General features: G+C 70.1%; 55 protein-coding genes and 1 pseudogene (2 of these 56 cut by a window edge). 25 read left to right on the top strand and 31 right to left on the bottom strand.

The genetic code is table 11. The features are described 5' to 3' along the window. The 6 genes from ACWEOE_RS23945 to ACWEOE_RS23920 all read right to left on the bottom strand — a co-directional run. Positions 1–887, bottom strand: the 5' portion of a protein-coding gene (locus tag ACWEOE_RS23945; protein ID WP_452012652.1) for an alkaline phosphatase family protein. The gene continues 601 nt to the left of window position 1, outside the view; only the first 887 of its 1,488 coding nucleotides appear in the window; its start codon is at positions 885–887; its stop codon lies off the left edge, out of view. 429 nt (positions 888–1,316) lie between these two features. After that, the gene (locus tag ACWEOE_RS23940; protein WP_452012651.1) at positions 1,317–2,189 is read right to left on the bottom strand and encodes a hypothetical protein; all 873 of its coding nucleotides are present in this window, start codon (positions 2,187–2,189) and stop codon (positions 1,317–1,319) included. A gap of 55 nt (positions 2,190–2,244) precedes the next feature. Further along, positions 2,245–3,543: an aldehyde dehydrogenase family protein gene (locus ACWEOE_RS23935; RefSeq protein ID WP_452012660.1), complete on the bottom strand. Its 1,299-nt coding sequence runs from the start codon at positions 3,541–3,543 to the stop codon at positions 2,245–2,247. Between the two features lie 2 nt (positions 3,544–3,545). Next, entirely contained in the window at positions 3,546–5,060 is a 1,515-nt protein-coding gene (locus tag ACWEOE_RS23930) for a CoA transferase (protein WP_452012650.1), read from the bottom strand. After that, entirely contained in the window at positions 5,057–5,959 is a 903-nt protein-coding gene (locus tag ACWEOE_RS23925; protein WP_452012648.1) for a 3-hydroxyacyl-CoA dehydrogenase NAD-binding domain-containing protein, read from the bottom strand. The genes ACWEOE_RS23930 and ACWEOE_RS23925 overlap by 4 nt, the downstream gene beginning before the upstream one ends. A 9-nt stretch (positions 5,960–5,968) precedes the next feature. Next, positions 5,969–6,703 (bottom strand): acetoacetate decarboxylase, encoded by a 735-nt coding sequence (locus ACWEOE_RS23920; RefSeq protein ID WP_452012647.1) that lies wholly within the window; start codon positions 6,701–6,703, stop codon positions 5,969–5,971. Positions 6,704–6,786: 83 nt separating this feature from the next. Between ACWEOE_RS23920 and ACWEOE_RS23915 the strand changes: the two genes are divergently transcribed. Then, on the top strand, positions 6,787–7,557 hold the full coding sequence (locus ACWEOE_RS23915) for a class I SAM-dependent methyltransferase (RefSeq protein ID WP_452012646.1): 771 nt from the start codon (positions 6,787–6,789) through the stop codon (positions 7,555–7,557). Here ACWEOE_RS23915 and ACWEOE_RS23910 read toward each other — a convergent pair. The 4 genes from ACWEOE_RS23910 to ACWEOE_RS23895 form a co-directional block, all read right to left on the bottom strand. Continuing rightward, positions 7,532–8,251, bottom strand: coding sequence for an alpha/beta hydrolase (locus ACWEOE_RS23910; RefSeq protein ID WP_452012645.1), 720 nt, complete (start codon positions 8,249–8,251; stop codon positions 7,532–7,534). The two genes, ACWEOE_RS23915 and ACWEOE_RS23910, sit on opposite strands and share 26 nt — an antisense overlap. A gap of 175 nt (positions 8,252–8,426) precedes the next feature. After that, positions 8,427–9,887 carry a flavin-containing monooxygenase gene (locus ACWEOE_RS23905; protein ID WP_452012644.1) on the bottom strand — a complete coding sequence of 487 codons (1,461 nt, stop codon included), beginning with the start codon at positions 9,885–9,887 and terminating at the stop codon, positions 8,427–8,429. Next, entirely contained in the window at positions 9,877–11,343 is a 1,467-nt protein-coding gene (locus tag ACWEOE_RS23900) for a class I adenylate-forming enzyme family protein (RefSeq protein WP_452012642.1), read from the bottom strand. The genes ACWEOE_RS23905 and ACWEOE_RS23900 overlap by 11 nt, the downstream gene beginning before the upstream one ends. Positions 11,344–11,382: 39 nt before the next feature. After that, on the bottom strand, positions 11,383–12,123 hold the full coding sequence (locus ACWEOE_RS23895; RefSeq protein WP_452012640.1) for an SDR family NAD(P)-dependent oxidoreductase: 741 nt from the start codon (positions 12,121–12,123) through the stop codon (positions 11,383–11,385). Positions 12,124–12,252: 129 nt separating this feature from the next. Here ACWEOE_RS23895 and ACWEOE_RS23890 point away from each other — a divergent pair, with 129 nt between their 5' ends. Next, a complete protein-coding gene (locus ACWEOE_RS23890; RefSeq protein ID WP_452012639.1) occupies positions 12,253–12,849 on the top strand; it encodes a TetR/AcrR family transcriptional regulator in 597 nt (198 codons plus the stop codon). Between the two features lie 48 nt (positions 12,850–12,897). Here ACWEOE_RS23890 and ACWEOE_RS23885 read toward each other — a convergent pair whose 3' ends face one another. Together ACWEOE_RS23885 and ACWEOE_RS23880 are read right to left on the bottom strand one after the other, a co-directional pair. Continuing rightward, positions 12,898–13,728 carry an alpha/beta fold hydrolase gene (locus ACWEOE_RS23885; protein WP_452012637.1) on the bottom strand — a complete coding sequence of 277 codons (831 nt, stop codon included), beginning with the start codon at positions 13,726–13,728 and terminating at the stop codon, positions 12,898–12,900. Between the two features lie 238 nt (positions 13,729–13,966). Further along, on the bottom strand, positions 13,967–14,524 hold the full coding sequence (locus tag ACWEOE_RS23880) for a TetR/AcrR family transcriptional regulator (RefSeq protein ID WP_452012635.1): 558 nt from the start codon (positions 14,522–14,524) through the stop codon (positions 13,967–13,969). 68 nt (positions 14,525–14,592) lie between these two features. On the opposite strand from ACWEOE_RS23880, the pseudogene ACWEOE_RS23875 reads away from it, so the two are divergent. Beyond that, a pseudogene (locus tag ACWEOE_RS23875) lies at positions 14,593–15,220 on the top strand (ABC transporter ATP-binding protein). A gap of 18 nt (positions 15,221–15,238) precedes the next feature. On the opposite strand, the gene ACWEOE_RS23870 reads toward ACWEOE_RS23875, so the two are convergent. The 4 genes from ACWEOE_RS23870 to ACWEOE_RS23855 all read right to left on the bottom strand — a co-directional run bounded on the left by ACWEOE_RS23870 (position 15,239) and on the right by ACWEOE_RS23855 (position 18,942). Continuing rightward, positions 15,239–15,886, bottom strand: coding sequence for a response regulator transcription factor (locus ACWEOE_RS23870; protein WP_452012634.1), 648 nt, complete (start codon positions 15,884–15,886; stop codon positions 15,239–15,241). Beyond that, a complete protein-coding gene (locus tag ACWEOE_RS23865; RefSeq protein ID WP_452012633.1) occupies positions 15,883–16,515 on the bottom strand; it encodes a sensor histidine kinase in 633 nt (210 codons plus the stop codon). The genes ACWEOE_RS23870 and ACWEOE_RS23865 overlap by 4 nt, the downstream gene beginning before the upstream one ends. 101 nt (positions 16,516–16,616) lie before the next feature. Beyond that, the gene (locus ACWEOE_RS23860; RefSeq protein ID WP_452012632.1) at positions 16,617–17,435 is read right to left on the bottom strand and encodes a hypothetical protein; all 819 of its coding nucleotides are present in this window, start codon (positions 17,433–17,435) and stop codon (positions 16,617–16,619) included. Next, positions 17,428–18,942 (bottom strand): polysaccharide deacetylase family protein, encoded by a 1,515-nt coding sequence (locus ACWEOE_RS23855; RefSeq protein WP_452012631.1) that lies wholly within the window; start codon positions 18,940–18,942, stop codon positions 17,428–17,430. Before ACWEOE_RS23855 ends, ACWEOE_RS23860 begins: the two co-directional genes overlap by 8 nt. Before the next feature lie 179 nt (positions 18,943–19,121). On the opposite strand from ACWEOE_RS23855, the gene ACWEOE_RS23850 reads away from it, so the two are divergent. The 5 genes from ACWEOE_RS23850 to ACWEOE_RS23830 are packed head-to-tail and all read left to right on the top strand — an operon-like array spanning position 19,122 to position 24,924. Further along, positions 19,122–19,814, top strand: a complete 693-nt coding sequence (locus ACWEOE_RS23850) for a LuxR C-terminal-related transcriptional regulator (RefSeq protein ID WP_452012630.1) — start codon at positions 19,122–19,124, stop codon at positions 19,812–19,814. A gap of 5 nt (positions 19,815–19,819) precedes the next feature. Then, positions 19,820–21,103 (top strand): nucleotide sugar dehydrogenase, encoded by a 1,284-nt coding sequence (locus ACWEOE_RS23845; protein WP_452012629.1) that lies wholly within the window; start codon positions 19,820–19,822, stop codon positions 21,101–21,103. Between the two features lie 28 nt (positions 21,104–21,131). Then, the gene (locus tag ACWEOE_RS23840) at positions 21,132–22,115 is read left to right on the top strand and encodes an NAD-dependent epimerase/dehydratase family protein (RefSeq protein ID WP_452012628.1); all 984 of its coding nucleotides are present in this window, start codon (positions 21,132–21,134) and stop codon (positions 22,113–22,115) included. Continuing rightward, entirely contained in the window at positions 22,112–23,188 is a 1,077-nt protein-coding gene (locus ACWEOE_RS23835; protein WP_452012626.1) for a glycosyl hydrolase family 18 protein, read from the top strand. Before ACWEOE_RS23840 ends, ACWEOE_RS23835 begins: the two co-directional genes overlap by 4 nt. Then, a complete protein-coding gene (locus ACWEOE_RS23830; protein WP_452012625.1) occupies positions 23,185–24,924 on the top strand; it encodes a glycosyltransferase in 1,740 nt (579 codons plus the stop codon). Before ACWEOE_RS23835 ends, ACWEOE_RS23830 begins: the two co-directional genes overlap by 4 nt. Positions 24,925–24,971: 47 nt before the next feature. Here the strand turns inward: ACWEOE_RS23830 and ACWEOE_RS23825 are convergent, their stop codons facing one another. Together ACWEOE_RS23825 and ACWEOE_RS23820 are read right to left on the bottom strand one after the other, a co-directional pair. After that, positions 24,972–25,865 (bottom strand): aminoglycoside phosphotransferase family protein, encoded by an 894-nt coding sequence (locus ACWEOE_RS23825; RefSeq protein ID WP_452012624.1) that lies wholly within the window; start codon positions 25,863–25,865, stop codon positions 24,972–24,974. A gap of 124 nt (positions 25,866–25,989) precedes the next feature. Further along, positions 25,990–27,126 carry an FAD-dependent monooxygenase gene (locus tag ACWEOE_RS23820; protein ID WP_452012623.1) on the bottom strand — a complete coding sequence of 379 codons (1,137 nt, stop codon included), beginning with the start codon at positions 27,124–27,126 and terminating at the stop codon, positions 25,990–25,992. Between the two features lie 95 nt (positions 27,127–27,221). Here ACWEOE_RS23820 and ACWEOE_RS23815 point away from each other — a divergent pair, with 95 nt between their 5' ends. Further along, positions 27,222–27,923 (top strand): TetR family transcriptional regulator, encoded by a 702-nt coding sequence (locus ACWEOE_RS23815; RefSeq protein ID WP_452012621.1) that lies wholly within the window; start codon positions 27,222–27,224, stop codon positions 27,921–27,923. 194 nt (positions 27,924–28,117) lie between these two features. On the opposite strand, the gene ACWEOE_RS23810 is transcribed toward ACWEOE_RS23815, so the two are convergent. After that, positions 28,118–28,474: an ArsC/Spx/MgsR family protein gene (locus tag ACWEOE_RS23810; RefSeq protein WP_452012619.1), complete on the bottom strand. Its 357-nt coding sequence runs from the start codon at positions 28,472–28,474 to the stop codon at positions 28,118–28,120. Between the two features lie 18 nt (positions 28,475–28,492). Continuing rightward, positions 28,493–29,074, bottom strand: coding sequence for a hypothetical protein (locus ACWEOE_RS23805; RefSeq protein WP_452012618.1), 582 nt, complete (start codon positions 29,072–29,074; stop codon positions 28,493–28,495). A 160-nt stretch (positions 29,075–29,234) separates the two neighbouring features. Here ACWEOE_RS23805 and ACWEOE_RS23800 point away from each other — a divergent pair, with 160 nt between their 5' ends. Further along, positions 29,235–29,765, top strand: coding sequence for a GNAT family N-acetyltransferase (locus tag ACWEOE_RS23800; protein ID WP_452012617.1), 531 nt, complete (start codon positions 29,235–29,237; stop codon positions 29,763–29,765). Between the two features lie 1,095 nt (positions 29,766–30,860). Here ACWEOE_RS23800 and ACWEOE_RS23795 read toward each other — a convergent pair. Next, positions 30,861–31,502 (bottom strand): FMN-dependent NADH-azoreductase, encoded by a 642-nt coding sequence (locus ACWEOE_RS23795; protein WP_452012616.1) that lies wholly within the window; start codon positions 31,500–31,502, stop codon positions 30,861–30,863. Between the two features lie 84 nt (positions 31,503–31,586). Here ACWEOE_RS23795 and ACWEOE_RS23790 point away from each other — a divergent pair, with 84 nt between their 5' ends. From ACWEOE_RS23790 to ACWEOE_RS23765, 6 genes are all read left to right on the top strand, one after another. Continuing rightward, the gene (locus ACWEOE_RS23790) at positions 31,587–32,084 is read left to right on the top strand and encodes a MarR family winged helix-turn-helix transcriptional regulator (RefSeq protein ID WP_452012615.1); all 498 of its coding nucleotides are present in this window, start codon (positions 31,587–31,589) and stop codon (positions 32,082–32,084) included. A 64-nt stretch (positions 32,085–32,148) separates the two neighbouring features. Beyond that, positions 32,149–33,900, top strand: coding sequence for an aa3-type cytochrome oxidase subunit I (gene ctaD / locus ACWEOE_RS23785; RefSeq protein ID WP_452012613.1), 1,752 nt, complete (start codon positions 32,149–32,151; stop codon positions 33,898–33,900). A 39-nt stretch (positions 33,901–33,939) separates the two neighbouring features. Next, complete coding sequence (gene ligD / locus ACWEOE_RS23780; RefSeq protein WP_452012611.1) at positions 33,940–35,526, top strand: non-homologous end-joining DNA ligase; 1,587 nt, start codon at positions 33,940–33,942, stop codon at positions 35,524–35,526. Positions 35,527–35,579: 53 nt separating this feature from the next. Then, positions 35,580–36,569 (top strand): LLM class F420-dependent oxidoreductase, encoded by a 990-nt coding sequence (locus ACWEOE_RS23775; RefSeq protein WP_452012610.1) that lies wholly within the window; start codon positions 35,580–35,582, stop codon positions 36,567–36,569. Positions 36,570–37,156: 587 nt separating this feature from the next. Beyond that, a complete protein-coding gene (locus tag ACWEOE_RS23770; RefSeq protein WP_452012608.1) occupies positions 37,157–37,381 on the top strand; it encodes a transposase family protein in 225 nt (74 codons plus the stop codon). Further along, complete coding sequence (locus tag ACWEOE_RS23765) at positions 37,305–38,297, top strand: ISAs1 family transposase (RefSeq protein WP_452012606.1); 993 nt, start codon at positions 37,305–37,307, stop codon at positions 38,295–38,297. Before ACWEOE_RS23770 ends, ACWEOE_RS23765 begins: the two co-directional genes overlap by 77 nt. Positions 38,298–38,833: 536 nt before the next feature. Here the strand turns inward: ACWEOE_RS23765 and ACWEOE_RS23760 are convergent. Next, positions 38,834–39,394, bottom strand: coding sequence for a helix-turn-helix domain-containing protein (locus tag ACWEOE_RS23760; protein WP_452012604.1), 561 nt, complete (start codon positions 39,392–39,394; stop codon positions 38,834–38,836). 42 nt (positions 39,395–39,436) lie between these two features. Here ACWEOE_RS23760 and ACWEOE_RS23755 point away from each other — a divergent pair, with 42 nt between their 5' ends. From ACWEOE_RS23755 to ACWEOE_RS23745, 3 genes are read left to right on the top strand one after another with little or no spacing between them, the layout of a single operon-like run. Continuing rightward, on the top strand, positions 39,437–39,958 hold the full coding sequence (locus ACWEOE_RS23755; RefSeq protein WP_452012603.1) for an N-acetyltransferase family protein: 522 nt from the start codon (positions 39,437–39,439) through the stop codon (positions 39,956–39,958). A gap of 19 nt (positions 39,959–39,977) precedes the next feature. Beyond that, entirely contained in the window at positions 39,978–40,427 is a 450-nt protein-coding gene (locus ACWEOE_RS23750; RefSeq protein WP_452012602.1) for a helix-turn-helix transcriptional regulator, read from the top strand. A 9-nt stretch (positions 40,428–40,436) separates the two neighbouring features. Continuing rightward, positions 40,437–40,841, top strand: a complete 405-nt coding sequence (locus ACWEOE_RS23745; RefSeq protein WP_452012600.1) for a VOC family protein — start codon at positions 40,437–40,439, stop codon at positions 40,839–40,841. 75 nt (positions 40,842–40,916) lie between these two features. On the opposite strand, the gene ACWEOE_RS23740 is transcribed toward ACWEOE_RS23745, so the two are convergent. The 3 genes from ACWEOE_RS23740 to ACWEOE_RS23730 form a co-directional block, all read right to left on the bottom strand. Next, positions 40,917–41,903, bottom strand: a complete 987-nt coding sequence (locus ACWEOE_RS23740; RefSeq protein ID WP_452012598.1) for a hypothetical protein — start codon at positions 41,901–41,903, stop codon at positions 40,917–40,919. After that, positions 41,900–42,457: a hypothetical protein gene (locus ACWEOE_RS23735; RefSeq protein ID WP_452012597.1), complete on the bottom strand. Its 558-nt coding sequence runs from the start codon at positions 42,455–42,457 to the stop codon at positions 41,900–41,902. The genes ACWEOE_RS23740 and ACWEOE_RS23735 overlap by 4 nt, the downstream gene beginning before the upstream one ends. A gap of 71 nt (positions 42,458–42,528) precedes the next feature. Continuing rightward, the gene (locus ACWEOE_RS23730; RefSeq protein ID WP_452012595.1) at positions 42,529–43,143 is read right to left on the bottom strand and encodes a hypothetical protein; all 615 of its coding nucleotides are present in this window, start codon (positions 43,141–43,143) and stop codon (positions 42,529–42,531) included. Positions 43,144–43,275: 132 nt separating this feature from the next. On the opposite strand from ACWEOE_RS23730, the gene ACWEOE_RS23725 reads away from it, so the two are divergent. Next, positions 43,276–46,344, top strand: a complete 3,069-nt coding sequence (locus ACWEOE_RS23725) for a BTAD domain-containing putative transcriptional regulator (RefSeq protein WP_452012593.1) — start codon at positions 43,276–43,278, stop codon at positions 46,342–46,344. 4 nt (positions 46,345–46,348) lie between these two features. On the opposite strand, the gene ACWEOE_RS23720 is transcribed toward ACWEOE_RS23725, so the two are convergent. Then, on the bottom strand, positions 46,349–47,131 hold the full coding sequence (locus ACWEOE_RS23720) for an ABC transporter permease (RefSeq protein ID WP_452012591.1): 783 nt from the start codon (positions 47,129–47,131) through the stop codon (positions 46,349–46,351). Continuing rightward, positions 47,128–48,054, bottom strand: a complete 927-nt coding sequence (locus ACWEOE_RS23715; RefSeq protein WP_452012590.1) for an ATP-binding cassette domain-containing protein — start codon at positions 48,052–48,054, stop codon at positions 47,128–47,130. The genes ACWEOE_RS23720 and ACWEOE_RS23715 overlap by 4 nt, the downstream gene beginning before the upstream one ends. 152 nt (positions 48,055–48,206) lie before the next feature. Between ACWEOE_RS23715 and ACWEOE_RS23710 the strand changes: the two genes are divergently transcribed. The 3 genes from ACWEOE_RS23710 (at position 48,207) to ACWEOE_RS23700 (ending at position 50,628) form a co-directional block, all read left to right on the top strand. Next, on the top strand, positions 48,207–48,872 hold the full coding sequence (locus ACWEOE_RS23710) for an alpha/beta fold hydrolase (RefSeq protein ID WP_452012589.1): 666 nt from the start codon (positions 48,207–48,209) through the stop codon (positions 48,870–48,872). A 23-nt stretch (positions 48,873–48,895) separates the two neighbouring features. Continuing rightward, a complete protein-coding gene (locus tag ACWEOE_RS23705; protein ID WP_452012587.1) occupies positions 48,896–49,774 on the top strand; it encodes a LysR substrate-binding domain-containing protein in 879 nt (292 codons plus the stop codon). A gap of 107 nt (positions 49,775–49,881) precedes the next feature. Beyond that, on the top strand, positions 49,882–50,628 hold the full coding sequence (locus ACWEOE_RS23700) for an SDR family NAD(P)-dependent oxidoreductase (RefSeq protein WP_452012586.1): 747 nt from the start codon (positions 49,882–49,884) through the stop codon (positions 50,626–50,628). Between the two features lie 16 nt (positions 50,629–50,644). Here ACWEOE_RS23700 and ACWEOE_RS23695 read toward each other — a convergent pair whose 3' ends face one another. From ACWEOE_RS23695 to ACWEOE_RS23685, 3 genes are all read right to left on the bottom strand, one after another. Continuing rightward, entirely contained in the window at positions 50,645–51,559 is a 915-nt protein-coding gene (locus ACWEOE_RS23695; protein ID WP_452012584.1) for a GlxA family transcriptional regulator, read from the bottom strand. Between the two features lie 107 nt (positions 51,560–51,666). After that, entirely contained in the window at positions 51,667–52,659 is a 993-nt protein-coding gene (locus tag ACWEOE_RS23690) for a glutathione S-transferase family protein (protein ID WP_452012582.1), read from the bottom strand. Positions 52,660–52,688: 29 nt separating this feature from the next. Continuing rightward, positions 52,689–53,168, bottom strand: coding sequence for a MarR family winged helix-turn-helix transcriptional regulator (locus ACWEOE_RS23685; RefSeq protein WP_452012581.1), 480 nt, complete (start codon positions 53,166–53,168; stop codon positions 52,689–52,691). A 117-nt stretch (positions 53,169–53,285) separates the two neighbouring features. Between ACWEOE_RS23685 and ACWEOE_RS23680 the strand changes: the two genes are divergently transcribed. Continuing rightward, positions 53,286–53,843: a YceI family protein gene (locus ACWEOE_RS23680; RefSeq protein ID WP_452012580.1), complete on the top strand. Its 558-nt coding sequence runs from the start codon at positions 53,286–53,288 to the stop codon at positions 53,841–53,843. Between the two features lie 242 nt (positions 53,844–54,085). Here the strand turns inward: ACWEOE_RS23680 and ACWEOE_RS23675 are convergent, their stop codons facing one another. Continuing rightward, positions 54,086–54,673: a TetR/AcrR family transcriptional regulator gene (locus ACWEOE_RS23675; RefSeq protein ID WP_452012579.1), complete on the bottom strand. Its 588-nt coding sequence runs from the start codon at positions 54,671–54,673 to the stop codon at positions 54,086–54,088. Between the two features lie 82 nt (positions 54,674–54,755). Between ACWEOE_RS23675 and ACWEOE_RS23670 the strand changes: the two genes are divergently transcribed. Next, positions 54,756–55,399, top strand: partial view of an SDR family NAD(P)-dependent oxidoreductase gene (locus tag ACWEOE_RS23670; RefSeq protein ID WP_452012577.1) — the 5' portion only. It continues 124 nt past the right edge of the window; only the first 644 of its 768 coding nucleotides appear in the window; it begins with the start codon at positions 54,756–54,758; its stop codon lies off the right edge, out of view.

Raw genomic sequence — 55,399 nt, 5'->3', positions numbered from 1 at the left:
ACGGTGGGCAGCTGGTCGTGGGCCACGTCGTACTCGAACTGGCCGAGCGGCTGCGGGTTCATGGCCTTCTCGAACAGGTCGTCGCCCGGCTTCGCGTTGAAGTACTGGGCGATGTGCGAGATCGAGGCGAGACCCGTGGTCGAACCCGGCGAGTGGTAGATCTTCCAGCTCACGCCGGCCTCGGTGAGGCGCTCGGGGTAGGTCTTGAAGGAGTACGCGCCGTTGGGCGCGCTGGTGGTGAGCGACGGGCCGCCGAACTGGCCTTCCGCGTCGATCGTGCCGGCCATCCACATGTGGCGGTTCGGACCCGTGGGGCCGAGCACCGAGCAGTGGTACGCGTCGAGGATCGTGAACGCGTCGGCGAGCGCGTACTGGAAGGGGATGTCCTTGCGTTCGTAGTAACCCATCACGTACTGGCCATTGGTCTCGCCGTCGGCGGCGCGGTGGGCGGGCAGCCACTGGTCGTTCTTGCCGCCGTTCCACGCCTGGTGCTGCACGGCCCACTCGTGGCTCGTCGACGGGATCGCCTGCGCGGCGGTCGACTTCGTGTCGAGGTGGTAGGGCAGCAGGTAACCCTTGGGGTTCTTCGCGTCCTTCTGGTAGAAAACCGAGCTGCCGTCGGACTGGCGCGCCGCGTGCGGGTCGCCGAAGCCGCGGACCCCGGAAAGCGTGCCGTAGTAGTGGTCGAAGCTGCGGTTCTCCTGCATGAGCATCACGACGTGCTTGAGGTCGGAGATCCGGCCGTTCTTCGGCGCGGGCGAGGCGATCGCCTTGCGGACGTTGGCCGGCAGGGCCATCGCGGCGGCCGCGAGCCCGCCGGCCGCGGCCGCGGAACCCAGGAGGCGTCTGCGCGTGAACCCGTTGCCCTGCTGCGTGTCGTCAGTCATCGAGGTCCTTTCGGGGTGGGAGCCACGGGAGACACTCGTCCGCCGCGGTGAGCCACGGGAGGAGCACTTGATGAGCAACAGTTGAACTTCGGCCGAAATCGGTCTTGCACAGTGACGTGCGTAACTCGATTTCCGGACGAAGCGGTGGAATCAGACGTAGGATACGTCCATTGTGGAGCGTTATTTTTCCCGTCGGCGGAACACGCCGGACCGGTTAAGGTGAGGGCGTGAATCGCACGATCGCGGTGAACTACCCCGCGCCGATCCCGGTGGGCCACGTCGTCGAGGTGACGGAGTTCGCCGACACCCGTCCCGAGAAGAAGCGCCGCGGGTTCGACATGAGCGAGGCCTTCCGCCACCCGTGCTGCTGGACCGGTGCGCCCGGCCGGCCTCGTGACTCCGTTGTGGACTGTGCTGTGGCCTGGACGATCAGGGCATCGCCGGCGTCTGACGCGGTCCCACGGCCGCACCGACGACGACCAGCACGGCGCCGACGAACAGCAGGATCGGGCCGAGGCCCAGCGAGGCGAAGTTGCCCCAGTAGACGGTGGCGATCCCGACGGCGTGGATGATCAGCATCACGGTCGCGCGACCGCTGAACACCGTCCGGTACCACCAGAAGTTCGCGCGGGTCAGATCGCGGCTGCGGATGCCGCTCAGCAGGAAGGCCGAGCGCTTCGCCCGGAGCGCGCCGAGTGTCCACGGCAGCACCGACAGGGCCGTCGCGGCGGTGACCAGGAAACCGAGGAACTGCACGTACGTCGCACCGAACCCGGAGGCGGCGGAGTTGTCGTTCACGGCCTTGAGCAGGTCGAGGAAGGTCATCGTCACCGACTGGCTGCCACTGGTGAAGGTGATCCACGGCAGCCCGAACAACGCGCCGAGTTGCAGCACCACACCCAGCACCGCCGGGATCGCGCCCGGACCCGCCTTGGTCAGCGGACCGGCGCCCTGGCCGCCCTGCTGCGCCCCGGGGAAACCTTCCTGGTGCGAGAAGCCCTGCGGCGTGCCCCACTGCTGCGGCTGGCCCTGCTGGGGAAGGGGTTGCTGCGCCGGATAGCCGGGCTGCTGGTATCCCGGCCGGCCCCACGAACCCGGCTGACCAACCTGCTGCGGATAACCCGGCGACCCTTGCTGCTGAGGATATCCCGGCTGGGCCGGCGCGCCCTGGAACTGCGGTTGAACCTGCTGACCGGGCTGGCCGTAACCCTGCGGCTGCCCGTTGAGCGGCTGCTGCGGACGCCACGCCGGGAACCCCGGCTGCGGTTGGCCCTGCGGTTCCTGACCCCCTGGGTGACTCATGACCCAGGATCGTAGCCGTCCCCGGTGGGCGCCACCGGATGGTCGGAGCGAGCCGTCAGGACAACGGCTTGTCGAGCACTGCCTTGAGGTTGCTGAACGTGTCGATCGAGTACTTGCCGTGGTAGCGGCCCATGCCGCTCTCGCCCACGCCGCCGAAGGGGAGTTCGGGGGCGACGAGGTGGAGCACGGGCATGCCGAACGTGACGGCGCCCGAGGAGGTTTCGGTGAGGATGCGCTGCTTGGTCGCTTCGGAACCGGTGAACGCGTACAGCGCCAACGGTTTGTCGCGGCCCGTGATGAAGGTGATGGCCTCGTCGAGGGACGCCATCGGCAGGATCGGCAGGATGGGCCCGAAGATCTCCTCGCCCATCACGGGGGCGTCGGGGGCGACGTCGGCCAGCACGGTGGGCGCGATGAACTTCGTGGCCCGGTCGGTCTCACCGCCGGTGACGACACGGCCGCTGTCGAGCAGACGAGACAGGCGGTCGAAGTGGCGGGAGTTGAGGATCCGACCGTAGTCGGGGCTCGCGGCGGGGTCGGCGCCGAACTTCGTGCGCAGGGCTTCGGCCAGCGCCGGCTCGAGTTTCGCGGCTGTGTCGCCGATCGCGAGCACGTAGTCGGGCGCCACGCACGTCTGGCCGGCGTTCATGAACTTCGTGGCCACGATCCGCTGGGCGACCACCGAGAGATCCACGTCGGTGTCCACGATCACCGGGCTCTTGCCGCCCAGCTCCAGCGCCACCGGCGTGAGGTGCTTCGCGGCCGCGGTCATCACGATCCGCCCGACGACCCCGTTGCCCGTGTAGAAGATGTGGTCGAAGTGCTGCTCCAGCAGCTCCGTCGTCTCCGGGATCGCGCCCTCGACCACCGCCACGGCCTCGGCGTCGAGGTAGGCCGGCACGTGCCGCGCGATCGCGGCCGACACCGTCGGCGACAGCTCACTCGGCTTCACCACGGCGGCGTTGCCTGCGGCCAGCACTCCCACCAGCGGCGCGAGCGCGAGGTGCAGCGGGTAGTTCCACGGCCCGATGATCAACGCGACCCCCAGCGGTTCTCGCACCACGCGGCCCTCGGCGGGCAGCAGCCGCCGGGGCAGCGCGACGGGTTGCGGCGCGAGCCATTCGTCGAGGTGCTCCAGCGCGTCGTCGACCTCGTTCACGATGAACATGAGCTCGGTGCGCCGCGCCTCGGTGGCGTTCTTCGCGAGGTCCGTCCGCAGAGCCTCGAGGAACTCGTCCTCCTGCTCCAGCAGCATGTGCTTGAGCGCGCCCAGCTGTTCGCGCCGCCACGCGAGCGGTTTGGTGCGACCGGTGGCGAACGACGCGCGCAGGCGGGAGACGAGGTCCGGAATCATGCTCAAGACCCCAGACCGGATCGACGCGGCCGCCACTCGGCCCGCCCGGACCCGCGGGGAACGAGGATCGTCGAGAACTCCCCCGGGGTCTCCGACATCCGCACCTGGTCGGTCACGCCCTGGTAGAGCCCGAGCGGCGTCTCGGCCGTGAACGTCTCCGGGTCCACGTACGCATGCCGCTCGCCGGTGCCCGCGACCGTGCGCGCGTACTCCTTGTCGAACACGCCGAGGCTGATGATCCACAGCGCGATGCGCGTGAGCGAGATGTGCACGCGGTAGCTGCCGCCCTCGGTCGCGCGGCGCATCAGGGCCGCGCTGATGCCGGTGGTGGCGAGCCAGGGCACGAGGTAGTCGTTGACCACACCGATGTGCGGCAGCACGGGCTGGTCCGGCGAACCCTCCAGCGTCATCATCCCGGCGACGCACCCTGCCGTCTGGTCGAAGCCCACGCGCTGCGCCCACGGCCCGCGTTCGCCGTGCAGCGAAACGGTGGTGTGGATGATGCCGGGCCGCAGCTCGGCCGCGCGCTGCGCGGACAACCCGAGCCCGGCGACGAGCCCGGGCCGGCGGTTGGCGTAGAAGACGTCCGCGCCCCGCAGCAGCTCGTGCACCTTGCCCAGCGCGGTTTTGTCCCGCAGGTAGTCCACTGTGGCCGAGCGGACGCCGACGTTGGCCGTCGAGTACGTCACCGGGTTCTCCCACTCGGTGGGGCGCCAGAGGTTCAGCGCGTCGGCTCCGTGCTGCGCCAGCGCGCGCCCGATCGCCGCGCCGGCGATCACGTGCCCCATGCCGAGCGCGCGCACGCCGTCGAGTGGCTGGCGCGCGCCGTCGGGCAGGGGTTCGGGATCGGAGTCGCCGATCTTCTCGACCTCGATGAGCGGCAGGTCGGCCAGCACGTCACGGTACTGCCGGGTTCCGAGGAATTCTTCCGTGCTACGGACCATCGGCATCACCAGGCCCAGCTCGGCCCCGGCGTCCTCCAGCTCCGCGGCGCTCCATCGGGCGACGGCGTTGGCCACGGCGGTTTCGTCGTCGTAGGTACGCAGGAGCTTGAGGGCGGCGGACTTCAGCTTGGGGTAGATGTTGAGCGGCATGACCCAGCGCCCGTCGCCGGCGCGGTAGAACTTGAGCGTGAACGGGCTGCCCGGATCGGCCGTGTTGGTGGGCGGCAGGCCGTTGATCAGCTCCCACTTCTTGTCGTAGAACGGGCACAGCCGGTGCGGTGCCGTGCGCACGTCCATGGCGATGTCCTGTCCCGGCCCGCCGCGGTGGCGCCACAACGCGGCCAGTGCCACGGATTTCGCGACCAGCCCGATCGCCGGGGCCGCACCGAGGCGCACCGCGCTCGGCACGATCGGGTCGGCGCCGAAGAACTCGACACTGCCGCCGCAGTCCTTTTCGGACAGTTTCGCGTCGGCGAGCACCTCGGCTAGCGCGGCGTGGATGTCGAAGCCGTCGTCGGCCTCGGAGCGGATCGGGTTGGCCAGCGCCGCCCGGATCCGGTCGGTGACGGTCATCGCAGCGCTCCCAGTGCCTTCATCACGGCGATCTGCTTCTCGTCCCGGGCCTTCGCCAGCTGTCCGATCGTGCCGCCGAAATCCTCGGACTGGGCGCTCAGCAGCGCGACCGTCGGCTCGTCGAGGTCGGGTGAACCCAGCTGGCCCCAGCGTTTGCGCAGGCCCGGGCCGAGGTGCTCCAGGAAGTGCGGCAGCCCACCCGCGCCGCCGCCGAGGTGGAAGCTCTCGAACGGCCCGCTCACCGCCCACCGCTGCCCGAGCGACGACGTGACCACCTCGTCGAGCTGCTGTTCGGTGACCACGCCCTCGGCCACGAGGTGCACGCACTCGCGGAAGATTGCGGCCTGCAACCGGTTCGCGACGAACCCGGGCACCTCCTTGGCGAGCACGATCGGCTTCTTGCCCAGGCTTTCGTAGAACTCCACCGCCCGCGCCACGTTCTCCGGCGAGGTCCGCTCCCCCGGCACCACCTCGACCAACGGAATGAGGTGCGGCGGGTTGAACGGGTGCCCGACCACGAGCCGTTCGGGCTGCCGCAACGCCGTGGCGATGTCGGTGGCGGGGAGGCCCGACGTGGAGGTGAGCAGCAGCGCGTGCGCCGGCGCGTGGTCCTCGATGGTGCTGAAGATCCTGTGCTTGAGGTCCAGCCGCTCGGGACCGTTCTCCTGCACCACGTCCGCCTGCACGACGGCCAGTGCGAGGTCGGGTTCGAAGCTCACCGCGAAGTCGGTCGGCAGGCCGAGCTCTCGCAACGCCGGTTTCAGCTCCTCAAGGCCCGCCTGCACGGTGTCCTCGATGCCCGGTGCCGGGTCGCTGACCGTCACGTCGAGGCCGTGGGCGGCCATCGGCCCGGCCCACGACACGCCGATGACCCCGCCGCCGACGATGGTCGCCTTCATGGTTTCCCCTCAAGCCAGGTAGTCGTGCACGACCGCAGCCCGGCCGAGCGTGAGGTCGGTCAGCAGGTGGCTGGCCGACACGATCTCCAGCACCGGCAGGTCGGCCAGCGGCGCGAGCGCGTGGGGCACGAGGTGCAGCCGCGCGGGCCCGGTCCAGGCCCCCTTGATGGTCACGTCGCTGATCCGGCTGCGCGCGAGCTCGCAGATCCGCGGCCGGCCGTCGTACCCGGGCACGATCTTGAGCATGAACGTCGGCGCGGTCAGCTCGGCGCGCGCCTGCGCTTCGTCGAGCACGCGGTGCTTGTACCCCATCGTGGCCAGCGCGACCTGGATCGAGCCGTAGTCGAGTGTGCCGACGAGGGTGTCGGAATCCGTGTACAGCCTGGGTTTGCCGAGTTTCTTCGGGTACGCGGCGACCTCGCGCCCGCTCGCGATGGCAGGGTGGCTGTCCACGTACATGCCGAGGGTGAACTCGCCGGCCTCGTCACCGTGGCGGACCATCGCGACCTGGCCGGACTCGGTGTAGTCGCCGAGACCGGTCACGTCGGGCATGCGCATCACCTCGAACCGCACCAGCGGCTCGTCGACGACCAGCGGTTCCGGCACGAGCGCCCGCAGTGCCGCCGGATCCGTCCGGTAGGTGATGTTCAGGTATTCGCGGTCGGTGAAGCGGTAGGGCCCGCGCGGAAACGCCGGCGCGGCCAGGGGCGTGGTGAGCTGGGCGAGGACCTCGTCCTCACGCATGAGCGATTTCCCACAAGATCACGAACCGGAACTTACCTGCGACTTTTCGCTGCCGCATCTCGGTCGCGGGCATGATGGGCACCATGGCCGGACCGACCTTCGACTTCGACGCCGAACTCCGTCGCTACCACCCGCGGTTGCGCGAGGCGGTCGCCGTGGGGCCCGACGACACCGTGCTCGACATCGGGTGCGGATCCGGGGCGACAACTCGCGAAGCCGCTCGCCTCGCGGCGCGGGGCAGCGCGCTCGGCGTGGACATTTCCGCGCCCCGGCTGGAGGAGGCGCGCCGGCTCGCCGCGGCCGAGAACGTGACCAACGTGCGGTTCGAGCAGGCCGACGCGCAGACGTTTCCCTTCCCCAGCGCGCACTTCAGCATCGCTTTCAGCCGCTTCGGCACGATGTTCTTCGCGGATCCCGTGGCCGCGTTCACCAACGTCGGGCGCGCGTTGCGGCCGGGCGCTCGGCTGGTGCAGCTGGTCTGGCAGACCAGGGACGGACAGGAATGGGTGTCCGAAATCAGCCGCGCTGTCGGGACTCCGCCGGAGCCGCACACGAGCCCGTTCACACTCGGCGACCCCGCCGTGGCCCGCGAAACGCTGACCACGGCGGGATTCACCGACGTACGGTTCACCGACGTGTCCGAGCCGGTGTGGTACGGCCCGGACCCCGCGACCGCCGTGGCCGCGGTCCAGCCGCTACAGCTGGTCGCCGGTGCCCTCGCTCACCTCGACGACGCCGCAACGGAGCGGGCGCTCGACCGGCTGCACGCGGTCATGGCCGCGCACCACACCGCGGACGGTGTGTGGCTCGGCTCCCGCGCCTGGCTCGTCACCGCGTCCCGAGGTGCCGGCTGAAGAACCGCACCGCGCTCGCCGCCTCGAACCGCGGCAACTGCTTGTGCCGGCCCGCGTTGGCGTGCAACGACTTCTCCGGCGAGGCGAAGGCGTCGAACAGCGCGAGAGCGTCTTCGCGCGGAATGTGCTCGTCGTCCCACTGGATGTCGAACTCGATCGGGATGGTGATCTGCTTGGCCAGATCGACGAGCGTCGAGGGCCAGAACTGGCCCAGCACCGCGGCCGTGATGCGGGGTTCGACCGCGATCAGCGGCACGCCGATCGCGGTGCCCATGTTGATGCCCCAGTAGCCCACGGGGCCGGGAATCTCGTCGGTCAGCGCGTCGAGCGCCGCCTGCCACTCGGGCACCGCGCGAGCGGCGATGTCCGCGTTGTAGCGCTCGACGATGGGGCCGACGGGTTCACCCGTCGCCATCGCCTGCTGCATCGCGGGAACCTCGCTCTCGTCGAGGTCCGTGCGCGGCCGCTCGCCGTGGCCGGGTGCGTCGAGCACGGCCACGGAGAACCCGGCGGCCACGAGGAGCCCGCCGCGACCGGTCATGGCCGGATGCTTCCTGTGGTTGCCGCCGCCGTGTCCGAGGAGCACGAGCGGGCCGGCACCGGCCACCGGGGTCCAGAGGACGCCCGGGGCGTCGCCGACGGTGAACTCGCGTTCGAGGACGCTGTCGGTAGAGGTTTCCGAAGTGAAGTACATGGCATGCCACCTTTCGGGAGTGCGTTCGGCGCTCCCGGCGACAGCTATCGCCCGACCACGAATCCCCGGGGGAGCACCCACATCGAACTGCTGAACATGGGTCTCACCTCCTCGAGCCGGGTCGCGATCGGGATCAAGCTACCGAACCCCGCGTCCCGGAGACAAATACTTTCTCTCACGCCGGCGTCACCACATAGTCCGCCCGCCGGAAACGCCGGGTTCGCCGCCAGAACTCGACGGTGCCCGCGGGCCACAGCACGGTGTTTCGCCCCGATTTCGGGTCCTGGTACCAGCTGCGGCACCCGCCCGTCTGCCACACGGTGGCGGCCATCCGCGATTCGAGCCAGTCGTTGAACGCGTCCTGCACCTCGGCCCGTACCTCGAACGCCTTGGCCCGCCGCAGGCGGCGCAGCGCGTCGACCACGTAGGATGTCTGGGCCTCGATCATGAACACCTGGGAGTTGTGCCCGAGCGCCGTGTTGGGGCCGACCATGAGGAAGAGATTGGGGAACCCGGCGACGGTGGTGCCGAGGTAGGCCTCGTTGCCCTTGCTCCAGGCGTCGGCCAGCGTGCGCCCGTCGCGGCCCTCGACCTCGAACCGGATGGTTTCCTGCGTTTCGAAGCCCGTGCCGTAGATGATCACGTCGGCGGCCACGGCCACGCCGTCTTCACCCACGACCTCGCCGGGCCGCACGGACGCGACTCCGCCGGAACGCACGTCGACGTGCGGCTTCGTCAGCGCCGGGTACCAGGTGCTGGAGATGAGCAGGCGTTTGCAGCCGATCGTGTAGTCGGGGGTGAGCCGCTCGCGCAGTGCTTCGTCGGCCACCTGCTTGCGCAGCAGGCGCCGGGCGAGCCCGGCGGTCTGCTCCAGCGCGGCGGGATCGGCGACGAACCCCACCGCCCGCTTTTCATGGATCCAGTACAGGCGATCACGCACGTACCAGCGGTAGGGCGGGAACCAGCGCGCCCAGAACTTGTGCCGAGCGTCGAACGCGCGGTCGGCCTTCGGCACGATCCACGGCGGCGTGCGCTGGAACACCGTCAGAGCGGCGACCCGGTCGACGATCTCCGGCACGAACTGGATCGCGCTCGCGCCCGTGCCGATCACGGCCACGCGCTTCCCGGTCAGGTTCACGTCGTGGCGCCACTGCGCGGAGTGGAACACCTCGCCGCCGAACGACTCCACGCCCGGCAGCTCCGGCACCGACGGGAAGTGCAGCGGGCCGACGGCCGAGACCACGAACCGCGCGCGGTAGGTCTGTCCCGTCGCCGTGGTCACGTCCCAGCGGCCGGCGCTTTCGTCCCACGCGGCGCGCGTGACGCGTTGCCCGAAGCGCAGCCGGTCGAGCAGCTTGCGCCGGCGCGCGACGTCGCGCAGGTACTCCAGGATTTCCGGCTGCCGGGCGAAGAGCCTGCTCCAGTCGGGTTTCTGTGCGAACGAGTACGAGTACAGCGGCGAAGGGATGTCGCAGCCGCAGCCGGGGTAGGTGTTGTCGCGCCAGGTGCCGCCGAGGTCGTCGGCCGCCTCCAGCACGCGGAACGATCGGAACCCGGCCTTGTCCAGCCGCGCGGCGACGCCGAGGCCGCTGAAGCCCGAGCCGATCACCACGACGTCGACGACTTCAGCCGGCATCGGCGAGCTCCCGCTTGAGGACCTTGCCCGACGGGTTGCGCGGCAGCTCCGTGACGAACCGCCACTCCACGGGCACCTTGAAGTCGGCCAGCAGCTGCACCGCGTGCGCCCGCAGGCTTTCCTCGGTCGGCGTGGTCCCGGGCCGCGGCACGATGACCGCGCGCACGCGCTCGTCGAAGATCGGGTCGGGCACCCCCACCACGGCGACCTCGGCCACGTCGGGGTGCTGCGCGAGCGCGCTTTCGACCTCGAGGCTGTAGATGTTCTCGCCACCGCGGATGATCATGTCCTTGAGCCGGTCGAGCACCCGGACGAACCCGTCGCCGTCGATCGAGCCGACGTCGCCGGTGTGCAGCCAGCCGTCCACGAACGTCTCCGCCGTGGCCTGCGGGTTGCCCCAGTACCCTGCGACGACCGACGGGCCGCGCAGGCACAGCTCCCCGACGGTGTCGCGCAGATCACGCGGCGGCTCACCCGGCAGCGCGATCGCGACCTCCACGCCGTCGACGATCGGGCCGACGCTCCACGCGTGGCTCAGGTACTCCTCACCCTCGGTGTAGGTGGCGATCGACGTCGCTTCGGTGAGGCCCCAGACATTGGCCAGGACCAGATCCGGCAGCTGCTCCAGAACCTGCGCCGGGAACGGCTCGGGCACCGGCGAGCCACCCATCACGAACAGCCGCAGCGACGACAGGTCCGCCCCCGCGTCTTCCGCCTTCAGCAGGATCAGCCGCAGCATCGCCGCGACACCGGCGAAGAACGTGATGCGCTCGGACGCTATGAGCGCCACCGTGGTCTCCGCCTTGAACGCGGGCGTGAACACGCAGCAGGCGCCGTTGGCGAGGAAGCCGATGAACTGCGACACGATTGCGGTGGCGTGGAACATCGGCGCGGCCACGAGCGTGCGTTCGCCGGGGGCGGCGCCGAGGCGCTCGCGCACGGTGCCGGCGTTGAAGAGGAGGTTGGCGTGCGTCTGCATCGCGCCCTTGGGACGGCCGGTGGTTCCGGACGTGTAAAGCAGGTGTGCGACGTCGCCCGGTTCGCGCTGCTGCCCCGGAAGCGCTGCGGCGTCGGCGGTTTCGCCGGTGTCGGCCGTGAGCACACCGGCGTCGACGGCGCCGGGCAGGTCGCGGTCGGTGATCACCAGCTTCGCGCCGGAATCGGTGAGCACGTGCTCGATCTCGGGGCGGGCGAAGCGCGTGTTCACGAGCACGCCGATGGCCCCGGCGAGCTGCAGGCCGAAGTAGCTCACCGCGTACCGCCAGCCGTTGGGCAGCAGGATCGCGACGCGGTCGCCGGGTTCGACGCCGAGCTCCCGCAGCCGCGTGGCGACCACGGCGGCACGGCGCACCATGTCGGCGTGGGAGATGCGGGTGTCGCCATCGACGAGGGCTTCGGTTTCGTCGTGTCTGTCGGCGATGTCGAGCAGCATTTCGGGCAGGGTTCTGGGCGACACGGGGGTCTCCTGTGTTGTCGTGGGGTGCTCGGGGGGTGCTCAGCGGTAGAAACCGCCGCGGGTGAGGCCGGCGCCGCCGTCGAGGCGAAGCGCCTGGCCCGTGGTGTAGCCCGCGGCCGGGGACAGCAGGTAGAGGACCGAGCCGACGACCTCGCCCAGCGTCGCGACCCGGCCCATCGGCACGCCGGCGAGCAGCCGCTCGCGGGCCGATTCGGGCATCGCGAGCACCTTGGGCGTGGCGAACAGACCGGGCTCGACGGCGTTCACGCGCACGCCGTCGCCGCCCCACTCCGCGGCGAGCGAGCGGGTGAGGCCGAGCACGCCGGCCTTCGCCGCCGCGTACGCCGCCTGGCCGGGCAGGCCGTCCTCCGCCGCGACCGACGAGAGAAACACGATCGAACCGGCGGATTCCTTCAACGCCGGGTAGGAGGCGCGGGCCAGCACGAACTGGGCGACGAGGTTCGCGTCCACATCGGACCGGAACTCGCCGATCGGGAACCGGCTCGCGCGGTGGACGGTGTCGACGATCCCGGCCGCGCCGACGACTGCGTCGAGCCCGCCGAGCCGCTCGGCCGCTTCGGCCACGGCCTGGGTGGCGGCGGTCTCGTCGGTGAGGTCGGCGACCAGGTGCTCGGGACCGGCCGCGGCGCGGTCGATGCCGACCACGCGGGCGCCCGCCTGCGTCAACGCGGTGACGAGCGCCTGCCCCAGACCACCGGCCGCGCCCGTGACCACCGCGCGGGTGCCCGGCCGTGGCAGGGGTGACCAGTCGTGTTCCACCATGAGATCCTTGTCCCGTGTCGATCGATTGATCGACACCAAGGCTAACCAGGTGGAGTTCGCCGCGTCAACGTGTCGATCGTACGATCGGCACGTTCGTCTCCCCCGCTCTTCACCGGAAGGAGGGCCATGGCCAGGAAGAAATCACTCGACGACGGGCCCGCGCTCCGGGACCTGATCCTCGAACGCGCCAGTGAGCTCTTCCACGAACGCGGCTACAGCGCCACCTCGATCCGCGACCTGGCCGACGCCGTGGGCATCTCGTCGTCGACGATGTACCACCACTTCACCAACAAGCAGCAGGTGCTGCACGCGATCGTGTCGCGGTTCATGACCGATTTCGTCGACGCGACCGTGCCCGTGCTGCGCGACGCCGCGCTCCCGCCGGGCGAACGCGTGCGCCGGGTCGTGCGCCTGCACCTCGAACTGAGCGACGACCGGCGCCCGGAACTGCTGGTGGGCAACCCCATCCGGTACGCGCTCGACCCGGCGCAACGGGCCGAGGGGATCAAGCTGCAGACCGCGTACCACGACGCGTTCCACGACGTGCTCGCCGAGGGTGCCGCGGCCGGCGAATTCCGGATCGACGACGTCACCGTGACCACGATGGCGGTGCTCGACATGCTCAACGGCGTGCGCGAGTGGTTCGCACCGGCGGGCCGGTTGACGCGCGAGGCGATCGTCGCCCAGTACACCGCACTGGTGCAGCGGCTGCTCGGGACGTGAAAAAGCCCCGGCCGACGGGGTCGGGCGGGGCTGTCTGCTTGCGCGGACTTACTTCGTGGTCGCGACGGCAGCGCTCAGGATGATGTCGGTGACCTTGTCGGGCCGGGAAACCAGCACCGCGTGCGAGGCACCCTTCACCTCGACGGTGTGGGCGTGGGCGCGCTGGGCCATCCACTCCTGCGCGGCCGGCGGGATGTTGTGGTCACCGGTCGGGATCAGGCTCCACACCGGCTTCTGCTTCCACGCCGGGGCGGTCGAGGCCTCGGCCAGCGCGGCCATGGTGACCGGCCGCTGCTCGGCGGCCATCAGCTTCGCCTGCGACAGCGGCAGGTCCTGGGCGAACTGCTTCGGGAACAGGTTCTGCTTCACGTAGAGGTCGGTACCACCACCGGGGAGGGCGACCTCCTGCAACGTGTTCCCGAGCGTGCTGCCCGGGAACTTGCTCGTGAGGCCGAGGCCGGTCTCACCGGTGTCGGGCAGGTAACCCGCGATGTAGACCAGGGCCTGCACCTTGGGGTCGTTGTACGCGGCCTCGCTGATCACGTTGCCACCGTAGGAGTGCCCGACCAGCACCACGGGCCCGTCAACGCTGTCCACGAGGGCCTTGATGTAGGCCGCGTCGGAGGCGACCCCACGCAGCGGGTTCGCCGGCGCGATCACCTGGTAACCGCGCTGCTCGAGGCGCGCGATCTCGCCGTTCCAGCTGGACGCGTCCGCGAAGGCGCCGTGCACCAGCACGATCGTCGGCTTCGCCTTGGCCGGAGCGTGGTGGTCGGCCTGCTGCGGCGCGGCCGACGACGGCACCGCCACGAACACGGCGGCGGCGGCGAGCGCGACGGTCGCGGCGGCGATCCGGCCCAGACGAGTACGTGTGCGCATCTCTTGCTCTCCTCAGGAAGTTCGGGGCTTCGCTTGTGCGCAACTATGTTGCACACAACTTAATTTCGCTACGTGACGTAGGTCTCAGCATCTGCGGGAGACCTGCCGTCCCACCGGGTCACAACCCACTCGACCAGCAAGCTCTTCGCGCCGGAAGACGCCCAGGGTTCGTTCGGGCGTGATGGCTGCCCATCGGGCACCGCCAGGAATGCCTTCCGACCGGCACCCGGAAGTGGGCTCAGCGCCCCGACCAGGCCAAGTAGGCCAGCGCGACCTCGGTCGTCTCCGCGGCCCACTCGTCCCAGGACAGGCCGTCGGACCAGTAGTCGCTGGTCGCGGCCCGGTGCACCGCCGCGCCGAGCACGGTTCGCGCCGCCATCCGCACCGCCGCCGACGGGTCCGGCCGGCGAACTTCACCGAGGTTCGGACCAACGGCGTCGAGGAACGCCTGCTGGATCGCGGCCAGCGCCGCGAGGCCCCGGTCACGCCCCTCGGCCCGCTGGGCGTCGAGGAGCTCCGGGAAGATCCGGCCGTGCCGCGCGAACGTCCGCGCCAGCGCGGCGACGAACGCACCGACCACCGCCCGCAACCCGGCCCCGGACGCCCCCAACCCCTCGCCGACGCCACTCTCCAGCCGCCCGAGCAGCTGATCTTTCACCGCGAGCAGCAGCTGATCCTTGCCGGAGAACCGCAGGTAGATCGTCCCCACCGACACACCCGCCCGCTCGGCGACCGCGCCGACGGTGAACTCCGCGATCCCACCCTCGGCCAGCACAGCGCCGGCGGCATCGAGCACCTTCTGCAGCGACTCCCGGCTGCGTGCTTGCCGGGGCGGACGGAAGCCGGCGGAGCGGGCCCACGGCGTTGGTGAGCATCGAGGTGCACGGCGCGCACGTCGACTTCCCGGTCTTCGACGCCAAGACGACGGCGATCGGCTCACCCCGTCGGGCACAACGGCGCCGGTAAGTCCACCCTGCTGCGCATGCTCTCGGGCATCTACGAGCCGACCCGGGGCTCCACCCGGGTCGTCGGCAGGATCGCGCCGGTGTTCGACCTCGGCGTAGGTCTGGACCCGGAGGTCTCGGGCCGCGAGAACATCTTCATCCGCGGCCTGTTCCTCGGCATGTCCCGCCGGCAGATGGAGAGGCGGATCGAGGACATCGCCGAGTTCACCGAACTCGGCGCCTACCTCGACCTTCCCCTGCGCACCTACTCGGCCGGCATGCGCGTGCGGCTCGCGCTCGGCGTGGTGACCACCATCGACCCCGAGATCCTCATCCTCGACGAAGGCCTCGGCACGGTCGACGCGGCATTCCTCGCGAAGGCCCGCGCCCGGCTGATCGACCTCGTGCGGCGCTCCGGGATTCTGGTGTTCGCATCGCACGCCGACGAGCTGCTGCGAGACCTGTGCACCACCGCCGTGTGGATGGACGAAGGCCGGATCCGCCTGCACGGCTCACTGCCGGAGGTCCTCACCACCTACAAGGGCTGACCGTCCCCCACAAAGGACTCAGCCGAGCCCGGACGCCGCCGGCACCAACGCGTGCCGCACCGCGAGCGCGGCGGCCTCCAGCCGCGAATGGACCCCGAGCTTCACCAGCACCCCCTGCACGTGACTGCGCACCGTGGCGGTGGAGACCCCCAGCCGGCGGGCCATCGTTTCGGTCGTGTCGCCGTCGATGAGCATGGCCAGGCACTGGCGTTCGCGGCCGGTGAGAAAGCGTTCTCTCAAGTCGACGTCGCGGGAGCGGTCCGCGGTGGGAGCGGTGGTGCGCGCGGGGACGTCGACGAGGGTTTCCCCCGCGATCACGCGGTCGATGGCGGTGATCAGCTGCTCGATCCCGCAAGTCTTGTGCACGTAGCCGGCCGCGCCGGAGCGCAGGGCGTCGGCCACCGCGCCGTTGCCGGGGCTGGCGGTGAGCATGATGACCTTCGTGCCGGGGCTCGCCGCGAGCGTGGCCGCGACGCCGTCCTCCACCGGGCCGGCGCCGAAGTTGCGGTCGAGCAGGCAGACGTCCGGGCGGGTCTCACGCACCAGGTCCACCACCTCGGACAAGGTGCGGGCCGTGCCCACCACCTTCAGCCCGTGCCGCGCCAGCAACCCGGCCAGCGCTTCGAGGAAAACCTTGTGGTCGTCACCCAGGACGATGCTCGTCATTCGTGCTCCCCTTCACTCAGGTGGCTGGGGAAGACGATCCGCACGCACGTACCTTCCGGCTCACCCGGGCCGACCAGCGCCTGCGCCCCCGACGCCTCGGCCAGGCGCGCGACCGTGACCAGGCCGAGCGACGCCGTACCAGGCGGGATGCGCCCGAACCCCGGCCCGTCGTCCGTGATCGACACGGTGACCGGTGAGTTCGCGGTCAGCTCCACGCGGACGTGACCATCAGGCCCCGCGGCGCGGACCGCGTTGCCCAGCACGTTGGCCAGGATTCGCCACAGCACCGTGCCGTCCGCGCGGACGGCCGCGGCCGCGCCGTCCGCGAGCACCACCGAAGGCTCGCTGACCCGGTCGGCCAGCTTCACCAGCTGCGCCAGCAACGGGCGCAGCGGCACGATCTCCGCGTGCGTCTCGGCGGCCAGCGCGTGGGCGACCAACGTGCGCAACCGCGAGACCTGCTCCCCGATCAGCTCCACGCCGGCCACGTCCTTCAGTTCCGACTCGACCAGGTAGGCCAACGTCGTGATCTCGTGGCCGAGATCGTGCAACACACCCCACAGAGCTTGAACGGTCCGATCTTCGCTGCGGCGCCCGGTCGCCGACCGGCGTTCCGGCACGGTTTCCATGGCTTTTTCCCTCGCCTTTACTTTCCCCGACCGAGGGGTGTCGTCCCCGATCTTGGGGGCGTTACTCGCGCATAACCCGGCCGGTGAGGAAAAGGCGGAAATCAGCTTTCGTGCGTGACACCGCTCGTGGTGACCAAGATCTTCCACGGCCCCGGCGGCACCCCGGCGTCGTCGGTGAACTGCCAGTCCACCCGATCGTTCTCCCCGTTCAGCTCGGTGAATCCCAGGCATCCGTTCAGTGCAGGTGAGACGTCCATTCCCGCGCCGTTGAAACGATCATTCGCCGGCCGGGCGTCGTCCGTGCCGAACACGTACTCCGCGTCGTCGTAACGGCCCGGACCCGCGTCCTGGATCTGCCCGTAGCAGGTCTTGCCGCCGTGGCGGATGCGCACCCAGCGATTTTTCAACAGGCTGTAGCTCGGATCCGAAACCCGCGCGGAATACGGTTCGGCCCCCGCCCACGGCACCACGGTGGCCCGTTGACGATTGGCCACCTCGTCTCCCACATCGTCGAAGGGGAGGTCGAGGTAGAACGGATTCTCCCGCGGAGTCATGCGTGTGGGGAAGAATCCGTTGGCCGCGGTGCGCGGTTCGGTCTCGCAGTTTCCCGTCCTGACCACGCCGTCGCAGCCGCCGTAGTGCTCCATCCACCGGTCGTCGTAGGCGGACTGGACCTGACTGCCGTCCTCGGCGTTCGGGTCGAAGATCTCGCCGACCCAGAAGGTCGTCGCCACGATTCCCGTGTGCCACGGGTAGCCCGAGGGCGGCGGACCCGCCGGCGCGCCCGCCCCAGGGGAGTGGACGGGCGCGCCGGTGCAGGACGCGGTGATCATCACGGCCGCCAGACCCCACACCGCGTACCTGATCCGGGTCGCTGCCCGGCGAGGACCGGGCAGCGACGGCGGGCGGACGTCAGTCACCAGGCTCCACAGGAGCGATGACCTGTCCGGGCTGGGCACCGACCAGCGGCTTCGCGTTGCGGCCGAACGTGCCGGCCCTCACCGAGTTGCGGCTGGTCACGCTGAACCGTTGCGGGCTCGTGGTGGACGCCTGGATGGCGGCCGCCGCGGCCGAACCGGAACCGGCGGCGAACGAGTAGTCGTCGGTCGTCACGGAACCGTTGGCGATGAGCGCGAGGCCGAAGCTCATCCCGACCGCGCCCGCGGGCGCCGGCGGCGTGGTGAACGTGCCCTGCGTCCAGTTCGGAGCCGCCGCGAGCCAGGGACCTGCCGTCCAGTAAGTCCAGTAGCCCTGCGCATTGCGGTAGTACAGCGCGAACTGCGTGATCGCCGTGGACTTGTACCAGACCCCGAGGGTGTACGTGCTGCCCGCGGTCACCTTGGGTGTGCAGGAGCCGAGGTCGAACGTCGGCAACAGCTTCGCGTCGCCGTCGGTGTAGTTGGCCACGTCGAGCTTTTGGGCGTACGTGCCCGTGTGCTTGTCCGTGGTTCGCGTCCACGTCGGTGTGTTGCCACCGTAGCCGCCCGGCATGTAGCAGTCGGGGAAGTTGGTGCCGCTCGTCGAGCTTTCGAGCGAGGTGTTGACGAGGCCGGTGTTCGTCGAGGCCGGCGCGGTCACGATCGGCTTGACCGTGCCGCCGATGGCCTGGTTCATCGTCTTCACCGTCGTGCCCAGGCTCTTGCGGGCGTTCAGCCACGACAGGAACTGGTCGAGACGTGTGGTGGAGATCGACAGCTCGTCGCAGCCAGTGCCGTCGCACACGTGGTGGAAGGTGAAGGTGAGCAGACCGCCGTTGGGCTCGGCCGCGGTGACCGCGCTCTGCATCTCGGCCAGCGTCCAGGTGTTGTCGTCCTGGTCGAGGGCCTTCAGCTCGTACGCGTCGGCGGGCTTGGTCGTCTCGGCGCGCGGACAGCCGGCGCACCCGTGCGCCGAAGCCAGGTCACCCAGACCACGGGCGCTGTTGTAGCCGCATGTCCTCGCCGTGTTCTTCACCGCCGTGTTCAGCGACGCGTACGGGTACGCGAAGCTCGTGACGGAGAAGCCCATGCCGGCCAGCGCCGCGCGGTCGTTGCAGATCTGGCGCTTGGCCTCGTCCGCGGGCACCGTCGTCAGGTCCGGGTGCGACACAGTGTGGCCGCCGATCTCGTGCCCGGCGTTCTTGATCGTGTTCAGGTTGGCCTGCGTCAGGTAGTTCGCGGCGCCGACCGACCCGCTGATGATGTAGAAAGTGCCCTTCATGTTGTACTTCTGAAGGATCGGCAGCGCGCTCATCTGGTCGGCATTGCCGTCGTCGAAGGTGAGTACCACGCCCAGCGGCCGCGCCGGCGAGGCACCCGAGGTGGAACTGCCCACCACCAGCGCGGGCAGCACGCACAGCAGCGCGGCCGCGCAGACCGCGAGCCGTTTGCGGGCCCGGCGGAAGTCGAATCCCTTGCGGGCCTTGCGGTGTTTCCGCGTTCGTTTCATGCGTGGCCACCAAATGATCGGGGATACCTCAGCTGACCGTATGGTCGAAACCCGGGAGCCGGATCCCCCTGCGGGACGAGCCTGCCTACCGCAGATGCCGGATCTCCGTCATCTGCATGAGCCGTCTTTCGCACAGCTGGCTGAGGACAACCCGATCCACGGCCTGTTTGCTGTGCGGCGTGGACATCACCCGTCTGTTCCTGATCGAGGATCACCGCATGGTGGCCGACGTGCTCAGGTCAAGCCTCGCCGCGGTTCCCTGGATCAGGGTGGTCGGCACGCGCGCCACCTCCGATCCGGCACTGCGCTCCGCGCTCGTCGCGCAGCAGCCGGACGTGGTGACCGTGGAGCTCGAGTCGCTCCCCGATTTGCGCGAACGGGTGGGCGCCTGGCGTGAGGCGGCCCCGAGAGCCCGCTTCGTCGCCCTCACCGCGAGCCGGGACCGTGATCTCGCGGTGAGCGCGGCCCACGCGGGGATCGACACCTGGATCCCCAAGGAAAGTTCGCTCGAAGACCTGCTGGACCGCGTGCGGGACGCCCGCGCCGGGCACGCGTGGTACCCGCCGGAGCTGCTGGCGGTGCTGTTCGACCGGCTGCGCCGCGACGGCGCCACCCCCCGCCGACCGGCTTCGGGCCCTCTCGACGTGCTGAGCGAGCGTGAACGCGAGGTGCTGGTGGCGATGGTCGACGGGGACCGCAGTGACCAGATCGCGGCACGCCTGCAGCTTTCCCGCAACACCGTGCGCACGCACACCCGCAACCTGTTCCGCAAGTTGAAAGTCCACAGCGGACTGGAAGTCGTCAAGATCGCCCGAGCTGCCGGCATCGAGCCCCAAGGCGAGGCGCCGGCACGGAAAGGGGAACTCCCTTGACCCTCATGGCCGAAACCCCCCTCACCGAGGCCGAGAGCCTCGCTTGCGTAGCCATCGTCGGCATGGGCTACGTGGGCCTGCCGACCGCGCTGGGCCTGCACGCCGACGGCGCTCGCGTGCTGGGTCTCGACACGAGCGCCGACCGCCGCGCCACGATCCTGGACGGTGAACCCGACCTCGTCGACGCCGATGTCGCGCGTCTGGAGCTGGCGCGCCGCGACGACCGCTTCGACCTCACGGGCGACCCCGCGCGGCTGGCCGAGGCCGACGCGGTGATCGTCTGCGTCCCGACGCCGCTCGACCGTTACCTGACACCGGATCTGGATCCGTTGCGCTCGGCGTGCCGGGCCGTCGTCGAGCACGCGCGGCCGGGACAGACGCTCGTGCTCACGTCCACCAGCTACGTCGGCACCACCCGGGAGCTGCTCGTCGAACCGTTGCGGGACAGAGGTCTCGTGGCCGGTGAGGACGTGTTCGTGGCGTTCAGCCCCGAGCGCATCGATCCGGGCGTGCCCGAGCACACGCAGCTCGGCACGCCACGCGTGGTGGGCGGCTGCACAGCGGCGTGCACCGGCAACGCGCGTCGGGTGCTGTCGAGGTTGACGCCGCTCGTGCACGAGGTGTCGTCGGCCGAGGCGGCGGAGCTGACGAAGCTGTACGAGAACTCGTTCCGCGCCGTGAACATCGCGCTGGCCAACGAGTTCGCCGGCATCTGCTCGACGCTGGCCCTCGACCCGATCGAGGTGACGCGCGCGGCGGCGACGAAGCCGTACGGGTTCATGAGCTTCTACCCCGGCCCCGGCGTCGGCGGGCACTGCATTCCCTGCGACCCGCACTACCTGCTGTGGCAGCTGCGCGAGGCTCACGGCAACGCGCCCCTGATCAGCCAGGCGATGACGTCGATCGCGAACCGGCCCGGCCAGGTGGCCGACCGCGTCACGGCCACGCTTTCGGCCGCCGGACGTGGGGTCGCGGGCGCGCGGATCGTGGTGGTGGGCGTGACGTACAAGCCGGGTGTGCGTGACCTGCGTGAGTCCTCGGCGCTGGAGATCATCGAGCGGCTGGCGGCCGGCGGGGCGAAGGTCGATTACCACGACCCGCTCATCCCGGGGCTTCGCCTGGGCGGGCGGTCGTACCAGAGCATCCCCGATCCGCACGGCACGGATTTCGACCTCGTGCTGATCCACACCGTCCACCCCGGACAGTCCTACGACTGGATCGAGCACTGCCCCTTGGTGCTCGACGCCACCTACACGTTCGACGCGGCCACTCACCGCGAACTGGTCTGAGTTTTTCCGGCTGAGAAAGGGCTTACTGATGCGGTGTTTGGTGACCGGCGGCGCGGGGTTCATCGGCTCCCACCTGACCGAGCGGCTGCTCGGCGAGAACCGCGAGGTGGTGGTGCTCGACGACTTCAGCACCGGCACGTCGCAGAACCTCGCGGCCGTCGCCGGCGACCCGCGGCTGCGGATCGAGCGCGGGTCCGTGTGCGATCCGGACGCCGTGGAGTCGTGCATGGAGGGGGTCGAGCAGATCTACCACCTGGCCGCGGCCGTCGGGGTGTTCACGATCATGCAGAAGACGCTCCACAGCCTGCGCACCAACTTGCTGGGCACCGAGGTCGTGCTCGACGCGGCGCGGCGCCACGACGCCCGCATCCTGGTGGCCTCGACCAGCGAGGTGTACGGCAAGAACACCACGATCGGCCTTCGCGAGGAGGACGACCGCGTGGTCGGGTCGCCGCTGAAGAACCGGTGGTCCTACGCCGAGGCGAAGGCGCTCGACGAGACGTTCACCTACCTCTACAGCAGTGAGCTGGGCGTGCGGACGGTGCTGGTGCGGCTGTTCAACACCGTCGGGCCGCGGCAGCGCGGGCGTTACGGCATGGTGGTGCCGCGGTTCGTGGATCAGGCGCTGACCGGGCAGCCGCTCACGGTTTTCGGCACCGGCCGGCAGACGCGGTGTTTCTGCCACGTCCTCGATGTCGTGCCCGCGCTCGTCGCGCTGCTCGACGACGAGTCGGCACACGGCACCGTCTACAACCTCGGTAGCCCCGAGCAGGTGAGCATCGAGGAGCTGGCCACGCTGGTGATCGCGGCGACGGGGTCGGACAGCTCCATCATTCGCGTCCCGTACCAGGAGGCGTACGGCGCTGGGTACGAGGACATGCAGCGGCGCGTGCCGAACTGTGCGCGCGCGGCGCAGCAGGTCGGTTTCCGCGCGGTGCACAGCCTGCGCGAGACCATCGACGCGGTCATCGACGACCGGCGGGCGCAGTTGCGGACCGCCGTCGCCGGTTGACAGCGCATCGGCCGACCCGGTCGCGTCGCCGCGGCCGGGTCGCCGTGCTCCTCGTCTGCGAGCTGCTCGTGCTGACGTTGCTGCGAGACGGTGGAGCGCGCGCGGCCGTGCCGCCGCACACGATCGCGTCGCTCCCCTACTGGAACCTGGCCGAAGGCACGTCGACGGTGCAGGCGCACACGTCACAGGTCACCGAGGCGTCGCCGTGGCTCTACGGCCTCGACTCGCAGGGGCGGCTCGTCGCGCAGTCGCGGCGCACCGAGGATCTCGCGCGCCTGCGTTCGTCGGGCGTCGACATCACCCCGACCATCGCCAATGTCACCGAGGGACGCTGGCACCCGCAGATCGTGCAGCGCATCCTGCACGATCCCGCAGCGACCGCTCGCCACATCGCCGACATCGTGGCCCTCGTGGTGCAGGGTGATTTCGCGGGCGTCGACATCGACTACGAGGAACTGCGCTCGACGGACCGCGCCGTCTTCACGGCGTTCATCTCCCGATTGGCGGAGTCCTTGCACGCCAGCGGGAAACGGCTGTCGGTCGACGTCTTCGCGAAGACGATGGACGCCGGCTACGACGAACGCAACCGCGCCCAGGACTACGCCGCCCTGGGCCGCGCGGCCGACCAGGTGCGCCTCATGGCGTACGACTACCACTGGCAGACCTCCGCTCCCGGCCCGATCGCGCCCGAGGGGTGGGTCCGCGACGTGCTGACGTACGCCACGTCGCAGATCCCGCGGTCGAAGCTCGTGCTCGGCGTGCCGATGTACGGCTACGACTGGGTGGGACACAACGCCGTCCCGGTCACGTGGGTGCAGGCGTACGGCCGCTCGCGGGAGTTCGGCGTGCAGGTCGAGTGGGACGGCTTCAGCGAATCACCCCACTTCTCCTACACCGACGCTTCCGGACAACGCCACGATGTGTGGTTCGAAAACGCGTACAGCGCCTCGATCAAGTTCGCCCACGCCCGCCACTTCGCGATCGGCGGCGTGTTCCTCTGGCTCTTCGGCACGGAAGACGACCTCGTCTGGTCGAAACTCGACACCTACTGGACTCGCGCGGAGGCACGATGATTCCCCTGTGGCTGCTGGTGATTTTTGTCTTCGGGGTGAACTTCACGGTGTGGGGCACGGCCGGCCTGGCCCGTGCGATCGAGAACCGCGCACGGTCGCGTGGGTCTTCGACACCGGCTCGGCCCGGGTCGCGGGTGTTGCCACGCCCCTCACCCGTACCGCGCCCGTCACCGGTCCCTGGGCCGTTACCGCTGCCCCGACCGAAGTCCGCTCACGTCGACCTCTCCCGGGTCGCCGTACTCATGGCCGCGCACAACGAAGAGGTCGTGATCGCCGACTCCCTGGCCGCCATCACCCGCCTGGTCCCGGCCGCCAACGTCCACGTCGTCTCCGACGGCTCCACCGACCGCACGGTCGAGCTCGCCCTCGCCGCCGGCGTGAACGTCACCGAAACCCCCACCAACGTCGGCAAGGCCGGCGCCCTCCAGGCCGGCGTGGCCCACTTCGCCCTCGCCACCCGCTTCGACGCAGTACTCCTGCTCGACGCCGACACCCGCCTCGACCCGGGCTACTTCGACGCCGCCCTCCCGGAATTCGACGACCCCTCCGTGGTCGCCGTCGCCGGCTGCGCCGCCACCGACTGGACCACCGCCCGCCGCGGCTTTCTCCCCTTCCTCTTCACGGCGCACCGCTCCCGCATCTACGCGCTGCTGCAACGCCTCCTCAAGTTCGGCCAGACGTGGCACCGCACCAACGCCGCCCTAATCGTCCCCGGCTTCGCCAGCCTGTACCGCGCCAAGACCCTGCCCCTCATCGACATCAACCCACCGGGCTTGGTCATCGAGGACTTCAACATGACCTTCGAGATCTACCGCAAACGCCTCGGCAAGGTCGGCTTCTCCCTCCGCGCCATCGCCGTCACCCAGGACCCGGACTCCTTCCGCGACTACATCCGCCAGACCCGCCGCTGGGCCCTCGGCTTCTGGCAGACCGTCAGCCGCTACCGCCCTCGCGCGGACCTGTTCAGCGGCATGCTCGCGCTGTACGTCGTGGAGCTCGTACTCGCCAGCCTCTTCATGGCCCTGCTGCCCCTGATGACCCTGCTGCTCCTACTCGCCCTCATCCCGGGCTTCTTCTCCGTCCCCATCGCCGGCGACGTCACCCTCGCCATCGGCCACTACGTCAACCTCCCCACCATCGCCTTCGGCATGCTCGTTCCTGATCTTCTCCTGACCCTCATCGTCACCATCATCGAACGCCGCGCCCGCTACCTCCTCATGGCGCCCCTCTATCTCCCCCTCCGCTGCATCGACGCTTGCGTAGCCCTCTGGACCCTTCCCAGTGCCTTCCGCGTTCGCTCCTCGGGCCTCTGGACCAGCCCCACGCGCCGCGCGGCAGACGCGGCAGTGACTGCTGGACCTGTTCCTTCGGCCGCCCTCACGCCCCTCACCACGGGCTCGACCGCAGCTTCGGCCACCCCCTCGACCCCCGCTGCCGCCACCGCGACAGCCACGCCCTCGACCCCCGCTGCCGCCGCCGCGGGTTCAGCCACGCCCGTGGCCGCCGCCGCGACAGCCACTCCGACCGCGGAACCTGCAAGCGGTGCTTCCAGCGCAGGCAGCCGCGTTCTTCCATCCCCCTTCCCTCGCGACGTTCCCCTCCAGCCCCACTCCCCCAATCCGACACCGCCCTCGCCGCCAACCGCCTCCACCACTCCCGACACCGAAGCAGCCTGGCCACCCGACTGGCCCCCGGAATTTCCCCCCGACCCGTTCCCTCGGGAAAAGGTCAGCTGAGCCCACCGCCCGGCCGGCTTCACCACTCTCGCGGGCGAGGTCCAACCTCACTGCCGCAGATCGGCAAACAGCGCGTCCAGCCGCGCCGTGTTTCCGTTGACAGCCGCGCGGTTCGGATCGGGCAGAAGCGCCGTCAGGGCCCACGCACGACCACGCGTCCACGTGGCATCGTCGACGGCGAGCTTGGTACGAAACACCTCCCGGGACGGGCCATCGAGCAGGGTCCACGCCACGATCAGGTCGACCGCCGGGTCACCGATCGCCACGGTGCCGAAGTCGATGACCGCCGTGAGGTGACCGTCACGAGCGAGCAGGTTGCCCGGCGCGGGATCTCCATGCACCCACACCGGCGCGCGGCCCCACGCCGGCGCCGCCAGCGCCGCATCGAACACCGCCGTCGCAGCGGCCGTATCGATGCGCCCCTCCAGCGAGGCTAGCCACGGGCGCACCCGCGACTCCACCACAGCCGAGTCACGCCCGTCACCCATCCCGACACCCCTGAACCCGTTGCTCCACTCCGGTGGCGGTCCACCCGCCGTGTCGATCGCCTGCAGCGCAAGGAAGAACTGCGCGAGGTCCGCAGCCGCCGCACCAAGGTCCGACAGCTGCCCAGGCTCGGGCCGCCGCCCGTCGAGCCACCGGTAGACCGACCACGGAAACGGGTACTCCCCCGTCGCCTCGCCCTGCGCCAACGGCACCGGAACCGTCAGCGGCAGACGCGGCCCCAGCCACGGCAACCAACGCTGCTCCCTCACCACCTGCCCTTCCCACCGCGCGAACCGCGGCAGCCGCACGGACATCGTGTCGCCCAGCCGATAAGTGGCGTTGTCGACACCCGGTGACGGCACCGGTGCCACCGGAAGCTCCGCCCACTGCGGAAATTGCCCGGCTACCAGCCGCCGCACCACTTCCACCGTGATCGTCACTTCGTCGGACGACATATCCCCTGCAGTCAACAGGCCTCCCCCGCTCGGTGGCCCTCAACTCCAAACCACCGGGTCATCGCTGTCCACCGAATTCCACTCACCTCCTCAAGCCGGCAAGCACACGGCCGCCAGACCCGCCTCAGGCGCTCTTCGCCAAGGCCAGCTTCTGCGCGGCGTTGACCAGCGGCATCAGCCGCGTACCGAAGTTCCGCACCGCCATTCCCGTCCGGGTCGCCGGAATCAGCATCGCGGCCGCCACAGGAACGTTGCGCTGCCTCGGATTCACCAGCTTCCGATGCGTCGCCTCATAGCGCCCGATCGCCGATGTCGGATCATCCGGAGTCGCCGCCAGCTCGGTGGCCAACGTGTGCGCGCCGGCGATCGCCAGCGTGGAACCGTCTCCGAAGAGCGAGACACACGACGCCGCGTCGCCCACCAGCGCCACCCGACCGGCCGACCAGCTCGGCAACCGCACGCGCGAAACCGAGTCGAAGTAGAGGTCGTCGGCGGCCCGCACCCGGTCGAGCAACTCCGGCACCCGCCACCCGGCTCCGGAGTACGCGGTCTGCAGCAAGCGCTTGTGCTGCGTCGTGTCCCGGTAGTCGAAGTCCGGCAGGCCCGCGTGCCGGAACATGAACGCGACGATCCCGCGCTCCCGCGACGGATGCACCGCCACCGCCCGTCCCGGCGAGTTGTACATGACGATCTCGCTCCGGTCGGCCACCGGCTCGTCGAGCGGCATGGTCGCGACGTATACGCCCATGTGCTCCACGAACTCCCGCTCCGCGCCGAACGCCAGCCGCCGCACACCCGAATGCAAACCGTCGGCACCCACCACAAGGTCGAACCGGCGTGGCGCACCGCGTTCAAAGGCGACGTCGACCCCGCCCTCGTCCTGCACGAGCTCGGTCACCGCGTCGTGGAACACGTACTCCGCGTTTTCGGCACTCGCCTCGTACAAGATGCGCGCGAGGTCCGTGCGCGTCAGCTCGACGTCAGGCCCCCCGCTGCCGGCCACCGGCACCCGCCCGACGCGTTTCCCCCGGTCGTTCACGAACCTCAAGCCCGTGACGGCGGTGGCCGCCTCTCTCAGCCGCCCGGTGAGGCCCATCTTCCGGATGACCTCCACGGCCGGCCCGCGGACGTCCACCGGGCTGCCGCTCGAGCGCAGTCCGGCCGCGCGCTCGACCACCGTCGGGCGGTACCCGGCACGCGCCAGCCAGTGGGCCAGCGTGGTCCCGGCGACGCCCGCACCGGAAATCAGCACTGCCTTCATGGTCTCGACCCCTTCTGCCACCGGTCCCCTGACCGTTGGTCAGTATCGACCGTACACGGCTGTCCGCCGGTCAGGCAAGGAGTAGATTCGAGGGCGTGAACGAAGACGCCCCTCCCGACACCCGCGCGCGCATCCTGCAGGTCGCCATGGACCTGTTCACATCCCGCGGGTACCACGCGACCTCGGTCCGGGAAATCGCCGAACAGGTCGGCGTCACCAAGACGGCTGTCCTCTACCACTTCGCCGGCAAGGCGGACATCATCGCCGCGCTGGCCGAGCCGATGCTGGTGGACCTGGAGGCCACCATCGACAAGGCCGAGGCCTTGGCCGCGGATCCGCACGCGGCGCGCGAGGCGATCTTCGAGGGCTTGCTCGACGTCTGGCTGCGGCACCGCTATCTTCTGCGGCTCAACCTGCGCGACCTGGGGCTGACCGCGTCCCAGTCGGTGTTCGACCGGTTCCGCGACAGCATGCTGCGAGCGAACCTGATCGTGGCCGGCCCGCACCCCGACCTCACGCTGGACATCCGCGCCTCACAGGCCATCGCCATGCTGAGCGACCCCGTCGTGCTCTACGCCGACCACCCGGTCGCGGAGCTGCGCACCGCCGTGCTCGACGGCGTCCACCGCCTGTTCGACGAACCCGGCCCGCACGCCGGGCGCGGCCGGCCGACCGTGATGACCGACAGACTGCTCGTGATCTGCCGGGAGATGCACGACAAGGGCTTCCCGGCCGCCAAGATCGCCGATGAGCTGGGCGTCTCCCGGGCGACCGTCTACCGCCACCTCAAGGCCTAGCATTATTGAGACGCTTTATGATACTTTTGAGACACCAGCGAAGCGACACACATCAACAGCTGCACATCACAGGCACCGATTACTCAGCACTGATTACCCAGCACTGATTACCGACACGACAGCACCGAAAACCCGGCGACCACACCAGGAGGCAGATGAACGAGGCCGACACGACATCCGCACGGGGCGAAGCGTCAGCCCAGGACGGATCGGACCGTCTCCTCATCACGGGCGACGACTGTGGTGCCATCGTCGGCCGTGATGATCGGACGCTGGATGAGCGACGGATTCGCAGACAGCGCCTCGATCCAGCGGGCGCGGTCCGCGGGCGTGCGTGACCACGACTTCAGGTCGAGTTCGGCCGCGACCTTCTCGCCGGTGCGCGTGATGTCCCACGGGTCGAGCCCGAGCCGGTCCAGCACGGCCTCGAGCTCGGCGGGCGTCGGCGGCTCGTCGAGGTAGCGGCGCACGGTGTAGGTGGCGCCGGCCTCGTCGAGCAGCGACACGGCGGAGCGGCACTTCGAGCAGCGCGGGTTCACCCAGATTTCCACGGGCTCACCGTACGCGACCTACTTCGAGAACGCCTGCAGCTGGCAGTCGTCGGCGAGCTTGTCGAGGTTGTTGTAGGTGTCGGACGAGCGTTCGTCGATCTGCCAGGTGAGGCCGTCCGGGTCGAGGCTGGTGTCAGGGGCGACGTGCACGTGGGCGCCCTTGTCGGTCATGCACTTGACCATCTCGCGGAACTGGTCGTTGTACTTCGGGTTGGTCCGCGGCGAAAGCTGGGGCGGCTGCAGCGGCAGCTCGCCTTTGCAGGCAGCCACGGCCTTCTTCGACGCCGGGCTGTTTTCGTTGAGGTCGATCTGGGGCTCGCTTCCCGGACCACCGACGGGGCCGGCGGAGTTCGAGTTGCCGAGGGGGTGGCCGTTGGTCCGGAGGCAAGCCTTGTAGGCGTTCCAGTAGCCGTCCTGCTCCTCTTGTGAGCTGTCCAGCCGAAGCTGCGGCCGGCCGGCGTCGGGATCGGCCGCGGTGGAGGACGCGGGTGCACCCGAGGAAGGGCTGCCGGTGTCGAGCGTGGCGACCTGCGGAGCGGCGGGTGAAGCGGAGCAGGCGCTGAGGAGCACGAGCGCGGCACCGGAGACGAAGAGCGACATGGATGAACGCACATAGCAAAGCTGACAGGAGAATGTGAGGAAGCTATGACGACGGAGTCAGGAGGCCGCCAGGACGAAGCCTGATCGTCGACGGCCCGCGGGGCGCCGGGTGCCGGGGATCACCCGCCTGTGGCGGAGCGTTTCGGCGTACGGTTCAGCCATGAACTTGCCGCTGGCCACCGACCGCCTCGTGATCCGGGACTGGTCGACTGACGACGCCGAAGCCGCGTTCCGGATTTACGGGACGGACGAGGTCACCCATTGGCTGACACCCGCGATGGATCGCGTCACCGACGTCGCCGCGATGCGCTCCGTGCTGCACGCGTGGCAGGAGGCCCAGCCGAACCTCGCGCCGCCGCGCGGGCGCTGGGCCGTGGAGCGCACGTCGGACGGTGCCGTCGTGGGTGGGCTCGGGATCCGGTTGCTGCCGCCGTTCCAGGAAGATCTGGAGCTGAGCTGGCAGCTGCACCCGGACGCCTGGGGCAAGGGCTACGCCACGGAGTCGGCGCGGGCGCTGATCGAGTGGGCCTTCACTCAGGACACCGAGGAACTGTTCGCCGTGGCGCGCCCCTCCAACACCCGCGCCATCGCGACCGCCAAACGCCTCGGCATGCAATGGGTCGGCGAAACCACCAAGTACTACGACCTGCGGCTGCAGGTCTATCGCATCCGCCACAGCGACATCATCTAGCGGCCCGCCCCGCCGGGTTCGCGACGGTGGATGCCACGCGAACCACCCAGCGCAGCGAGCTACCGCGACGAACAACGTGGTGCCGCCCGTGTGAGCCGTCCATGCGGGAGGTCCGCACGGGTGGGTCCACACAGCTGGGTCCGCGCCGTGGGTTCCGCACGGCTAGGTCCGTACCGGATTCCGCACGGGGGGTTCTTCGCGGCAGGCTTCGCGCAGCAGGTTCCCCGCGGCAGGCTGCGCGCCGCGAACTCCGCACGGCTCGGTCGGCGCCGCGGGTTCCGCATGGCTTGCTCCGCACGGCTAAGTCCGCGCGGTGGGTTTGCCCGGCTGAGTCCGCGCCGCGGCCTGCCGCACCGCGAGTTCCGCGCCGCAGGTTGCGGGCTGTGGGCTTCGCGCAGCTGAGTCCGCGCCACGGGTTCCGCACAGCCGGTCGGCACCGCGGGGTCCGCGCGGCGGGGTCCGCGCGGCGGGGTCCGCGCGGCGGGTTTGCTCGGCTGAGTCCACGCTGCGGGTTCCGCGCCGCAGGCGGCGGGCTGCGCACGGCTGGGGCCGCGCCACGGGTTCCGCACGGCTCAGTCGGCACCGCGGGTCCGCATGGCTGGGTCCGCGCGGCGGGTTTGCTCGGCTGAGTCCACGCTGCGGGTTTCGCGCCGCAGGTTTGCACGCCGGGGTCCGCGCCGCAGGGTCCGAACTGCGGGTTCCGCGCCGCACGCTTCGGGCTGCGGGCTGCGGGCTGCGAGCTCCGGGCTCCGGGCTGCGTAAGGCTGAGTCTGCGCCGCGGATTCCTCGCGCAAAGAGCTGCCCGCGGCGGGATTCCGCACGCGGCGGGCTTCGCGCAGCGGGTTCTTTGCGGCAGGCTTCGCGCGGCAGGGTTCGTGCGCTTCAGGCTTCAGGCTTCAGGCTTCAGGCTTCAGGCGCAGCAAGTGGTCGAGTGGCCGTCTGTCCACTACGGACCCGCCTCAAGCAGAAAGCCCGCCACGGTCTCCCCCTCGAGAACCGTGGCGGGCCTACAGCCCCCGAACCGGCCGGGCCGCCCTAGCCATCCGAACCGTCCGAGCCGCCAATGCGAAAGCCCGGGCAGGAGCGGCAAAAAGACTAAACGTTCGCCGGCGCCCAAAGGCCGTCGATTTCGCGCTCCGCAGCCGCCAGGCTTTCGGCGGCCAAGTCGCGCAGGTCGGCCATGGCCGGGTTGGTGTCGGCGAGGGTGAGTTCCGCCGAGATGAACCGTGGCTCGAGGCCGGTGATCGCGAGGCCGTGGGGCAGCCACGGTTCGGCGTGGTCCCAGCCGAAGCGGGGGGTGCCTTCGCCGTATCCGCCGCCGCGGGAGGCGAGGACCAGGAGCTCGCGGCCGTCGAGGAGGCCGGTGCCGGTGGTGGGGTCGAAGGACAAGCCGGGGGCGATGAGGTGGTCCACCCAGGACTTGATGACGCTCGGGGCGCCGTAGTTGTACAGCGGCAGGCCGAGCAGCACGGTCGAGGCGTCACGGATCTCGCCGATGAGCTCTTCCGAGAGCTGCCAGGACGCGGCCTGCTCGGGTGTGTGCTCGGAGGCCGGCACGACGCGGGCGAGGCCGGTGGCGGCGTCGAGGTGCGGGATCGGAGTAGTGGCCAGGTCGCGGTACGTCACGGTGCCCTCGGGGTGGGCGGCGCGCCACGCGGCGGCCGCGCGGGCAGTGAGGGCCCGGCTGACCGAACGGTCACCGTTGATGGAGGAGTCGATGTGGAGGAGGTGAGGCATCTCGTTCGCCGTCCATAGATAGTTTGTGTAGGGCAAGCCATTTATAGCACACCGACGACTAGCGGCTTCTCGTATACTGGACACATGGCCGTCAACCAGCCGCCCCATCGGTGCGGTGCCCTGCTCGACCACCTGTCGCGGCGGGTGCGGACGCGGGCGGAGTCGGTGCTGGCCCCCATGAACCTGCGGCCCCGCCACCTGCTCACGCTCACGGTGCTGCGCGACCACGGCAGCAGCACCCAGCAGGCCCTCGCGGCCACGCTCGGGATCGACAGCACGAACCTCGTCGGCTTGCTCAACGACCTCGAGGCCGACAACCTCGTCGAGCGGCGCCGGTCGCCCGAGGACCGGCGGCGGCACGTGGTCGAGCTCACGGACGTCGGCGCGAAGAAGCTGGAGAAGGCCGAGTTCGCGCTGGCTGCCGTCGAGGACGAGGTGCTCTGCGCACTGAGCCCCGAGCAGCGCGAGCAGCTCTACGGCCTCCTGCAGCAGGCCACCGCCAGCACGGACGTCGAAGCCTGCGTCGAGGCCGATCGGACGCACGTGCAGGCCTGCGTCGCGGACGACGTCCGACCGCGCTGAAAAACCGGCCGCACCCGCTCCTCGTGATCGCGCCACAATAGGTACCGCCCCGAGGGGAGGACCGATGGCCGACACCGTGACCAGGCCCGTTCCGGTTCCGCTGCGGCCGGCGCGGCGCGGGGCGAAAGGCGCGCAGATCCTCAAGATCGCCCGCACCACGGACCACAAGACGATCGGCGTCCTCTACCTCACGACGTCGTTCGCGTTTTTCCTCATCGGCGGCCTCACCGCCCTGCTGATGCGCACGGAGCTCGCCCAGCCCGGCCTGCAGTTCCTCTCCCCCGAGCAGTACAACCAGCTGTTCACCATGCACGGCACGATCATGCTGCTGCTCTACGCCACCCCGAACCTCTTCGGCTTCGCCAACTTCATCGTGCCGCTGCAGATCGGCTCACCGGACGTCGCCTTTCCGCGCCTCAACGCGTTCTCCTACTGGCTGTACCTGTTCGGCGGGCTGATCGTGATCAGCAGCTACATCACACCCGGCGGCCCACCGGACTTCGGCTGGACCGCGTACACCCCGCTGTCCGACGCCATCCACGCACCCGGCGTCGGCGGTGACCTGTGGATCACCGGGCTGATCGTGTCGGGGCTCGGCACGATCCTGGGCGCGGTGAACATGGTGACGACGATCGTCACGTTGCGCTGCCCCGGCATGACGATGTGGCGGATGCCCATCTTCACCTGGAACATCCTGCTCACCGGCGTGCTGATCCTGCTCGCGTTCCCGATCCTCACGGCCGCGCTGTTCGCCCTGCTCGCCGACCGGCACATCGGCGCGCACGTGTTCGACCCGGCCAACGGTGGCGTGATCCTGTGGCAGCACCTGTTCTGGTTCTTCGGCCACCCGGAGGTCTACATCGTCGCGCTGCCGTACTTCGGCATCGTCACGGAGATCATCCCTGTCTTCAGCAGAAAACCACTGTTCGGCTACCGGACCATGGTGTTCGCGACGATCGCCATCACCGGCCTGAGCGCCACCGTCTGGGCGCACCACATGTTCGCGACCGGCGCCGTGCTGCTGCCGTTCTTCTCGTTCATGACGTTCCTCATCGCCGTGCCCACGGGGATCAAGTTCTTCAACTGGATCGGCACGATGTGGAAAGGCACCCTCACGTTCGAGTCACCGATGCTGTGGTCGATCGGGTTCCTCGTCACGTTCCTGCTCGGCGGGCTCACCGGCATCATCCTCGCCGCCCCGCCTTTGGACTTCCACGTGCACGACAGCTACTTCGTCGTCGCCCACTTCCACTACGTGCTGTTCGGCACCATCGTGTTCGCCACCTTCGCCGGCATCTACTTCTGGTTCCCCAAGATCACCGGCCGGATGCTCGACGAACCGCTGGCCAAGTGGCATTTCTGGACGACGTTCCTCGGCTTCCACATCACGTTCCTCATCCAGCACTGGCTCGGCGACGCCGGCATGCCCCGCCGGTACGCCGACTACCTGCCCACCGACGGGTTCACCCTCATGCACACCATCTCCACCATCGGGTCGTTCGTGCTGGGGGCGTCGGTGCTGCCGTTCATCTGGAACGTGGTGAAGAGCTACCGCTTCGGCGCCCGCGTGGAAACCGACGACCCGTGGGGCTTCGGCAACTCCCTGGAATGGGCGACGACCTGCCCGCCGCCGCGGCACAACTTCCTCGAGCTGCCCCGCATCCGCTCCGAACGGCCGGCCTTCGAGCTGCACTACCCGCACATGATCGAGCGCCTGCGCGAAGAAGGCCACGTGCACCGCGGCGGCCGGCAACGCGCGACACCCGCCCAGAAGGCAGCCGAGGCGACGATCCCGCCCGAGGACTCGGCCGGCTGATCGAAAGTGTCCTAGGCTTTCCCGAACGGGAGGCGAACCATGGACTCTGCGGCGCAGCGGCTCAAGAAGTACCGCGAGATGCGCGACTTCGAACGCACCGCCGAGCCCGCGGGTGCCGACGCGGCCACCACGCCGGGAAACCGCTTCGTCGTGCAACGCCACCGTGCGCGTCGGCGTCACTACGACTTCCGCCTCGAGCTGGCCGGCGTCCTCATCAGCTGGGCCGTGCCGAAGGGCCCGACGCTCGACCCGAAGGCCCGCCGCCTGGCCGTGCACGTCGAGGACCACCCGCTGGAGTACGCCGATTTCGAGGGCGTGATCCCCCGCGGCGAATACGGCGGCGGCGACGTGATCGTGTGGGACCGCGGCAGGTGGGAGCCCGTCGACACCGACGACCCCGAGCAGGCGCTGGCCGACGGCAACCTCCACTTCGACCTGTTCGGCGAGAAGCTGCGGGGCCGGTTCGTGCTCATCCACCCCAGCCGCGACGGCGACGGCAAGCAGTGGTTCCTGTTGCACAAGCAGGACGACCACGCCACGGCCGGCTGGGACGCCGAGGACCACCCGAAGTCCGTGAAGAGCGGGCTCACCAACGACGAGATCAAGGCCGCTCCCCCGGCGTTGTGGCGCGGCGACCTGCCCGCCGCCGAGGCGGAGCAGAAGCTCAAGCCCGTGTTCCGCCCGGCGTCGGAAGCCGAGTTCGAGGCCCTCGACGAGCTGGGCGTCAAGGGCTCCTGGACCGTCGCGGGCCGCAAGCTCGCGCTCACCAACCTCGACAAGGTGCTCGTGCCCGGCCGTGACGGCGAAGATCCCATCACCAAACGCGAGCTCATCCGCTACTACACGCGCATCGCCCCGACCATGCTGCCCTACCTGGCGAACCGCGCGCTCAACACGAACCGGTTCCCCGGCGGCATCGAGAAACCCGGCTTCTGGCACAAGGAAGTGCCCGACCACGCTCCGAAGTGGTTGCACCGCTGGCACTACGAGGAAGCCGATCCCGACGACGTGCAGCAGTACCTCGTGCCCGAGGGCGTCGCGGACCTGGCGTGGCTGGCCAACTTCGGCGCGCTGGAGCTGCACGCGTGGACGTCGCGGATCGAGGACGTCGAGCACCCCACGTGGACGTTGTTCGACATCGACCCCGGGCCGGAGACGTCGTTCGACGACGTGCTCGCCCTCGCGCGCCTGCACCGCACCGCGCTGGAACACTTCGGGCTCATCGGGTTGCCGAAAGTGACGGGACAGCGGGGGATCCAGGTGTGGGTGCCCGTCGCGCCGCGCTACACCTACGCCGAGACGCGCAAGTGGGCCGAGACCGTGTCGAAGACGATCGGACGCACGCTGCCCGACCTCGTGAGCTGGGCGTGGCACAAGGACCGCCGCGGCGGCAAGGCGCGGCTGGACTACACGCAGAACGTGCTGAACAAGACCCTCGTCGCGCCCTACAGCGTGCGGCCGCGCGCGGGTGCGCCGGTTTCCGTGCCGCTGCGGTGGGAGGAGCTCGACGACCCGGAGCTCACCCCCGACCACTGGACGATTCGGACAGTCCTCGATCGGGTGGAGGACGTCGGGGATCCGTTCGAAACCCTGCTCGGCGTGGAGCAGGAGCTGCCGGAGCTGTGACATTCCCGGTTTCAGTCTGACCTGGAGCGCACTCCAGGCCTAGGGTCGGGGCCATGCGATTCGGACTCTTCGTTCCTCAGGGTTGGCGTCACGACCTCGTCGGCATCGACCCCGCTGACCACTGGACCACCATGCTCGACCTCGCCCGGTTCGCGGACGAGGGCCCTTATGACTCCATCTGGGTGTTCGACCACTTCCACACCGTGCCGGTGCCGAGCGACGTCGAAGCCACGCACGAGGCGTGGAGCCTCATGGCTGCCTACGGCGCGGCGACTTCGCGCGTGCGGCTCGGCCAGATGTGCACCTGCATGGGCTACCGCAACCCGGCGTACCTCGCGAAGGTCGCGGCCACGATCGACGTGATCTCCGGCGGTCGCGTGGAGATGGGCATCGGCGCCGGCTGGTACGAGCACGAGTGGCTCGCCTACGGCTACGGTTTCCCCAGCGCGGGCGAGCGGCTCGGCATGCTCGACGAGGGCGTGCAGATCATGCGCCAGCTGTGGACCGAGGGCAAAGCCTCCCTCGACGGCAAGCACTACCAGGTCGACGGCGCCATCTCCCGCCCGCTTCCCCTGCAGGACGGCGGAATTCCCCTGTGGATCGCCGGCGGTGGCGAGAAGAAGACGCTTCGCATCGCGGCGAAGTACGCCGATTACACCAACTTCGCCGGCGACGTCGAGGGCTTCAAGCACAAGTCCTCCCTGCTCGAGGCGCACTGCAAGGACGTCGGCACGGACTACGGCAAGATCGTCCGCTCCGCCAACTACAACGTCGTGATCGGCGAGACCGAGAAGGACGTGCAGGACCGCTTGGCGTGGATCCACTCGCACTACGAGCCGCACCTGCCCGCGGACGTTCTCGAGTCGACGGTCGCCGGCTACCGCAATGGGCCACTCGTGGGCACCCCGGAGCAGATCGTCGAGCGGCTGAAGGAACTCGAAGGCCTCGGCATGACGTACACCATCACGAACTTCATCGAGGCGGCGTATGACCGGTCGGGTCTGGAGCTGTTCACGTCGAAGGTGATTCCGGAGCTCGGCTGAGGTTTGGTGTTCTGCCGACCGGTCGGTGCCCCTTGTGGGGTACCGGCCGGTTTCTGTTCTGGCTGGGGGTTCTCGGGTGCTGTCCGGCGGTGGTCTCGAGCGCCGACCGCTGCTCGACCCGGGCGGTCGGCGGGGTTTGTGGATTGTCTGCGCCGGCGGCGAGAAACACTCGTGTGGGGGACCGTTTCGCGGCCGGTTGTGCGGTGTGCCAACCGGCCTCCTTGCTCTTGACTTGGCTGTGGTTTCAGGGAAACACGACCATTCGTGGTTGCGTGTGCCAACGCTGAACGGTTGTCCACAAGGCACCCCGAGTTGTGGACAACTCTCCTGCTTCGGCGTTGGTTCCAGGGAATTGTCGGTCCCTGGCGGTAGACTGGACGTGGGACGCCCCCTCGGGAGGGCCAGGGTTCCGGCAAAGTCTTGTGGCCTGGTTGCAGGGCGGGCACGGTCTCTGGTTAATCATGTGAGTGTCTAGGTCCCATGATCGTCTGGGAGAGCCGTGCCCGCTGCGCCATCGTGCCTGATTCCCACCATTGTTGATCGCTTGACCCCGCGCATCGCCCCGGACACGGATATCGGAATGGGCTATGGACCTGCGTGAACTCCTGCGTCAGGTACCCGATCCACGAGACCGGCGCGGTATCCGCCATTCCGTGGCCTCGATCCTGGGCCCTGGCCGCGGCAGCGGTGTGGCCGGAGCGCGCTCGTTCGCCGCGATCGGCGAATGGGCCGCGGATGCCCCCGCAGCATGTGCTGGCCGCGCTGGGCGCGCGATTCGATTCCCGCCACAACCGGTTCGTCGCACCCGATGAAGCCACCGTGCGCCGGGTGACCGGCCGACTCGACGGTGACGTCCTCAATGACGTGATCAGTGCCTGGCTGACCGGGCAGGACCGCACAGACCCCGAACCTGATCTCGATGTGCTGCCGGCGGCGATCGCCGTGGACGGGACATCCCTGCGCGGCACCTTCGCCCGCACCGGCGGCGCCGGCGTGCACCTGCTCGCCGCGATCACCCACGAGAACGCCCTGGTGCTCGGGCAACGCCACGTCGCCACCGGCAGCAGCGAGATCACCTGGTTTCCGCCCCTGCTGGACACCCTCGACCTGACCGGGCGGGTGGTCACCGCCGATGCCCTGCACACCACCGCCGCCCACGCCCGCTACCTCCATGCCCGCGGCGCCTACTACGTGTTCACCGTGAAAGAGAACCAGCACCGCCTCCACAGCCTGCTCCAGACACTGCCCTGGCACGAGATCCCCGCCCACATCACCACCGACCGCGGGCACGGCCGCACCGAACACCGCATCACCCGGCTCGCACCCCTGGGCGAGTTCGCCGGCTACCCGGTTATCGATTTCCCGCACGCGACGCACGCGTTTCTCATCGAGCGCCACACCACCCACCACACCAACGGAAAACACACCGCCCACACCGCGCTCGGAATCACCAACATCACCGCGCCCTGGGCCCACCCCGCCCACCTCGCCCGCTACGTCCGCCGCCACTGGCACATCGACAACAAACTCCACTGGGTCCGCGACGTCACCTACACCGAAGACCACTCCCGCGCCCGCACCGGCACCACACCCCGCGTCATGGCCACCCTGCGCAACCTCGCCACCAGCGCACTCCGCCTAACCGGACACACCAACATCGCCGCCGGACTACGCCACATGACCCGCAACCCCACCCAAGCCCTCACCCTGCTCGGCATCCAGCCCTAACACCACAAAGACTTTGCCGGAACCCTGCCTCGGGAGGGCGGGGGTTTGTCCGGCGGGGGTTCGTCCGGCGGACGGCCGGGTTGGCGGTTGTTGCAACACTGCCGGAAGCATGCCGGGAAGTCCGCGACGGTCGTCGTTGTCGGCATCCGCTGCGCGGGCGCCGAGACTCCGTCTGTAGCGAGGAGGGGCTTCGGCAGGGTCGACGGCGGACTGGGGGACAGAAGGTCGATCGATCGTCTGCCCCAGGCGGGGTCGCGCTCCGGTGGAGGCAATGGAAGATCGGTGTTTCGTCAATCGGCCAACCCGCGTTCATCGGATTTCACGCACGTGCGAGCCACCGAACGGCCTACGCTGCAGCCCCGGCGGTGGGTCCATGCGTTCTCGACTCAGAACCCACGGAAGCGACGGAAGCGGAGGTCTGCAGAAATTCAGCGAGCACCGCCGCAGCACTCACCGGCGGCGAGACGGTGTAGCGCACAGAAGCCGTTGACCGTGGCGGTCCACGCCCTCGGGCCAGATGCGACAACGCCCGAAGATCAGCGTTTCGTCAGCACCACCAGATACCGACACTCCTCCCCCGTCGGGTTCACGTACGTGCAATCCACCGGACGGCCCAGTTGCAGGCAGTCCCCCGCGTCGAGTTCGTGCGTTGTGGGGCCCTCGACGAAGCGCAGGTGGCCTGAGAGCACCCAGATCTGGTGGTCGGCGAAGGCGTACGAGTCGACGGGGAAGCTGACGGACGCGCCGGCCGGGAGGGTGACCTCGACGAGTTCCGTGGCGCCGCGCGCGGGGGGCGAGAGGGAGCGGCGGACGTAGCCCGTGACGGGGTCCGTCCAGGTCGGCTGGTCCGCAACGCGCGCGAGGCGGCGGTCGGAGGAGCCTTCGGCGCGGGCGATGAGTTCGGAGAGCGTCATGCCCAGCGCGGAGGCGAGACGGCTGAGCAGCACGGCCGTGGGCTGGGCCTCGCCGCGTTCGATTTTGCCGATCATGGCGCGGGAGACGCCCGAGCGGTCGGCCAGGGTGCCTGCGGAGAGGTCGTGGGCGAGGCGGGCGTCGCGCAGGGTGGTGGCGAGGGAGGTTGACAGGGGGTCCGTCACAGGGTGGCACTATAGCAGCCAAGAAACGCTACTATAGTGTCCATGCTGATCCGAGACGCCGATGAGCGCGACGCCGAAGCGTGCGCGGAGATCTATGCGCCGTACGTGCGCGACACGACGATCACGTTCGAGAGCGAGCCCCCGACGGGCGTGGAGATGGCGGAGCGCGTGGGCCGCGCGGCGAAGGCGTACGCGTGGCTCGTGCTGGAGATCGACGGGCGCGTGGCCGGGTACGCGTACGCCGGACCGTACAAGGAGCGCGCGGCGTACCGGTGGTCGTGCGAGGTGAGCGTGTACCTGGAGGTCGGGCGGCGGCGGACGGGTGGCGGCCGGGCGCTGTACGAAGCGCTCTTCGCGCGCCTGGTCGAGCGCGGGTTCCGCATGGCCGTCGCCGGGATCACGATGCCGAACGAGGCCAGCGTCGGCCTGCACCGGGCGCTGGGGTTCGAACCCATCGGCACGTACCGGCGCATCGGGTGGAAGCACGGAGCGTGGCGGGACGTCGCGTGGATGCAGTGCGCGCTCGTGCCCGATTCGGACGAATCACCGGAGGAACCGCGCTGAGCGGTGCAGAATGGGGCCCATGAGCGCCGACCTCGACGAACTGCGCAGACTGCGCCGGGCCCGTGACCGGATGGACCGCGAGTACGCCGAGCCGCTCGACGTGCCGGCGCTCGCGCGCACCGCGTTGATGTCGACGGCGCACTTCAGCCGCCGGTTCCGCGAGGCCTATTCCGAGACGCCGTACTCCTACCTGATGACCCGGCGCATCGAACGCGCCAAGACACTGCTGCGCAACGGGCTCACCGTCACTGAAGCGTGCTTCGCCGTCGGTTGTACGAGCCTGGGGTCGTTTTCGGCGCGGTTCACGGAGCTGGTGGGCGACACGCCGTCGGCGTACCGGGCGCGCAACCACGAGCACGTGGCCGCGGTGCCGCCGTGCCAGATGATGGTGGCCACCCGGCCGCGCAAGACCGGGGGCGCGCCGCGGGAAAGCAGTTTTGGAGAAGCGTCGGCCGTCGCGCCCGCATAATCTCGCCGTATGACCGTTTCCATTGCCGCTGTGCACGTGATCGTCGACGACCCCGACGCAGCCGTCGCCTTCTACCGCGACACGCTGGGCTTCAAGGTGCAAAAGGAAATCGCCAACGACGGTTTCCGCTGGGTCACCCTCACCACCGACACCCAGCCCGAGATCGAGATCGTGCTGTCGCAGCCGCACGCCGGCCGGTCGAAGGCCGACGGCGACACCGTGGCCGCGCTGCTCGCCAAGGGGGAGCTGGGCGGGATCAACCTGCGCACGGACAACCTCGATGAGACGTTCGCGAAGATCGCGGCAGCGCCCGGGGCCGAGGTGCTGCAGGAGCCGACAGACCAGTTCTGGGGCGTGCGCGACGCCGCCGTGCGGGATCCGGCGGGCAACCTGGTGCGGATCGCACAGGCCTAGTAAGCAACAGGCCCAGCAATCGCCCAGTCAGTCGAAAGCCCAGTCAGTCGAAAGCCCAGTCAGTCGAAGGCCCAGTCAGTCGCCGGCGATGTCGAGGTCCTCGATGTCCTGCTCGAGGCGGGCGCGCCAGGACCACTGCGGCTGGGCCCAGTCGGTGTCGTCGGCCGGGGGTTCGCCCAGGGGCAGCGCCTGGTCGGTCACACCGTGGGTCACGCGGTAGGCCAGCGCCGACGTCGCCGCGCGGATCCACCGGTCCCCCGCCGCGCCGGAGGGCGGGGCGACGCCGAACGCGTGCGTGAACCACACCGGCAGCAGCGCGCTGGACCCGATGGCGTCGGTGATGCGTTCGCGCAGCTTGGAGTGCAGTTCTTCCCAGTCGCGTTCGGACTTCTCGATCTGGGGCAGCACGCGGGTGCGGGTGAGGTCGTCGGCTTCCAGCATCTGCCGCGCGGCCTCGGCGTCCTTCACGGCGGCGGGCAGCTGACGGTCGAGCACGCCACGGCGGCGGGCGACCACTTCGGACAGTCGCGCCTGCGCCTCGCCGCGGCGGGGCTCGCCGTGCTGCGTGGTCGCGAGCACGCCGAGGACGTCGATGAGCGCGTTTTCGCTCTCTGCCAACGCTTCGCGCGCCTGCGGCAGCCGGGCGATGTCCTCTTCGTACGGACGGCGCTGGGTCGCCGTCATGAGCTGCGCGGCCAGCGAGTGGCGACGCTCGGCGTCGGCGGCGAGCTTGCGCAACGCGGGGCCGACGTCGTCGAGGTCCACCACCGGCACCTTCTCGGACACGCGCACCGCGCGTTCGAGCAGCTGCAGGCGCTGGCGCAGCCGTTCGAGCTGACGCGTGGCGAGGTCGAGGCGGGACTCGTGGCGGGACTGGGTGTCGGAGAAGGACTCGAACGTCTCGCGCAGCTCGGTGATGTCCCGGCCGGTGCGCGACTCGAGGTCGACGACGGTTTCCTGCATGCCGTCGACGGTCTCGGACAGCGCGTCGAACTCGCTGTCCTGCGCCTCTTCGCCGTCGGCGTAATACTCGGTGTCCGGGTAGTACTCGGAGTAGGTCATCGGACCTCCTGCACCAGGAACCAGACCGTGCCCACGGTCGCGAGCGCGGCCAGCACCACCAGGATCGCCTGCGCGGCGACCGGAACCAGCAGCGACGCGGCCGTGAGCCCCGCCGCGCCCGCCCCGGTGTACGCGGCCCGCAGCCGCCGCTCGACCATCAGCGGCGTCGGCCCCAACGGCCCGAGCGCGATCCGCAACCCGGCGCCGACCAGCGGCAACGCGAGCAGGATCCACACGGGGCCGATGCCGCCGAACAGCATCAGCGCCCCCGCGATCATCCCCACGGCGACGGGCGCGGCCGCGAGGTACAACGCCATCTTCTGCACGCCGACGCGGTGCCGATCGAGCTTCGCGACCCGCAGCTGTTCGGTCGCGATCTCGACCTCGCGCTCCGTGCGCAGCAGGTCCTCGGCTGCGTCCACCAGGCTGTCCAGGGCGCGCGTGCGCTCATCCCCGGTCTCGGGCAGGTCGGCCAACCGCGCCCGCATGCCCTCCTGCACCCGGGCGACGCGCGCGGTCGCCTGCTCGCGCTTGTGCTGCGCTGGCGTAGTCACTCGGCCACTGTAGGTACGAATCGCGCCAACGCCCGGGAACGACGCGGCTCGTGTCGGAGTGTCGTGGCCGGTCAGATGACGCCGAACAGGCAGAAGCCGCCGTCGGGGCCCTGGCGCAGCATGAAGGTGGCGCTGCGGGGCGGCGAGGCTGCGGGGTAGTCGGAGTAGACGTCCACGAACTGCGTGGTCTCGTGCAGCGGCTCGGTCTGCCAGACGCGGTAGTTCCGCGCGTTCGGGTCCGCGAAGTGCCCCTGCACCAGCGACGCCGGGCTCTCGTCCGCCGACTCGCACACGTACGCGGCGGCGCCGGTGAGGTCGTGGGCGTTGAGCTTGCCGAGCAGTTCGGTCATGAACTGCGGTTCCGGCAGGGTCGGCGAGGCACTGACCGGGTGGTTCTTGTTCAAGAAGAACCCGGGAGCCACGAAGCCAGTGACGGCGACGCCGGCGGCCAGCAGCACGACGAGGCCCAAAGGAATCCAGAGCCAGAGGCGGCTCTTCTTCTCGGGCGGTGGCGGGTAACCGGAGGGAGCCCACTGCTGCGGCGGATACGGTTGCTGCGGGTACTGCTGTTGGCCATACGCCTGCGGCGGATAGGGCTGCTGCGGATACGGCTGTTGCGGCGGGTACGGCTGCCGGCCGTAGGGCTGCTGCGGATACTGGCCACCCGGCTGCGGTGAGTATCTCATCGTCCTCCTCGGAAGCTCACGGACTGTAACTTACCGACAGCCCAGCGCCGCCGCGCGGGTTTCGGTCCGAATCCGGCCGAACCCGGGGATATCCCCGACGCACCGAGCGCCCGAACCGGGCAGAATCGAGTGGTGCGGATCAGCTTGCTCGGCCCCCTGGAGGTCCGGACCGACGACGGCGCGCCCGTGGAGATCGCGGGCGCGCGGCTGCGGGCGTTGCTGATTGCGCTGGCCTTGGAGCCCGGCCGGGAGGTGGCGGCGGCGCGGCTGGTCGACGCCGTGTGGGGTGAGCGTCCGCCCGCGACGGCCAATGCATTGCACGCGCTGGCCTCGCGGCTGCGCAGGGCCGGGGTGGCGATCGAGTCGACGTCGGGCGGGTATCGGCTGACGGCGACCGTGGACGTGTCGCGGTTCGAGGAGCTGGTCGCGAGGGCGCGACACACGGCCGAAAGCCGCACGCTGCTGCGCGAGGCACTCGACCTGTGGCGTGGTCCCGTGGCCGCCGACGGCGCGTACTTCCAGGCGCCGCTCGCTCGGCTCACCGAGCTGTGGCTCGGGGCGGCCGAAGACCACGCCGAGGCGGTACTCCGCCAAGGCGGCGGCGAAGAGCTGACGGCGGAGCTCACCACATTGCTGGCGGAACACCCGTTGCGCGAAGGGCTCGCCGCCGCGCTCATGCGCGCGCTGTGTGCCGCCGGGCGGCCGGCCGAAGCTCTGACGGTGTTCGAGGGAGTGCGCAAGGCCCTGGCCGAAGAGCTGGGCACGGATCCGTCCCAGCAGCTTTCCGCGCTGCACACCGAAATCCTGCGCGGGTCCGCACCGGAGCGGCACACCGAGGCACGCACCAATTTGCGGGCCGGGCTCACGAGTTTCGTGGGGCGCGACGCCGACATCGACCAGGTCGGCAAGCTCGTCGGCGAGTACCGGCTCACCACGTTGACCGGGCCGGGTGGTGCGGGGAAAACACGGCTGGCCACGGAAACCGCGCGCACGCTGCTCGACCGGACCACGGGCGACGTCTGGTTCGTGGCTCTCGCGCCGGTGACCGACACCGACGTGGCGCAGGCCGTGCTCAGCGCGCTCGGCCTGCGCGAGCAGGGACAGCTCGGGCTCGTGACCGGCGGGACCGCGACCGACCGGGCGGTCGGCGTGCTGCGGGACCGCGAAACCCTGCTGGTGCTGGACAACTGCGAGCACGTGGTCGACGCCGCCGCCGAGCTGGCCGACCGGCTCCTGGGCGAGTGCCCGCGCCTGCGGATCCTCGCGACGAGCCGCGAGCCGCTCGCGGTGACGGGTGAGGCGTTGTGGCCCGTGGCCCCGCTGGCGCTGCCGCCGGAGGGCGCGAGTGTCGCGGAAGCCATGGAGTGCGCATCGGTGCGGTTGCTGGCCGACCGGGCCGCGGCGGTCCGGCCCGGGTTCGAGGTTTCGGAAACCACCGTCGACGCCGTCGCGCGCATCTGCCGCGCGCTCGACGGGATGCCGCTGGCCGTGGAGCTGGCGGCGGCCCGCCTGCGGTCGCTCACCATCGGCCAGCTGGCCGCGCGCCTCGATGACCGGTTCCGCCTGCTCAACGCCGGCAGCCGCACCGCGATGCCGCAGCACCGCACGCTGCGCGCGGTTGTCGACTGGAGCTGGGAGCTGCTCTCGGACGCCGAACGCACGCTGCTGCGCCGGCTCGCCGTGTTCTCCGGCGGCGCGACGGCCGAGGCCGCGACCGCCGTGTCGGGCATCGAGGACGCCGCCGACCTGCTGGCGGCCCTGGTCGACAAGTCGCTTCTCGTCGTGTCCTCCGCCGACGAACCGCGCTACGGGATGCTGGAGACGATCAAGGCCTACGCGGCCGAACGGCTCGACGAAGCCGGCGAACGGGAGTCCGTCCGGCAGGCGCACGCGGAGTGGTTCGCGCGGTTCGCCGAGACGGCTGACCCGCACCTGCGCGGCGCCGAGCAGCTCGGCTGGCTCGCCCGGCTCACCGCCGACCACGACAATCTGGCCGCGGCGGTCCGCGGCAGCATCGCCGCCGGCGACGCGGCGATGGCCGTGCGGCTCGTGATCGCCGCCGCGTGGTTCTGGCTGCTGGCCGGGCACAAGGGCGAGGGCCAGGAGCTGATCACGACGGCGCTGGCCGTGCCGGGTGACCTCGCCGCCGAGGACCGGGCCGCCGCCAACGCGCTCGCCGCGGTGTTCGTCACGGCCGGCCTCGCCGATTTCGACTCGGCCGACGAGTTCCTCCGCGCGGCGATGGAGCTGAGCGGGGAAACCCAACGCCACCCCGTGCTGCGATTCATGGTGTCGCTGCACGAACTGCTTTCCGGTCTCAAGACCGGCGCGCAACCGCGACTGGACACTTTGGACGAACTCATCCGGGACGACGACCTGTGGCTGCGGGCCCAGGCGCGGCTGAACCGGGCCCAGCTGTTGCTGGCCGGCGGCGGCGGGCAGGACGCCGCCGAGGCCGACATCGCCGAGTCCGTGCGCTTGTTCCGGCTCATCGGCGAACGCTGGGGCACGTCGCTGGCGCTGGGCAACCTCGCCGACCTCGTGGCGCGCCGGGGCGAGCTGCGGCTCGCGATCGAGTACTACGGCGAAGCCATCACGGTCGTCTCCGAGATCGGCACGCTCGAAGACGTGCTGTGGGCGCGGGCGCGCCAGGCCCAGCTGCACTGGCTGCTGGGCGACGTCGAGGCGGTGGACGCGGCGCTGGCCCAGGCCGACCTCGAGGCCGCGGTGGTCGTGTACCCGGACGCGCTCGCCGGTCTGACGCAGGCCAAGGCGGACATCGCGCGGTGGCGCGGCGACGCCGCCGGGGCGCGGGCCCAGTTCGACCGGGCCGAAGGGATGCTGCGCCACCTGTCGGTACACCCGTCTTTCCAGGCGACGGTGCAGCTGTCGCGCGCATATCTGGACGCCGAGGCCGGCGATCTGGCTTCCGCCGCACGCCGGCGGCGCGAGGCGGTGCGGCTGGCGTCGGGAGACGCGGTGTACCTGGCCCAGGCCGTGGTGAGCGTCGCGGACCAGGCCGTGCGGCTCGACCGGGTCGAGGACGCGGCGCGGTTGCTCAAGACGGCCGAGGGCCTGCGCGGCGGGCCGGACTGCTCGCAGCCGGACCTGGTGCGGTTGCTGGAGATCGTCGACGTCGAGGCGGTGGAAGCGTTCGACGCGGCCGAGCTCACCGCCGCCGTGGAGTCCGTGCTCGGCTGACGGATCAGCGAACAATGTTGCGGCTGAACAGTTTCCGCGCCCACAGGTAGCCACCCAACGCGATGACTGCGCACCAGCCCACGGCGAGGTAGGCGTTCGAGCCGACCGGCGTGCCGTGGATGAGCGACCGGATCGTCTCCATCACGGGCGTGAACGGCTGGTACTCGGCGAACCACCGCAGCGCGGCCGGCATCGAGTCCGTGGGCACAAAACCACTGCCCAGGAAGGGAAGCAGGATCAACGGCATGGGCAGGTTGCTCGCGCTCTCCACGCTTTTCGTCACCAGCCCCAGCGCGACCGTGAACCAGGTGAGTGCGAACGAGAGCAGCAGGAGCATCCCGATGATCCCCAGCCAGCCGGCGAAATCCGCGTCCGCGCGGAACCCGATGGCGAACGCCAGGCCGAGGACCACGGCCACGCACAGCATGGCCTGGATCATGCTGCCCAGCACGTGCCCGGTCAGCACCGCGCCGCGGCTGATGGCCATGGTGCGGAAGCGGGCGATGATGCCCTGGGTCATGTCCATGGCCACGGCGATCGAGGTGCCTTGCACCGCACCGGCGATGGCCATGATCACGATGCCGGGCGTCACGTAGCTGACGTAGGCCGCGCGCCCGCCATCCGGCGTACCGAGGCCGGCGCCCAGGGTGCCGCCGAAGACGTACACGAACAGCAGCAGGAAGATCACCGGCATGATCAGCAGCAGGATCGTCATCGACGGGTAGCGCAGCATGTGCTTGAGGTTTCGGCGCAACATCGTCGAGGAGTCGCGCAGGGCGTAGGTCATCGGAGGCCGCTCCGTTCGGTGAGGGCGAGGAACACGTCGTCGAGGTCGGGCAGGTGAACGGACAGCTCCGCGGCTTCCAGCCGAGCCGAATCGAGCTTGTCCAGCACGGCGCGCAGCGACTGCACGCCACCGTCGCTGGGGACGTTCACGGTGAGGGCGTCGTCGTCGCGAGTGCCGTCGGGAAACAGGCCCGCAGCCGCGGCCACGGTGGTCGCGTCGTCGAAACGCAGCCGCACGTGGCCGCCGGGGATCAGGCGCTTGAGCTCCTCGGCCGTGCCCTGCGCGACGAGCCGGCCTTGGTCGAGCACGGCGATGCGGTCGGCGAGCTGGTCGGCTTCCTCGAGGTACTGCGTGGTGAGGAAAACCGTGACGCCCCCGGCCACGAGCCGGCGGATGATCGTCCACATCGTCCTGCGGCTGCGCGGATCGAGTCCCGTCGTGGGCTCGTCGAGGAAGATGATTCGCGGCACACCGACGAGGCTCATCGCCAAGTCGAGGCGCCGGCGCAGGCCACCGGAGTACGTGGACACGAGCTTGCGCCCCGCGTCCGCCAGGTCGAACTGCTCCAGCAGCTCCACGACGCGCCGGCGGCCCGCGGCCTTGCCGAGGTGGTGCAGGTCGGCCATGAGCCGCAGGTTCTCCGTGCCCGTGAGCAGGTCGTCGACGGCCGAGAACTGACCCGTCACGCCGATCGCGGTCCGGACGCCTTCCGGGTCGGTCGCGAGGTCGTGCCCGGCCACGCGCACGTGTCCGGCATCGGGCGCGAGCAGCGTGGACAGGATCTGCACCGTGGTGGTCTTGCCGGCGCCGTTGGGCCCGAGCAGGGCGAACACGCTCCCTTCGGCGACGTCGAGGTCGATGCCGTCGAGCACCGTCTGGTCGCCGTAGGCCTTGCGCAAGCCGGTCGCCGTGATGGCCGTCATGGTCGGGTCTCCCTCCGTGGTGGCCCCACCGTCGCCGATCGCCCTGACACGGGGCTGGGCTCACGCTGACACCGCGCTGACACGGCCGGGACCAGCGCTTTTCGACGGCGAGCCCGTGGACTTGTCCGCGAGCCGCCCTTAGCGTGGTCGCCATGACGACGTATGTGCTCGTGCCCGGCGCCTGCCACGGTGGCTGGTGCTTCGACCGGCTCACGTCGCGGCTGCGCGACCTCGGCCACCGGGTGCTGCCGCTGACGTTGACCGGGCTCAGCGAGCGCCGGCACCTGCTGCACGCGGGCGTCAACCTCGAGACGCACATCGAAGACCTCGTCGGGACACTGGAGGCCGAGCGCGTGGAGAACGCCGTGCTCGTGGGCCACAGCTACGGCGGCATGGTGATCACCGGCGCCGCCGATCGCGTGCCGGACCTGGTCGACGCGCTGGTGTACGTGGACGCGTTCGTGCCACGCGACGGCGAGTCCTGCTGGCAGCTCACCGACGACCGGCAGCGCGAGTGGTACCTGACCGTCGCCGAGACCGGGTACGCCGTGCCACCGCTGCCGTTCTTCGACCCCCGGGCCTCGGCGCACCCGCTGGCGTCGTTCCTGCAGGCCATCCGGCTTTCCGGGGACCTCAGCGGATTCCGCCGCCGCGATTACGTGTATGCGAAGGAGTGGGACGGCGGGTCGCCGTTCCAGCCGACCTACGAACGGCTCCTGACCGATCCACTGTGGAACGTCCACGCCCTCGACGGCAAGCACGACGTCATGCGCGACGCCCCGGAGGAGCTCCTGCGCATCGTGCTCGACGCGGGCTGAGCCGGTTCGTGGTGCGATAGGGCGTGGAGATCAGGGAGATGCGCGCGTTCGTCGCGGTGGTCGAGGAGGGCGGGCTGTCGGCGGCGGCGCGGCGGTTGCACGTGAGCCAGCCGGCGGTGACGCAGACCGTGCAGGCGCTGGAACGCCAGCTCGGGGTGCAGTTGCTCGTCCGGGGGAACGCCGGTGTCCAGCCCACCGAAGCCGGGATGACCTTGGCGAGCGAGGCGCGCGCCGTGCTGGCACGCCACGACCAGGCCGTGGCCGCGGTGACGCGGCTCGCGTCCGGCAACCCGCTGCGGGTGGGGATACCGCTGGAACTGCCACCGGATCTCCTGTCGCGTGCGCTCGCCGACCTGGCCGCCGCGTTCCCGGACACGCGGGTGCAGGTGGTCCACGGGTCGACGGCGGGACAGCTCGCGTTGCTGCGCAAGGGAGATCTCGAGCTCGGCCTGGTCCGCGAACACCCCGTCGGCCCTGAGCTCGACGCGATGCCGGTGCTCGAAGAGAAGCTGGGTGTGCTGCTGTCGAAAGACCAAGCCGGTGAGCTCGCGGGCCCCGACGGTGTCCGGCTCGACGCGCTGGCCGGCCTCGACTGGGTCGGCTTCGCGAGGGAAGGCAGCCCGGCCTGGTACGACGAAATCGTGGCCATCTTCCGGTCCCACGGCCTCGAGGTCGGGCCGTCGACGGGCCAGTCGCTGATCCCCGAGCTGAAGTTCGCCGCGGTGAGCGCGGGCGGCGCGTTCACCCTCGCCCCGCCCGGCTGGACGCAGCCCGTGCCCGAGCACATCACCTGGTGCCCGCTCGTCGGCGCGCCGCTCGTGCGCCGGACGTGGGCCGTGTGGCCGGCCTCCTCGCACCGCCGCGACCTCGGGCACCTGGTGGCGGCGCTGGACGCCTTATAGGCGCCATAAGGGAGCCGTATCGCCAGGTCGGAAGCCTGATCGGGCCGTTTCGCTTGAACGAGACGACCGCGCACCCACGCGCGGCGGACTCGGGAGAAGTGAACGAAATGACGGCAGAACTGGCGGGAACCACCGCTCTGGTCACCGGCGCGACGAGCGGCATCGGGCGCGCCACGGCGGTCGCGCTGGCCAAGCTCGGCGCGCACGTGCTCGTGAGCGGCCGCGACGCCGGCCGGGGCGAGCAGGTGGTGAAGGAGATCGTCGCCGAAGGTGGCCGGGCCGCGTTCCTGGGCTCCGACCTCGCCGACGCCGCGTCGGCCCAGGACCTCGCCGCGCGCGCCCTCGCGGTGACCGGGCAGGTGGACGTGCTGGTCAACAGCGCGGGCATCTTCCCCTTCGGCCCCACCGAAAACACGACCGAGCCGGACTTCGACTCGGTGTACGCGCTGAACGTGAAGGCGCCGTACTTCCTCGTCGCGGCACTCGCGCCGGCGATGGCCGAACGCGGCACGGGGTCGATCGTGAACGTGTCCACCATGGTCGCCGAGTTCGGCGCGGCCGGGATGGGCCTGTACGGGTCCAGCAAGGCGGCGGTGGAGCTGCTCACCAAATCGTGGTCCGCGGAGTTCGGGCCGCGCGGGGTGCGTGTGAACGCCGTGAGCCCCGGCCCGACGCGCACCGACGGCACGGCCGCGATGGGCGAGAGCCTGGACCAGCTGGCTTCCCTCGCGCCGGCCGGACGCCCGGCGGCCCCGGACGAGATCGCGGCGGCGATCGTCTTCCTGGTGACCGGCGGCGCGAGCTTCATCCACGGCGCGGTGCTGCCGGTCGACGGCGGACGGGTTGCGGTGTAAGGGATTCCAGAGCCGGCTACTGGTGCTGCAGCTGCGGGGACTTGCGCAACGTGCGCAAGGACCGTGCGTCCGCGAACCCGGCACTGCGGGCCGCGGCCTCCAGCGTCGAACCGTCGGCCAGGAGGTGCTCGGCGTGTTCGAGGCGCAGCTTTTGCTGGTACCGCAAGGGAGTCATGCCGACGGCGTCCACGAAGTGCCGGGTGACGGTCCGTTCGCTGCAGCCGAGTTCCCGCGCCAGCGAGGAGAGGCGCAACGGCTCGGCGTACCGCGTTTCGATCACGTCCTGCAGGCGGTGCACGAGGTCGGACAGGTGGTTGCGGTGACGCAGCAGGCCGGTCGCGGGCTGCCGGCCGTTGCGGCGCCCGTAGATGACCAGCGAGCGCGCGATGCGTCCGGCGACGCCCGGTCCGTGGGCGGTGGCGACCAGGTGCAGCGCCAGGTCGATGCCGCTGGCCCGGCCGGCGGACGTGGCGACGCGCTCGTCGACGACGTAGAGCACGTCGCGGACCACGGTGGTGGCCGGGTAACGCAGGGCGAAGTCGTCCTGGAGGTCGTGGTGGGTGGTGCAGCGGTGGCCGTCGAGCAGCCCCGCCTCGGCGAGGGCGACGGTGCCGGCGGAGACACTCGCGACGAGGCCGCCGGCGGAGTGGTGGACACGCAGCAGGTCCAGCCCGCGGCGCAGGTCCGGCGCGACTCCCGGAGTGAAACCGGCGCCACCGGGGACGATGAGGATGTCGTCGCGGCCCAGAACGGGCGCGCGGGTCGACGCGCGAACGGGCAGGCCTTCGGCCGTGGGCACGTCGGGTTCCTCGGCGAAGTAGGCCAGCTCGTAGGGCAGGCCCAGCTCGCGCGCGGCGAGAAAAACGTCAGCCGCGCCCGCGATGTCCAGCAGGTACGCCTGAGGTGCGAGCAGGAACACCACCCTCGTCATGCAGCCGACGCTACCGGCGAGGTCTCCCCGGCCTGTGGTGCGAGCGCAGGCCGGGGAGACCTCGGGTAAGGGTGCTGCCCTCGTGGGCCCGGCGTGACCGAAACCCGTCACGCCGCCAGCGGAGGCACCTGCTCGCCCTCGATCGGCGGCGCGGGCGGGGTGCCGTCGCCGAACGGACGGCCGCCGAGCTCCTCACGGCCGTGCGGCGTCAGCCACCCCGACAGGTCGGGGCCGGCCGGGATGACACCGGTCGGGTTGATCGAGCGGTGCACCACGTAGTAGTGCTCCTTGATCTGGTCGAAGTCGATCGTGTCGCCGAAGCCGGGCGTCTGGAACAGGTCGCGGGTGTAGGCCCAGAGCACCGGCATCTCGGTGAGCTTCTCGCGGTTGCACTTGAAGTGGCCGTGGTACACCGCGTCGAAGCGGACGAGCGTGGTGAACAAGCGCACGTCGGCTTCGGTGATGGTGTCGCCGACCAGGTAGCGCTGGGTCGTGAGGCGTTCGGTGAGCCAGTCGAGCCGGGCGAACAGCGCGTCGTACGCCTTCTCGTACGCCTCCTGCGATCCGGCGAAACCGGCCTTGTACACGCCGTTGTTGACGTCGCGGAACACCTTTTCGGCGACGTCGTCGATCTCGCCGCGCAGGGCTTCGGGGTAGAGGTCCGGGGCGCCTTCGCGGTGGTGGGCGCGCCATTCCAGCGACAGGTCGAGCGTCATCTGCTTGAAGTCGTTGGTCACGACCTTGCCGGTCGGGATGTCGACGATCGCCGGCACGGTGATGCCGCGCGGGTACTGCGGGTCGCGCTTGAAGAAGGCTTCCTGCAGGCGCTCGATCCCGAGCACCGGGTCGCGTCCGCCCGGGTCGAGGTCGAACGTCCAGCTGCGCTCGTCGTGCGTCGGCCCGCAGATGCCCATGGACAGCACGTCCTCGAGGCCCAGCAGCCGGCGCACGATCGACGCGCGGTTGGCCCACGGGCACGCGCGGGCGATCACGAGCCGGTAGCGGCCGGGCTCCACGGGCCAGCCGTCGCGGCCGTCGGCGGTGATGCGGTCGGGGAGGTAGTTCTGGTCGCGCTTGAACTCGCCCTTGTCGGAGCTCATGTCACCACTTTCGTCGAAGGGAAGGTCGGTCACTCCGGGCACGTCGGCGCGCCGGGTGGTTCCAGCGCCGCCGCCAGACGCGCGAGGATCGGGCCCGCGCCGCGGACCTCGTCGGGGGTCAGGTGGTCGAACAGGTGCGAGCGCACCCTCGCCAGGTGCCCCGGGTACGCCCCAGCGAGCTTCGCACGGCCGGCGTCGGTGAGCGAGGCGTTGGCCGCGCGGCCGTCACTCTCGCACTTGGACTTCTGCACCAGGCCACGCTTGACCAGGCTGTCGACGACACGGCTGATGCGGCTGAGCGACAGCGCCGTGGCCTTGGCCAGGTCGGACAGCCGCAGCCACCCCTCCTCGGCCTCGGACAGGGACACGAGCACGACGTAGTCGGTCATCGCGATGCCGGTCTCGTTCACGAACTGGTCCTCGAGAACCCGCGGCAACACGGTGACGACCCGCATCAAGGGCCGCCACAGCGCCTCTTCTTCCCTGCTCAGGGGGTCTCTTTCAACCACCCGGGTAGTCTACCGGAATACTTGCTCGCGCAATCAGGTTATGTGGGCTACAGTCTTGTTGAGCCCTCAACCAAGTGCCCTCCGGGTGCTCGGACAGCAACCTAAGGAACAGGAAACATGACCAGCGCGACCACGTACACCCAGCTGACCGGCAACTACACCATCGACCCGACGCACAGCCGCATCGGCTTCGTCGCCCGTCACGCGATGGTGACCAAGGTCCGCGGCTCGTTCAACGAGTTCGACGGCAGCTTCTCCATCAACGGCGACGACCCCTCGAAGTCCAGCGCCAAGGTGACCATCAAGGCCCGCAGCATCGACACCCGCAACTCGGACCGCGACAACCACCTGCACAGCAACGACTTCCTCGCCATGGACGAGTACCCGGAGATCACCTTCGTGTCCACCGGTATCGCCCAGACCGGTGAGGTCAGCTTCGACGTGACCGGCGACCTGACCATCAAGGGCACCACGAACTCCATCACCATCCCCTTCGAGTTCGAGGGCTCGGCGAAGGACCCGTTCGGCAACGAGCGCGTCGGCTTCGAAGGCTCCACCACGATCTCCCGCAAGGACTACGGCATCACCTGGAACGCCGCCCTCGAAACCGGTGGCGTGCTGGTGTCCGACAAGGTCACCCTCGAGTTCGAGGTCTCGGCGGTCAAGAACGCCTGACCTCGTCGAAGGCCCCGGGTGACCGGGTCGCGCAGGGCCGGCTCACTTCGGTGAGCCGGCCCGTCGGCGTTTTCGGGCAGGGCGAACGTAGACATCGTTGAGGGGCCCGCGTCGCCCGCACAGCCCCCACCCTCCCGAGGGGTGTCCCCATGTGGTGGGGTTCGGTCTTGGGCAGTGGAGCGTCGTGCAGCCGCTGGCCAAGCAACCGCAGAGCCGGGTCGTCCACAGCCGATCGAGTGAGATCAGCTCTGGCGCAGGTTCTCGATCCCCACGTCCAGCGCGGCTTCCAGGTGCGCCGCCGACCCCGTGGACAGCAGCATCAGCACTCCGCCCTGCACGCCGGCCAGCAAAGCCGACGCCGCGCGGGAAGGGTCGACCGCCGGCCGGATCTCCCCCACCGACTGGAGGTGGCGGATGCCCGCCGCGAGCTCGGTGAGCCAGCGCTCCATCAGGCGTGCCGTCACGGCCTGCGCGCCCGGCGTGTTGCGCCCGACCTGGGACATCACGACGTTGAGGGGACAGTGCTGCCCCTGCTCGATGTAGTGCGCCAGCACGGTGTCGCGCCACGACTGCCAGGCTTCCCAGGTGTGCAGCGCGCCGAGGTAGGGCTGCTGCGAACCGAGCACGCGGTCGGCCTCGAACTCGGCGACCGCCAGCAGCAGTTCGTCCTTGCCGTCGGGAAAGTAGTGGAACAGCTGGCTCTTGCTCGTTCCGGTGCGCGCGCGGACGTCGTCGAGGGTGGTGTCGAACACGCCGTGCTCGCGGATCTGCGCGGCGGCGCCCTCGACGATGCGCTGCCGGGTCGCGGCGCCCTTGCTGGTGATCGTCACGGGGCCCCCTTCTGGACTTGCCGGTCCATTTTAAGCCGGGCACGGTTGAACCCGCCAGTCCATTCCAGAAGGGAAACCCACCGTGACCTCACGACTCGAAGGCCGCACCGCGCTCGTCACCGGTTCGACGGGCGGGATCGGCGTCGCGATCGCCCGCGCGCTCGCCGCCGAGGGCGCTCACGTGCTGGTGAGCGGTCGCGACGCCGAACGCGGCGAGAAGGTGGCCGCGGGCATCGCCGAAACAGGGGGCCGAGCCACCTTCCTGCGGGCCGACCTGACCACCGGCGCCGCCGTGCGCGAGCTCGCCGAAGCCGCCGAGCAGGCCGCCGGCGGCGCGCTCGACATCCTCGTGAACAACGCCGCCCTGCTCGTCTTCCCCGAGCCCACCGCGGACCTGCGCGAGGAGACGGTCGACGCCGCGCTCGCCGTGAACATCAAGGCCCCGATGCTGCTCACGGGCCTGCTCGCACCCGGCATGGCCGCCCGGGGCAGCGGCGCGATCGTGAACCTCGGCTCGATCAACGGCCTCGACGGCATGGCCGGCTCCGCGCTCTACAGCACCACCAAGGCCGCGGTGCACTCGCTGACCAAGTCGTGGGCCGCCGAGTACGGACCCTCGGGCGTGCGGGTGAACACGGTCGCCCCCGGGCCCACGCTCACCGAACGCATCGGTGCCCCCGCCACGCGCGAGTACCTGGCTCCGATGCTGGCGACCGTCCCGTCCCG

The sequence above is a fragment of the Amycolatopsis sp. NPDC004368 genome (assembly GCF_053602515.1).
Note: the sequence above shows the minus strand (reverse complement) of the source record. Positions and strands in the feature narration are given on the sequence as shown.

Bases quoted from the DNA above. Each gene is read 5' to 3' on its own strand.
- ACWEOE_RS23940 (WP_452012651.1), bottom strand. From the start codon at position 2,189: ATGAGTCACCCAGGGGGTCAGGAACCGCAGGGCCAACCGCAGCCGGGG.
- ACWEOE_RS23935 (WP_452012660.1), bottom strand. From the start codon at position 3,543: ATGATTCCGGACCTCGTCTCCCGCCTGCGCGCGTCGTTCGCCACCGGT.
- ACWEOE_RS23930 (WP_452012650.1), bottom strand. From the start codon at position 5,060: ATGACCGTCACCGACCGGATCCGGGCGGCGCTGGCCAACCCGATCCGC.
- ACWEOE_RS23925 (WP_452012648.1), bottom strand. From the start codon at position 5,959: ATGAAGGCGACCATCGTCGGCGGCGGGGTCATCGGCGTGTCGTGGGCC.
- ACWEOE_RS23920 (WP_452012647.1), bottom strand. From the start codon at position 6,703: ATGCGTGAGGACGAGGTCCTCGCCCAGCTCACCACGCCCCTGGCCGCG.
- ACWEOE_RS23915 (WP_452012646.1), top strand. From the start codon at position 6,787: ATGGCCGGACCGACCTTCGACTTCGACGCCGAACTCCGTCGCTACCAC.
- ACWEOE_RS23910 (WP_452012645.1), bottom strand. From the start codon at position 8,251: ATGTACTTCACTTCGGAAACCTCTACCGACAGCGTCCTCGAACGCGAG.
- ACWEOE_RS23905 (WP_452012644.1), bottom strand. From the start codon at position 9,887: ATGCCGGCTGAAGTCGTCGACGTCGTGGTGATCGGCTCGGGCTTCAGC.
- ACWEOE_RS23890 (WP_452012639.1), top strand. From the start codon at position 12,253: ATGGCCAGGAAGAAATCACTCGACGACGGGCCCGCGCTCCGGGACCTG.
- ACWEOE_RS23885 (WP_452012637.1), bottom strand. From the start codon at position 13,728: ATGCGCACACGTACTCGTCTGGGCCGGATCGCCGCCGCGACCGTCGCG.
- ACWEOE_RS23870 (WP_452012634.1), bottom strand. From the start codon at position 15,886: ATGACGAGCATCGTCCTGGGTGACGACCACAAGGTTTTCCTCGAAGCG.
- ACWEOE_RS23865 (WP_452012633.1), bottom strand. From the start codon at position 16,515: ATGGAAACCGTGCCGGAACGCCGGTCGGCGACCGGGCGCCGCAGCGAA.
- ACWEOE_RS23855 (WP_452012631.1), bottom strand. From the start codon at position 18,942: ATGAAACGAACGCGGAAACACCGCAAGGCCCGCAAGGGATTCGACTTC.
- ACWEOE_RS23845 (WP_452012629.1), top strand. From the start codon at position 19,820: ATGGCCGAAACCCCCCTCACCGAGGCCGAGAGCCTCGCTTGCGTAGCC.
- ACWEOE_RS23840 (WP_452012628.1), top strand. From the start codon at position 21,132: ATGCGGTGTTTGGTGACCGGCGGCGCGGGGTTCATCGGCTCCCACCTG.
- ACWEOE_RS23830 (WP_452012625.1), top strand. From the start codon at position 23,185: ATGATTCCCCTGTGGCTGCTGGTGATTTTTGTCTTCGGGGTGAACTTC.
- ACWEOE_RS23825 (WP_452012624.1), bottom strand. From the start codon at position 25,865: ATGTCGTCCGACGAAGTGACGATCACGGTGGAAGTGGTGCGGCGGCTG.
- ACWEOE_RS23820 (WP_452012623.1), bottom strand. From the start codon at position 27,126: ATGAAGGCAGTGCTGATTTCCGGTGCGGGCGTCGCCGGGACCACGCTG.
- ACWEOE_RS23805 (WP_452012618.1), bottom strand. From the start codon at position 29,074: ATGTCGCTCTTCGTCTCCGGTGCCGCGCTCGTGCTCCTCAGCGCCTGC.
- ACWEOE_RS23800 (WP_452012617.1), top strand. From the start codon at position 29,235: ATGAACTTGCCGCTGGCCACCGACCGCCTCGTGATCCGGGACTGGTCG.
- ACWEOE_RS23795 (WP_452012616.1), bottom strand. From the start codon at position 31,502: ATGCCTCACCTCCTCCACATCGACTCCTCCATCAACGGTGACCGTTCG.
- ACWEOE_RS23790 (WP_452012615.1), top strand. From the start codon at position 31,587: ATGGCCGTCAACCAGCCGCCCCATCGGTGCGGTGCCCTGCTCGACCAC.
- ctaD (WP_452012613.1), top strand. From the start codon at position 32,149: ATGGCCGACACCGTGACCAGGCCCGTTCCGGTTCCGCTGCGGCCGGCG.
- ligD (WP_452012611.1), top strand. From the start codon at position 33,940: ATGGACTCTGCGGCGCAGCGGCTCAAGAAGTACCGCGAGATGCGCGAC.
- ACWEOE_RS23775 (WP_452012610.1), top strand. From the start codon at position 35,580: ATGCGATTCGGACTCTTCGTTCCTCAGGGTTGGCGTCACGACCTCGTC.
- ACWEOE_RS23770 (WP_452012608.1), top strand. From the start codon at position 37,157: ATGGACCTGCGTGAACTCCTGCGTCAGGTACCCGATCCACGAGACCGG.
- ACWEOE_RS23765 (WP_452012606.1), top strand. From the start codon at position 37,305: ATGCCCCCGCAGCATGTGCTGGCCGCGCTGGGCGCGCGATTCGATTCC.
- ACWEOE_RS23755 (WP_452012603.1), top strand. From the start codon at position 39,437: ATGCTGATCCGAGACGCCGATGAGCGCGACGCCGAAGCGTGCGCGGAG.
- ACWEOE_RS23750 (WP_452012602.1), top strand. From the start codon at position 39,978: ATGAGCGCCGACCTCGACGAACTGCGCAGACTGCGCCGGGCCCGTGAC.
- ACWEOE_RS23745 (WP_452012600.1), top strand. From the start codon at position 40,437: ATGACCGTTTCCATTGCCGCTGTGCACGTGATCGTCGACGACCCCGAC.
- ACWEOE_RS23740 (WP_452012598.1), bottom strand. From the start codon at position 41,903: ATGACCTACTCCGAGTACTACCCGGACACCGAGTATTACGCCGACGGC.
- ACWEOE_RS23730 (WP_452012595.1), bottom strand. From the start codon at position 43,143: ATGAGATACTCACCGCAGCCGGGTGGCCAGTATCCGCAGCAGCCCTAC.
- ACWEOE_RS23720 (WP_452012591.1), bottom strand. From the start codon at position 47,131: ATGACCTACGCCCTGCGCGACTCCTCGACGATGTTGCGCCGAAACCTC.
- ACWEOE_RS23715 (WP_452012590.1), bottom strand. From the start codon at position 48,054: ATGACGGCCATCACGGCGACCGGCTTGCGCAAGGCCTACGGCGACCAG.
- ACWEOE_RS23710 (WP_452012589.1), top strand. From the start codon at position 48,207: ATGACGACGTATGTGCTCGTGCCCGGCGCCTGCCACGGTGGCTGGTGC.
- ACWEOE_RS23700 (WP_452012586.1), top strand. From the start codon at position 49,882: ATGACGGCAGAACTGGCGGGAACCACCGCTCTGGTCACCGGCGCGACG.
- ACWEOE_RS23695 (WP_452012584.1), bottom strand. From the start codon at position 51,559: ATGACGAGGGTGGTGTTCCTGCTCGCACCTCAGGCGTACCTGCTGGAC.
- ACWEOE_RS23690 (WP_452012582.1), bottom strand. From the start codon at position 52,659: ATGAGCTCCGACAAGGGCGAGTTCAAGCGCGACCAGAACTACCTCCCC.
- ACWEOE_RS23680 (WP_452012580.1), top strand. From the start codon at position 53,286: ATGACCAGCGCGACCACGTACACCCAGCTGACCGGCAACTACACCATC.